Below are 56792 nucleotides of genomic sequence, written 5' to 3' on the forward strand. Positions count from 1 at the left end.
GCTTGGCGATGATAAGCGGCTGACAGAGGCGCGGCTGGCTCTGATAAAGGCGGCGCAGATAGTGTTGTCCAACGGGTTCCGGCTTTTAGGCATAAGCGCTCCGGAGAAGATGTAGTTATGCATAAGAATTGGATCTTTAGAAAAGGCGACAGCCGTATTCAGGAACATCTGGTTAAAGAGTTAAAGATATCCGCGCTGCTCGCGCGGTTATTGGTTAACCGCGGCATAAAACAGCCGCGGGACGCGCTTAAGTTCCTCAAGCCCGGCATCTCGGATCTATTAGACCCTTTGGATCTGCCGGATATGGAGAAGGCGGTAAAGCGCGTAAGAAAAGCGCTGAAAGATAAACAGCCGATCCTCATCTGCGGGGATTACGATGTTGACGGCATAACCGGCTGCGTGCTGCTTCACAAAGTGCTTGGCCGTATGGGCGGCCTGGCAGATATACATCTGCCCCACAGGATCAAGGACGGCTACGGCATAAGCAGGGACGCCGTTAAAATAGCCGTGAAGAAGAAGGCGCTGGCAATAAGCGTTGATTGCGGCATATCTGATTTTGAGGAAGTGGATGAGTTAAGAAAGAGCGGCATAGATACGATAATAATAGACCATCATACGCCTCATAACGGCAGATTGCCCACGGCCTTTGCCATTATCAACCCGAAACTGGAAACCTCCTCATACGGGTTTAAGGACCTTGCCGGAGTAGGCGTTGTCTTGAAAGTCGCGCAGGCGCTTACCGCGGATACCCTTGAGGCGGACCTGGACATAGTGGCCCTGGGAACGGTCGCGGATGTCGTGCCGTTACTTGGCGAAAACAGGATCATAGTGAAAGAGGGCCTGGCCAGATTGAATGCCACGCGGCATAACGGGCTGAAGGCGCTTATAGATGTTTCAGGCATAAAAGGCAAGGAGATATCGGTCGGCTATATAAGTTACATATTGGGCCCGAGGATAAACGCGGGCGGCAGGATGGGCGATGCCGGCGCCCCCCTGAAACTCTTGTTGAGCGATGATTATGATGAGGCAAAGTTGTTGGCAAACAGCCTGAATACGCATAACAGGAACCGGCAGAATATTGAAGAAAAGATCATGAACGAGGCGGTCTCCCGCATTGAATCAGGCGAGATGGATTTTAAAAATCATTATGTGATCGTTCTCGGCGGCGATAGTTGGCACAGGGGGGTGCTGGGGATCATCGCTTCCAAGATCGCGGACAGGTATTACAGGCCCGTTATCATAATCTCTTTTGAAGACGGCGTGGGAAAGGGCTCCTGCCGTTCCATAAGAAGCTTCCACATACTTGAGGCGCTGAGCCGCTGCCGGAAGCATCTGCAGGATTTCGGCGGGCACAAGTGCGCCGCGGGTATCACGGTCTTAGAGAGAGATCTGGATAATTTCCGGGAGAGTGTCAATGCCGCTGCCAGGGATATGCTTAAGCCGAGCGACCTTATACCTTCTATAGAGATCGATGCCGAGGTCAGGCTCGCGGATCTAAACCATGGCCTGCTTGATAGTATAAATGAGCTTTCGCCTTTTGGCTGTGATAACCCTGAGCCGTTATTTTCAACCCGTAACCTGAGTTTAAAGGGTCTGCCTCAGGTGATGGGCAGGGGTACGCTCAAGATGTGGGTAACCGACGGCAATACAACTTATCAGGCCGTGGGCTTCGCGATGGCGTCGCTTAAGGATTACATAAGTTCGCTTTCGTCATTTGACGCCGCGTTCAAGGTCTCGGCAGATACCTGGGAAGGGCGTAACGATTTACAGCTGGAAATAGAGGATATCAGGCCTTCTGAACCTTCTCTGCTTTAAGGCATTTTGTGCAGATGTTGATCTTCTGCCTTCTGCCGTTAAGCAGCACCGTGATCTTCTGGATATTGGGAAGGAATGTCTTTTTATTGACGCGGGTTACCTTGCTTCCGGTACCGCCCTTTGCTTTGACGAGGCCCTTGCGCGAGAATGTGCGCCCCTTGACCGGGCCTTTATCGCATATGAAACATCTTTTTATCATAATGTGTCAGTATACTGTAAAAACCGTTTTTGTCAACATTTTTATCTAAAGAAAGCGAGGAGCCATGGACAGAGTGGAACTGAAAAAATATCTATACGCCCGCGTTAAGGGCGTGATCAGCACCGGTAAGCCCAGCCAGGACGAGCTCATTAGGCATTTTGATGAGATAGTGCAGGAACTGCAGAAGAATAAGAAATACGCCCATATACACCTGGATGAAGAGGTGGCGCGGGTGGCTATAAAGGAATTATGCGACGATATTACGGGGTTCGGGCCTCTGCAGGCGCTGCTGGATGATCCCGAGGTAAGCGAGATCATGGTTAACGGGATCCATAATATTTATATTGAGAAGAAGGGCAAAAGGGCGCTCAGCGGCATAAGTTTTGACGACGAAGAGCACCTTAAGTATATTGTTGAGAAGATGCTTACCCCTTCAGGCAGGAGGCTGGATGAGTCCCTGCCTTTTGTGGATTTTGCCATGCCTGGAGGCATAAGGGTAAATGTCGCGATATCGCCGGTTACTATGGAGGCGGCGGTGATCACGATACGGAAGTTCGCCTACGCCTTGAAATCCCTGGAGGATCTGGTCTCGCTGGGGACGCTTGATAAGCGCATGGCCTCTTTTCTTGTCTCTTGCGTGAAGGGCCGCCTTAATATTGTTTTTTCCGGCGCCACGGGCACCGGCAAGACCACGCTGCTAGCCGTCCTGTCTTCTCACATAGACAACAATGAGCGTATCATTATTATTGAGGATACGCCTGAGCTTGATTTTCGGCAGAGGCACGTTGTCCGCCTCTTGAGCCGGCTTGCCAATATCGCCGGCAAAGGCAAGATCAGCATCAGCGACCTTTTTATAAATTCGCTGCGAATGCACCCTACCCGCATTATCCTGGGAGAATTAAGAGGCGCTGAGGCAATGGATTATCTTCAGGCATTAAACAGCGGACATAAAGGCAGCCTTGCCGTCCTTCACGCCAGTTCTCCGGAAAACGCGCTGGTGCGCCTTGAGCTGATGGCGCTTTACGCGGGGATCAACCTGCCTAATTGGGTTATCCGGGGGCTGATCGCTTCCGGAGTCGACCTTATTGTCCAGCTTGAGCAGTTCAAGGATGGAAGCCGCAAGGTAACGCGCATCAGCGAAGTAGGGGAACTGCAGAAAAACAATGATATCGCGCTTAAGGATATATTCGCCTATGAGATCGAATCCAGCAGCGACGAAAAGGTCAACGGCAGTTTTGTGGCGAAGGGCAAGCCGAGCTTCCTTGGCGACTTGAAGAAAAAGGGCGTAGAAATAGATGAAGCGATCTTTTCAAAGTGAGCCCCTCTTAGAAGGCCTCAATGAAGAACAGCAAGAAGCGGTCACGCATACGGAAGGCCCTTTACTTATAATAGCCGGCGCAGGCACAGGCAAGACGCGGGTGATCACCCGCCGCATCGCCTGGCTGATCAATTCCGGCCGCGCCACCACCCGTCAGATACTGGCGCTTACCTTCACCGATAAGGCGGCAACGGAAATGGAGGAGCGCGTTGACGTGCTGGTGCCGTACGGCTATACGGATATCTGGATCTCTACTTTTCACGCCTTCGGCGACAGGATCTTACGGGAAAATGCCATAGAGGCAGGGCTCAGGCCGGATTTTAAGGTGCTTACGCGCTCAGAAGCGGCCGTGTTCTTCCGCGAGAACCTGTATAAATTCAACCTTTCATATTACCGCCCGCTTTCAGACCCCGCGCATTTTATGACCGCGATGATAGGCCATTTTTCCCGCGCGAAGGATGAGGATATCTCTTCCGAAGAGTATATAGATTATTCGCTTAAACTTACGCAGCGCGCCAAGGAGGATCCGGATGATGGAGCGCTTCAGGAGGAGGCGCTTAAGCAGGCGGAGATCGCTTACGCGTACCGCGCTTACCAGGAACTTCTCGTCAAGGCAGGCAAGGTTGATTTTGCCAATCAGTTTTCTCTGGCATTGCAGCTTTTGCGGGAGCATCCCGCGGTTTTAAGGCGCTATCAGGAGCAGTTCAAATATATCCTCGTTGATGAGTTCCAGGACACCAATTTCGCCCAATTTCAATTGCTTAAACTCCTGGGTTCACACGGCAGGAACATCACGGTTGTGGCCGACGATGACCAGTGCGTATTCAGGTTCAGGGGCGCGGCATACTCAAATATAATAAATTTCAATAATGAGTACCGGGACGCCAAGAAAATAAGCCTCATACGCAATTACCGCTCAACCCAGCCCATACTTGACTGCGCCTACCGGCTGATACAGCACAATAACCCGGAGAGATTTGAGGTCAAGGCGGATATCAATAAACGCTTAGTCAGCGAAGAGAAGAACGGCGAGATGCCGCTGCATATGCATTTTGACACGTTTTCCAGCGAGGCAGACGCGGTGGCGCGGCAGATAAAGGAAAAGGCGGGCAAGGGCGGGTACCGCTATAATGATTTCTGCATACTCGTGCGTTCAAACAGCGACGCGGAGCCGTTCCTTCATTCGCTCAATATGCTTTCCATACCCTGGCGTTTCAGCGGCAACCGCGGCCTGTATTCCCGTGAAGAGGTCCGGTTGTGCGTTTCTTTCCTGCGGCTGATGGCCAATATCAACGATTCAATGAACCTCTATTTTCTCTCATCCGGAGCCGTATATGGCGTCCCCTTGAAAGACATTTCAGAGTGCATGCATTATTCCAAAAGGAGGAACCGCTCCCTGTTTTATGTCTTTGAGCATTTATCCGAGATACCGGAATTGCAGGATATCAGCGCGGAGGCAAAGGAGAGGATAGGCAGGGTTGTTTCCGATATGAGCAGGTTCCTGGCGGACTCACGCGCGTTGATCACCGGCCGCCTGCTTTATCTTTTCCTTACCGATACCGGTTACATAAAGATGCTGGTAAAGGAAAAGAGCGCGGAGAGCGAAGAAAAGATACAAAATATCGCCAAGTTCTTTGAGCTGGTGCGCGCTTACGAACTTGTGGCGAGGGAAGACAGGGTGATATATTTCGTGAATTATTTAGACCTGCTTATTGAAGCAGGCGATGACCCGGCAACGCAGGAGGCTGATTTAGACAGCGAGGCGGTAAATATCCTCACGATACACAAGGCAAAGGGGCTTGAGTTTCCGGTCGTGTTCATGGTATGCCTTGTCGCTGGCAGGTTCCCCTGGCCGCGCAGGCGCCAGCCGATCGAGCTGCCCGAGGAGCTATTCAAGGACATACTGCCCAGCGGCGATTACCACACGCAGGAAGAAAGGCGGCTTTTCTATGTGGGGATGACCCGCGCCCAAAAGGAGCTCATTTTTACTTCCGCCCTTGACTACGGCGGCAGCCGCGCCAGAAGGGTCAGCCCTTTTGTGCTTGAGGCGCTTGAGCTGCCCAAGGAAAGCACTCTTATCAAGCGCCCTTCCCTTGAGATAATAAACAGGTATAAGCCGCCGGCGGAAAAGGAGCCGAGGCAAGGCGCGGGCACAATAAAGAACGGCGGGGTTCTATCGTTAAGCTATTATCAGTTGGACGATTATCTTACCTGTCCGCTCAAATACAAGTATATCCATATTCTTCGCATACCTATTATGGAGCATCACACTGTTTTATACGGCAAGGCGATGCACGAGGCGGTGCAGATGTATTATACCTATAAGATGAAGGGCCTGCGCGTGGATGTCGATACTGTCATAGCGCGGTTCCGGGAGTCGTTTCGCGTAGAGGGGTTTCTCGCGCAGGAGCATCAGGATGACAGGTTGAAAAAGGGCAAGGAGTCGCTTAAGAAGTTTTTTGTGCTTGAGGAAGAGAGAAAACAGATGCCCTCCTATATAGAGAAAGAGTTTTCCTTTCAATATAAGGATAACCGCCTAAGAGGGCGCTGGGACAGGGTAGATGAGGCGGAAGAGGTCGTAATTATGGATTTCAAATCCTCAGAGGTTAAGTCGCAGCAGGAGGCGGATAAAAAGGCAAAGGACTCGCTGCAGCTCTCTCTATATGCCCTTGCCTATCAGCAGATCTATGACCGGCAGCCCGATTATACGGCGCTTTATTTCCTTGAGACAGGCCTTATAGGCCGCGCGAAGAAGGAAGAGAAGGATTTTGAGAAGATCAGGGAGAATATAGATACCGTGGCAGGGGGTATCCGTCAGGCGGACTTTGAGGCCAGGCCTACCTATATGGCCTGTTCTTACTGCCCCTATAACTCCATATGCCCCAGCGCGTTTAAATAGGGATAAATGGCTTGACTATATTCATTAAGTGCGTTATACTATGGCTTCTTTACTAATAGAGGGAGGTGGACAGATTGGTTTTGGCAAAGGAAGATAAGAGTAAGTTAGCAGGGCCATTCAAGGAACATCAGAAAGATACCGGCTCCGCGAGCGTGCAGATAGCCCTGATCACAGAGCGTATTAACCAGCTTAGCGAGCATTTTAAGGTCCATAAGAAGGATTTCGGCTCTCGCAGGGGCCTTCTTTCCTTAGTGAGCAAGCGCAAGAAGCTTCTCAAGTACCTTAAAATTAATGACGCGAAGAAGTATAAGGAAATATTAGATAAATTGGGTTTGAGAGGATAAGCGTTTAAGTATATTTTTAGGAGGGGTATGTCTTTAGAAAGCATGAAAATTGAGTTCGGCGGCAAGGAATTGATCTTAGAAACAGGCCATTTGGCCAGGCAGGCAGGCGGTTCGGTGACTGTCAGGTGCGGCGGGACGGTTGTGCTGGTTACTGCCTGTATGTCCAGGGAAATAAAGGAGGACCGGGACTTTTTTCCTCTTACCGTTGAATATCAGGAAAAGACATATGCCGCCGGCAGGATCCCCGGGGGTTTCTTCAAGCGTGAAGGCAGGCCGTCAGAGAGCGAGATACTTTGCGCGCGGCTGATCGACAGGCCAATACGCCCGCTTTTTCCCGACGGGATGCGTAATGAAGTGCAGATAATGGCTATAGTGCTTTCCAGCGACGGCGAAAACGACCCTGATGTGCTGGCGGTAGTAGGCGCCTCCTGCGCCCTTATGATCTCCGATATACCTTTTCCGGGCCCGGTCGGCGCTTCGCGCGTTGCCAGAGTGAATGGAGAGTTGGTGATCAATCCCACGTACGCGCAGATAGAAAAGAGCGATTTCGAAATGGTAGTGGCCGGCACGAAAGACGGCGTGATCATGCTTGAGTGCCGCGCGAAGGAGATACCCGAAGAGGATATTATTCAGGCGATCGAATTCGGCTATAAAAATACGCAGGTTTTAATGAAGCTTCAGGAGGAATTCAGCAGGAAATACGGAAGCAAGAAGCAGGAAGTGGTGTTAAAGGCGATAGACGAATCACTCGTAGAGAAGGTCCGCGGGCTCGCTGTCAGACCGTTGGAAGATATATTTAAGATAAGCGATAAGGAGGGGCGGGAAGACGCGGTTTCCGCCTTATCTAAACAGATCGAAGAGCAGCTTTTAAGCGATGAGATCTCTGCCAAGGACATAAGAGAGGCGCTTACTCGCGTGGAAAAGGCCCAGGTAAGGGATGCCATACTGGTTAAGTCCGTTCGCGCGGATTCAAGAGGGCTTAAAGAAGTAAGGCCTATAGATTGTAAGGTAGGTCTGCTTCCGCGCACGCATGGCTCGGGGCTTTTTACAAGGGGGCAGACCCAGAGCCTGTCTGTCACCACATTGGGGACAGGGGAAGACGAACAGCTGATAGAGGCGTTAGAGGGGGAGAGCTACAAGAGTTTTATGCTGCATTACAGTTTTCCGCCTTTCAGCGTAGGCGAGACAAAGCCGGTGCGCGGCCCGGGCAGGAGAGAGATAGGCCATGGCGCGCTGGCGGAAAAGGCCCTGTCGGTAATGATGCCTTCAAAAGAGGCGTTTCCCTATACTGTGCGCGTGGTCTCTGAAATATTGGAATCAAACGGTTCATCCAGCATGGCCACGGTATGCGCGGCAACCCTGTCGCTTATGGACGCGGGGGTCCCTCTGAAGGACGCCGTTGCCGGAGTTGCCATGGGCCTTATCAAAGAAAAACAAAAGGCCATCATCCTGACCGATATAACCGGGCTTGAAGATCATTTCGGCGATATGGATTTTAAGGTTGCCGGCACTACAAAGGGCGTCACCGCTTTGCAGCTTGACCTGAAGATCGAAGGCATATCGTCGGATATTTTGAGGCAGGCGGTAGCTCAGGCGGAAGAGGCGCGTTTATTTATCCTGGAAAAGATGAAGCAGGCAATTGCCGCGCCAAGGCAGGAGCTTTCCGCGTACGCCCCGCGCATAACCATGCTTAAGGTAAATCCCGAGAAGATAGGGGAACTTATCGGCCCCGGCGGAAAGAACGTAAAGAAGATCATCAGCCAGACAGGCGTTACCATAGATATACAGGACGACGGCACTGTGATGGTGGGTTCCACGGACCCCAAGAGGTCACAGGAGGCCATTGATATAATAAACAGCATCACCGAAGAAGCCAAGGTCGGCAAGATCTATAACGCCAAGGTCAAGCGCATAATGAATTTCGGCGCCTTCTGCGAGATCGCTCCCGGAAAAGAAGGCCTGGTCCATGTTTCCGAGCTGGCCGATACCTTCGTCAAGAATGTAGAGGACGTGGTAAAGGTGGGGGATGAGATAAAGGTCAAGGTTGTGAACATAGACGAATTGGGCAGGATAAACCTGAGCAAGAAACAGGCCGACGCTGAAGCCAAGAAATAAACAGATGCACCCCCTTTACGATGAAGGACAGGCATACGAGAGAGATCAAGACAATACTTCTGCTTGCCTCAGGTATAATACTGCTGGCCAGCGTAATTTCTTATAATCCTTCAGACCTCGCTTTTTTCACCTCATCGCCGAATATGCCCGCAAAGAATTTTGTGCGCGTATTCGGCGCTTATCTTTCAGCCGCGCTTTTTTTCCTTATAGGATGGGCCGCGTATGTCCTGCCCTTTCTCGTATTTTACTGGGCAGCCAGGGTGTTCAAGGGCAAAGCGCCGAATTTACGGGCGGTTAAGGTCCTGGGCGCGGCAGTGCTGTTTATGTCCTTGAGTTCTTTGCTGGCGATGTGCGGCATAAGGGAGGGCAATGCTATTTTTGCCAGGGGGGGCCTGTTAGGTTTTGCCTCTTCGGCGTTTATGGTGAGATACTTCGGGAATTTCGGCGCGGCCACCGTTTTTCTCGCCCTCGGCACGCTTTCCTTTATACTGGCTACCGACTATCTTGCTTCTCATATATTGTCCGGGTTCAGCACGCTTTACGCCTCTTTGCTTTCCATCTTGAATTATGGTAATAGAGTGATCAGGGTCTCTCCGCGGTTTAAGAAGATCAACGCCAGCAGGCCGCCCGAAGAGGCAAGGGCAGAGGAAGCGGCAAAGCCGCGTCCGGCCGCCGCCAGGGAGGAATTGCCGTTAAAGCCGAGGATAGAGATCAAGGTGAAAGAGCAGAAACAGCCGGCGAAAATAAAGATCCCCGAAATGAAGATCGGCGACTATAAGCTTCCTTCTCTGGCGCTGTTGGATTCTCCTCCGCCAATAGGCGAGCGTCAGTTAAGAGGCGATCTTACTTCTAACGCGAGGATACTGGAGGAGACCCTGTCTGACTTCGGCATATCCGTGAAGGTCACCGATATAGAAAGGGGCCCTGTCATTACCCGCTATGAATTGGAGCCCGCGCCCGGCGTCAAGGTGCAGAAGATCACAAGCTTGGGAGATGACATAGCGCTTGCCCTGAAAGCCCAGTCGGTGAGGATAGTGGCGCCCATACCCGGTAAGGCGAGAGTGGGCATTGAGGTGCCCAACGCGCAGAGCAGCTTAGTATACTTACAGGAAGTTCTTTCTTCTAAAGAATACCTTGCTTCTGATTCCAAGCTTACCCTTGTTTTAGGAAAAGATATAGCGGGGAAATCCGTGATAGCAGACCTCGGGGAGATGCCGCATCTTCTTATCGCCGGGACTACCGGCTCGGGAAAGACGGTTTGCGTCAATAGCTTGATCATGTCCATCCTGTTCAAGTCCACCCCGCGCGAGGTAAAACTGTTGATGGTTGACCCAAAAATGGTTGAGCTCGCCCCTTATAACGGGCTGCCGCATTTGCTCTGTCCGGTGGTTACAAACGCGAAAAAGGCGTCCAACGCCCTGAACTGGGTCGTGGCGGAGATGGAGGAGCGCTATAAACTGCTGGCAGGTTTAGGCGTAAGGAATATAGCTTCTTATAATGAAAAGTCCGAGTCGCTTATGCCTTATATAGTGGTAATAATAGATGAACTGGCCGACCTTATGGTGGTCGCCCAGGAACAGATCGAAGACGCGATAACGCGCCTGGCGCAGCTTTCCCGCGCCGTAGGCATTCATCTTTTGCTGGCGACGCAGAGGCCGTCCGTTGACGTCATAACCGGCGTCATAAAGGCGAATTTTCCCGCGAGGATCTCTTTTCAGGTCGCCTCCAAGGTCGATTCAAGGACGGTGCTTGACGCTAACGGAGCGGATAAGCTTTTGGGCAGGGGGGATATGCTTTTCCTGTCGCCCGGAGAGTCAAAATTGATCAGGGCGCAGGGCAGCCTTATAAAGGATAAAGAGATAGAGCGCGTAGTTGATTTCATAAAATCACAGAGCCAGCCCGTATATGAAGAGGCGATCCTGAAGGAACAGGAGAGGTCTTCCGTATCGGGAGGCATTAAAGACGAGCTTTACGATGAGGCGGTGCGGCTGATAATGCAAAGCGGCCACGCCTCGGTTTCCATACTGCAGAGAAGAATGCGGTTGGGTTATACCCGTGCCGCCCGCCTTATAGATATGATGGAGGAGAGCGGATTGCTCGGGCCTTATCAGGGCTCCAAGCCAAGGGAAATCCTGATCAACAGGGAGGAGTGGCTTAGAGAGAACCTCAATAAAGAAGGCGCCTCAAAGGATGAAGACCAGATAGGCGCCGCGGAGGAAAACTGATATATGGATACCATCGGCATTGTCTTAAGACAGAAGAGGGAGGAACTCGGTTTAAGCCTGAGCGACGCGGCGAAGAAGACCAAGATCCATATAAATATCCTGAAGGCGCTGGAAGAGGACAGGTTTGAAGGCATAAGCCCCGTATACGTCAAAGGATTCTTAAAGATCTATTCCCGCCTGCTTGGCCTGAATGAGAGAGAGGTAATAGACAAATATTCTTCTCTTCAGGTGGAACAGGAGACATTTGATTTTGAAAAACAAAAAGAACCCAAAAAAGAAGATACGGCCTTAAGCAAGATCGATTACCGCCTTGCCGCTAAGGCCGCTGCCGGTGTCGTTGTTTTGTTATTGCTGTTTTTTATGGTTTCTAAAGCCGCCAGGTTTATCGGCTCTCACCGCGCCAGGAAGCCTGTCAGGGTAAGAACTGCCTCTCCAAGAGCCGGTCTCATCCCCATAAATAAAACCAATATATTAAAATTAAGCGTGCTCGTAAAGGAGGACAGCTGGGTCAAGGTGAAGGCGGACGGCAGGACGGTCTTTCAGAATGTGCTTAAACGCGGGAAGACCGAGGTCTGGCAGGCAAAAGATAAAATAGAGCTCTCCCTGGGCAATGCCGGCGCGACAGAACTTGAGGTAAACGGCAAGATCATTTCCGGCCTGGGCAGGCGCGGACAGGTGATCAAGTCGATCCTGATCACAAAAGAGGGGCTGGAAATAAAAGGTTAATTTATAATGACCAATGTCCAAGCTCCAATGACGAATGAAATCACAATGACCCAAATCCCAAATAGAAAATACAAATTGGGTATTGGGATTTGGACATTCATTCGTCATTGGGATTTGGTAATTGTGACTTAAATGAAGAGCGAAATGAAAGTCGGTATATTAAGCTTAGGCTGCCCGCGCAACCTGGTGGATTCCGAAACCATGCTGGGGCGGCTTAAGTCCAAAAACCGCAGGATCGTAGATATAAAAGATGCCGACGTGGCGATCGTGAACACCTGCGCGTTCATTGAGGATGCTAAAAGAGAATCGATAGACGCCATCCTGAATTTGATAGGCCTGAAGAGGGAAGGCGCGATCAGGAAGATCATTGTCGCCGGCTGCCTGGCACAGCGTTACCCCGAAGAGCTTAGAAAAAACTTCAAAGAGGTAGACGCGTTTGTCGGTACATTAAATATCAATCATAACGAGATCAACCGTTATCTGCTCACCCCGCGCCACTCTGTTTATCTCAAGATATCCGAAGGATGCGCTAATAAATGCAGTTACTGCGTGATACCCGCCATAAAAGGGCCTTTTGTCAGCAGGGGTATGGCGTCTATAATCAATGAAGTGCGGCGCCTGGACAGGCTCGGCGTAAAGGAGCTCAATATAGTCGGCCAGGACATAACGCTCTACGGCAGGGATATCTTCGGCAGGCCGTCTTTGGCCGGATTGTTAAAGAAGATCGTTGCCGCGGCCGACAATATCAAGTGGATACGCCTGCTTTATATGAATCCGGAGCGGCTTGACGATGAGCTGATAGAGGTTATAGGCGGCGAGCCGAAGATCTGTAAATATATTGATATGCCCCTTCAGCATATCAATGACAGGATATTGAAATTGATGAACAGGAACACGAGCAGGAAGCGGATAACGTCTTTGATCAGGAAGATAAGAAAGGCCGTGCCGGGCGCCGCCTTGAGGACTTCGCTGATAGCCGGTTTTCCCTCCGAGACAAAAAAGGAATTTGAGGAACTGGTTGATTTTATCGGAGAGGTTAAATTTGAGCGCCTGGGAGCGTTTATCTATTCCCGGGAGGAAGGCACGGCAGCGTATCATCTTAAGGGCCAGGTCCCTCAGAAAACGAAAGAGGAGCGGTTTGACAGGATCATGGCCGCGCAGCAGGAGATAGCCAAAGGAGTAAACTCCGGGTTCATAAACAAGGAGATAGACGCGTTGATCGAAGAGAAAGACGCGAAGGATGCCGGCCTGTACCTGGCGCGGTCTCAGTATGACGCGCCTGAAGTGGACGGGATCGTGTATGTGCGTTCTCAAAAAAAGCTTAAGCCCGGAGATCTGGTAAGGGCCAGGATAGAAGATACGCTTGAATACGATTTAGTGGCGCGATATGAACCTTCCCAATAAACTTACTATTTCCAGAATTTTCCTCACCTTTATATTCCTCTATCTTTTATTCCGCCAAAGCATCGGCGGCAAAGCCGCCGCCCTTGTAATATTCGTATTCGCGGCAGCGTCCGATCTGTTTGACGGATGGATCGCCAAAAAGCGCAATATGGTCACCGATTTCGGCAAGATAATGGACCCCATAGCGGATAAGATACTGGTGCTTGGGGCGTTCATTGCCTTCGTGAAGCTCGATCTGATAGATGTGTGGATGGTCGTGGTGATCATAGTAAGGGAGTTGATAATCACTCATCTTCGGCTTTATGCCCTGACGCAGAAAAAAGTAATGGCCGCGGAAAGGGCGGGTAAGCATAAGACGGTATCGCAAATGGTAGCCATATTCACGATCCTTTGCTACCTTTTATTCAAGGAAATACTGGTAGGTTTTGGTATATGGGGCGCCGGCTGGGAGCGTTCCTTCAGCGTAGGCATATACCTGCTTATGCTGGTCACGGTGGTGCTTACTCTTATTTCCGGCCTGTCTTATTTCTGGCGCAATAGAAAACTTATAGTATCAAAATAAAAGTGTTATTGACCGCGGCCAAACTGATCTCTACGGGTTTTTTTCTGGGTTTTTGCCCTGTTATGCCGGGGACTGTCGGGAGCCTGGCTGGGTTAGGGCTGTCGTTTTTTCTCAATGGGCATTCTTTTATACAGTGGTTAATTTTATTGCTGCTGTTTATCGCTGGCGTATGGTCGGCATCAGCGGCCGAGAGGGCGCTGCGGAAAAATGACCCGCCTCAAGTAATAGTTGACGAAATCTTTGCGATGCTGCTTATCGCGGCATTTCTGCCGCGCAATACCGCGGTATTGCTTGCCGCATTTGTACTTTTCCGCGTTTTTGACATACTCAAACCTCCGCCGATCAAAAAGATCCAGGGCCTTCATGCCGGTATCGGCATTATGCTGGATGACGTTGTAGCTGGTATTTATACGGTGGCGGTTATTCAGATAGCGCTTAAATTTGCCCTGAAGAGGGTTTCGTAGATTGAGCCTTTGGGGGTAAGCGTGCTTTTGATAAGAGAAAGGGAAGATACCCTGAATGACCTGCCTGCTCCGGAGAAATGATCCTTCCTTGATTTTATTTCGTCAGCCAGTTTTAAGAGGTTCAGTGAAGAACGCACCCTGCCTAATGTCAGATGTGATTTGAACTCTCTTTTTTCTTTGGGAAATCCCAACCGTTGCATTTCTTCCTCAATTGCCTGAGCGATCCTGCCGCAGGCATTTTCTTTGTCTTTGAGCCCTGCCCAGACCACCCGCGGAGAGCCTCCCGGAGGGAATGTGCCAAGGCCGGAAAGAGTTGCCTCAAACGCGCTGAAACCGGCCGCGATCTTACTTAATGACTCATTTATTTTATCCAGCGCGGCCACGTCCGTATCGCCGAGGAATTTTAAGGTGAGATGGATATTGTCCGGCTCCACCCATTTTACGTCCGCTCCGGTTTTTTTAAGCATATGCTGCAGTTCTTCAAGGGCGTCTTTGATTTCTTGCGGGAGCTCAATCGCGATAAATGCTCTTATTGTTTCTTCAGGCATTTTAAGATCAGTTTTAAGGCCGAATCAGCTGACTTGTTCTTGATCTGAAGGCGGGTTCCGGAGAATTTAAATTTATTACAGGCAGATCTGCCCTTATAATTTACACAGACGAACACAGTGCCTACGGGCTTAGCCTTTGTCCCGCCGGAAGGCCCGGCAGTGCCGGTTATGCTTACGCCGACAACGCTGCCGCCTTTTTTCTTCACGTTTTTTGCCATACATACGGCGCATTGGCTGCTTACCGCCCCGTATTTCTTGATCAAGGAGCCGGGCACGCCCAGAAGTGTTGTCTTGGCCTGGTTAGAATAGGCGACGACCCCCAGTTTGAAGAATCTTGAGGCGCCGCTTACGTTGGTTATCCTATGGGCAAGCAGGCCCCCTGTGCAGGACTCGGCAATGCTTAGGGTGAGGCCGTTTCTTGTGAAGGCCTCTTTGATCTTGTTTTCTAACGCGGCCATAGGCCTATTATACCACAGGCGATATTTCTTGACATAGAGATTTTCCCTGATATAATAAAACTTGTCTTCGGGGTAGGGTGAGATTCCCGACTGGTGGTTGCGCAGAAAGCGCACACCGGCGCTTCCTTTAGCGCCGGGTGTTATAGCCCACGAGTTCGCTGATAGGCGAGCAGAACCGGTGAAATGCCGGTGCCAATGGTAAAGTCCAGATGGAAGAAGGCAGGCGGCATCAGGTTTGATGTCGGGAAGCCCCGAAGAATTTTCGGGGTTATTTTTTTGGGAGAATAAAATATGAAATTCAATGAGATTCCGGAGATAATTGAAGAACTGAAATCAGGCAGAATGGTCATCGTTGTTGATGATGAGGACAGGGAGAATGAAGGGGACCTTGTAATGGCCGCCTCATCTGTCAACGCCGAGGCGATAAATTTTATGGCCACGCACGGCAAAGGCCTGATCTGCGTGCCTATGGAGGCGGGGCGGCTGAACGAATTGAATATCCACCCGATGTCTTCATACAACGACAGGTTCAGGACCGGCTGGATGGTCTCTGTGGATGCCGCTTCAGGCATCACTACCGGAATATCCGCCGCGGACAGGGCAAGGACGGTACAGGTCTTGATCGGCCCCGGATCGCGGCCCGAAGACATAGTGCGCGGCGGGCATATCTTTCCGCTTAAGGCAAGCAACGGCGGCGTGCTTGTGCGCGCGGGCCATACAGAGGCATGCGTTGATCTGATGCGGCTGTCTTCTTTGTATCCTGCAGGCGTGATCTGCGAGATCATGAACTCGGACGGCACAATGGCCCGGTTCAATGATTTGGCAGAGTTTTCCAGGAAGCACGGTTTAAAGATATGCAGCATAGCCGGTCTTATCCAGTACCGCCGCCGCTCTGAGAAGCTGGTTAAAAGGGCGGCGCGGGCCAAGCTCCCCACGGAATTCGGCGAGTTTGATCTGATACTTTACAGCACCGAGATAGACAGTAGCTATCACACGGCTTTGGTAAGATCGCTTAAGGCCAACGATAGTGATCCGGTTTTAGTCAGGGTGCACTCGGAATGTTTGACAGGCGACGTGTTCTCTTCTTTAAGATGCGACTGCGGCAGGCAGCTTAAGATCGCCATGGAGATGATAGGCAAGGCAGGCAGCGGCGTAATATTGTATATGAACCAGGAGGGCAGGGGTATCGGACTTCTGGGTAAGATAAAGGCCTATGCCCTGCAGGACGGCGGTATGGATACGGTTGAAGCAAACCACGCATTGGGATTCGGCGCGGACCTGCGGGATTATGGTATAGGCGCGCAGATCCTGGTAGACCTGGGCATTAAGAATATACGGCTGATCACCAATAATCCAAAAAAAATTGTGGGGTTGGAGGGTTATGATTTGAAGGTGGTCGAAAGGGTGCCGCTTGAGATAAAGCCGAACCCCGCGAATTACAAGTATCTTAAGACAAAGAAAGAGAAATTGGGGCACGAACTGACATTGGAGTAAGAATAAGGAGGGAGCGATGGTAAAGATAGTAGAAGGTAATCTGATAGCAAAGGGAAAGAAATTCAGCATTGTCGCATCAAGGTTCAACGATTTTGTCACAAAGGAGCTCGTGAGGGGCTGCCTGGATACATTAGTGCGCCATGGAGCGGATGACGCGGACGTAAAAGTGGTATGGGTGCCGGGGGCGTTTGAGATACCCGCGGTTGCCGATAAGCTGGCCGCGGGAAAGTCAAGCGACGCGGTGATCTGCCTCGGCACGGTCATCAGGGGCGCTACTCCGCATTTTGAATTTGTGGCAAGCGAATGCGCCAAAGGCGTAGCCAACGTGTCTTTAAAGACGGGCAAACCCGTAATATTCGGGGTCATCACAGCTGATACCATTGAACAGGCAATTGAGCGCGCCGGAACAAAGGACGGCAACAAAGGCAGGGACGCGGCCTTAAATGCCATAGAAATGGCAAATCTTATAGATAAGATATAGGCATGAGAAAGCGCACGCTGGCGCGCGAATGCGCGCTGAAGATTCTTTATCAGGTAGACATTACCGGCTCCGGCTTTGAGAAAGCTAAAGAGGAGTTCTGTTCCGTTTTCAACGAAGAGTGGGATAATGAAGAGGTAAAGGACTATTCCACCATGCTTGTGGAAGGCGTGATAGAAAATACGGCGCGCATTGATAAGGAGATATCCGCGCACGCCACCAATTGGCAGCTTAAGCGCATGGCAGTGGTAGACAGGAATATACTGCGGCTGGGATGCTTTGAGCTGCTCTTCCGCGACGATATCCCTCCCAAGGTCGCCATAAACGAAGCCGTTGACCTCGCCAAGAGATATTCATCTAATGAAGCGGGCAAGTTCGTGAACGGCGTCCTCGACAAGATAAAATCCGATAAGGAAAAGGCCTGAGATACCCGTATGAGATACGCGGACCTGCATACGCACACCATCTATTCAGACGGCACCTGCACTCCCGAGGAGCTTGTTGATTCCGCCGTCAAGGCGGGGCTTTACTGTGTAGCCATATGCGACCATGACGTGGTTGACGCGGTCGGGCCGGCGCTGGATGAAGCAGCCAGGCGCAATATCGAGGTCGTGCCCGCCATTGAATTATCCGCCAATATAGAGAACGGAGAAGTCCACATACTCGGATATTTTATAGACCATACCGATAGGGCGCTCAAGGAGCGCGTTGCTAAATTAAAGGAAGCGCGCGTTGAGCGGGTGTTCAGTATCTGCGATAAGCTGAAAACGCTGGGGGTTGATATCAGGGCTGAGGATGTGCTGGATCTCGCCGGGCCGGGTTCCGTCGGCCGCCTTCACATCGCGCGTTTTATGCATCAAAAAGGATATATCTCTTCCGTCGGTGAAGCGTTCAGGAAATATATCGGGGACAGAGGGCCTGCCTATGTAAACCGTTTCCGCCTGTCTCCTCCTTCAGCGATCGATCTTATTGTTGAGGCGGGAGGCGTGCCCGTGCTTGCCCATCCGTATTCATTGCCTGACGATGGCATGATAGAGCAGTTTGTTTCTCAGGGCATAAAAGGCATAGAGGTTTTTTACCCGGAACACACCCCTTCAATGATAGAAAAGTACAGGGCCCTTGCCGCGCGGTTCAATCTGTTTATGACCGGCGGCTCTGATTTTCACGGTAAGGCAAAGGATACGCCCCTGGGCAGCGTGAGGGTGCCCTACGAGCTTGTGGAAAGGTTAAAAAATGCGAGGTAGGGAAGAATTCTATATGCGCATGGCCCTGGAATGCGCTTTAAAGGCAAAGGGGCATACCAGCCCCAATCCTCTTGTAGGCGCTGTTTTAGTCAAGGGCAACAGGGTCATCTCAACCGGTTTTCACAGAAGGGCGGGCCTTGACCACGCGGAGATAGACGCGATAAACAATGCCATAGGCAGCATCAGGGGTTCTACGCTTTACGTTACGCTTGAGCCCTGTTCCCATTTTGGCAGGACGCCGCCTTGCGCGGATGCCATAATCAAAAGCGGCATAAAGAAGGTGGTCGTAGGCATGAAGGACCCCAATCCCTTGAATAACGGCAGGGGCTTAAGCGCCTTGAAAAAGGCGGGCATAGAATTAAAGGCAGGGGTCCTTGAGCCGGAGTTGAGGGAAATAAACCGTCCGTTCATAAAATTCATTACCAGGAAAATGCCCTATGTGGTGGTCAAGGCGGGTATGAGTTTGGACGGCAGGATCGCCACCAGCACAGGTGAGTCCAAATGGATCACCTCGGATAAGGCGCGCAGATCCGCCCGGCGCCTGCGAAGCGAGTTTGACGCGATCATGGCAGGCAGTAATACGGTATTGCGCGATGACCCCTCTTTGGAGCCGGAACCGGCAAGGCCGGGTTATAAAAAGATAATAATAGACAGGAAGTTGAGGATATCCCCGCGGGCCAGACTATTCAGGGGCGGTTCGGGGGTCATAATAGCGGCCTCCGATAAGAATCCCCTATCCAGAATAAACAGATTTAAAGATAAGGCGGTTATACTGCCTGTGAGAGAACAGCGCGGCCGCCTGGATTTGAAGGACTTAATGAGGAAGTTGGCAGGGCTTGAGATCACCAGCGTATTTGTTGAGGGCGGCGGAGAGCTTATCGGTTCACTATTTGATGCGCGCCTTGTGGACAGGGTAATGTTTTTTATCGCGCCTAAGATAATCGGAGGCAGGGATGCTGTCAGTGTAGTGATGGGGAGGGGGGTGCCTAGCATAGCCAATTCCCATAAGATAACTAATCTCTCAGTAAGGAAAATCGGTAGAGATTTGTTGGTAGAAGGGGATGTGGATTCTACACACGTAAGTGTGTAGTGAGAAATTATGTTCACTGGTATTGTAGAAGAATTAGGCAAAGTAAAAAACCTCAAGCGGGGCGCCGCTATTTCTGTCCTGGAGATCGAAGCAGATAAGGCCTTGGAAGGCGTAAAGACAGGGGATAGCGTTTCTGTCAACGGCGCCTGCCTCACTGTTACAAAAAAAGATAAGAATACCCTGCAGTTTGACGTGATGAACGAGACGCTGAAAAAGAGCAATCTCGGGGAATTGAAGTTTAATCAGCCGGTAAACCTTGAACGCGCCTTAAAAACGGGAGACAGGGTTTCCGGCCATTTTGTCACAGGCCATATTGATTGCGTCGGAGTAATAAGGGATAAACGCCATATAGAAGGTAATCTTGTTTTTGAGATCGCCCCGCCGGCGAAATTCATGCCCTTAATTGCCCCCAAGGGGTCTGTCTGCGTAGAGGGCGTATCCCTTACAGTAGTAGATAAAAAAAGCGGCAGTTTCACCGTTTATATGATCCCGCACACCTTAAAATCCACCACCTTGGGCCTTAAAGGACATTCCGCGAAGGTTAACCTTGAGTTTGATATCCTCGCCAAATATGCCTCCACGGCATTATGTTAACTTGCCAAATTACCCGTAATTTGATATACTAATAGGACTATAAATATAGGTACCGCATAACGCAGCAGCGGGCGGTACCGTTTTTCAGGAATTCAATAGCGGGAAAAACGGGGAGTAGCTCAGTTTGGCTAGAGCGTTTGGTTCGGGACCAAAAGGCCGTGGGTTCAAGTCCCACCTCCCCGACCATCTTTATTATGCGAAAACAACTCCACATCTATTTTTCAGGCGCGGTCCAGGGCGTGGGCTTCAGGTTCACTGCCGTGCGCCTTGCCAACAGCTTTGACGTCACGGGCTGGGTAAAGAACCTGCCTGACGGAAGGGTTGAGATCATGGCAGAGCAGGAAGAAGAGGTGCTTAAGGATTTCCTGAACGCGATCAGGAACAAATTTGAAGAGTATATCAGAGATGTTGAAGCGATCTGGAGCGAGGCAGGCGGAGAATTCAAGGGTTTTGAGATAGGATTCTAATGATAAGCGTGAAAAAAGAAATAGAGCAGCTGCGCCGCAAGATAGACCACCATAATCACAGGTATTATGGCTTAAACCAGCCGGAGATCTCCGATAACGAATACGACCAGCTTACGCGCCGCCTTAGAGAGCTGGAGGCCGCGCATCCTGGCCTGGTTACTCCCGACTCCCCTACGCAGAGAGTAGGCGCTGAAGTTCAAAAGGGCTTCAGGGCAGTGAAGCACAGGCAGAAGATGCTTTCTTTGGACAATACCTATTCTTTTGAGGAGATCAGGGAGTGGGACGCGCGGGTAAAAAAGAACCTTCCGCCGCGAGAGAATGTTGAGTATGTCGTGGAGCTGAAGATAGACGGAGTCAGCGCTAACCTTACATATACAAAAGGGGTATTTACTCTGGGCGCTACAAGAGGAGACGGGGAAACAGGCGAAGATGTGACGATGAACTTAAAGACGGTAAGGGCGATACCTTTAAGGTTAGAGGCGCAAGCGCCTCCGGCCCTGATAGAGATCAGGGGCGAGGTCTATCTGGATTTCAGCGATTTTAAAGATATCAATAAGGAAAGGCGGCGCAATAACGAGGAATTATTCGTGAACCCCAGAAACGCGGCAGCGGGCTCCCTGAAGCTTCTTGACTCCGGCATCACCGCGAAGAGAAACCTGAATTTCTTCGCGCATTCGCTGGGAGAGCGGAAGGGGGTCGCCTTTGATACCCATTGGGACTTTCTTCAGGCGGCGAAAAAGTGGGGCATGCGCGTCAATCCCAACATAAAGTTATGCAAGAACATTGAGGAAGTTATAGATCATTGCGGCGATTGGGAGAAACGCAAGGAGGGCCTGGATTATCAGATCGACGGTATGGTCATAAAGGTGAATTCGCTTAACCAGCAGAGCCGCCTTGGCCATACCCTTAAAAGCCCTCGTTGGGCTGTCGCTTATAAATTCGCCGCGCAGCAGGCGACTACGGTGATAGAAGAGGTCTTTATGTCTGTCGGCCGCACAGGAACTATAACGCCTGTCGCCATTCTTAAGCCGGTCGAGTGCGGCGGGGTCACGATCAGCCGGGCAACCCTGCATAATTTTGATGAGATCAAGCGCCTGGGCGTCAAGGAGGGCGACCGCGTGCTCATTGAAAGGGCGGGCGATGTCATACCTAAGGTGGTCAAGGTAGTAGAGCATAAAGGCAGGGGCCAGGCAAGGATCCCCAGGGCCTGTCCCGTATGCGGCGCGGAGGTGCTGAAGGAAAAAGAAGAAGACGTGGCTTACCGCTGCATAAATCCGTCATGCCCGGCGCAATTAGAGGAGTCATTGACGCATTTTGCCTCGCGCCAGGCAATGGATATAGAAGGCATGGGAGAGGCGGTAGTCAGCCAGCTGGTTGAGAAAAAGATAGTGCGCGACGCGGCGGATATATACTTTTTGAAAAAAGAGGACCTGCTTAAACTGGAGTTATTCAAAGAAAAGAAGGCCGATAACCTCATAAAGGCCATTGAAAACAGCAAGGCAAGGGAGTTGAGCCGGCTTATATACGCGTTAGGCATAAGGCACGTGGGAGAAAAGGCGGCGTTTGTCCTGGCAAAACATTTCCGCGATATGGACAGCTTGATGAAGGCAGGGACAAAGGAATTTGACAATATATACGAGGTCGGCAGCGTTATGGCAGAGAGCATCAAGCGTTTTTTTGAGCAGAGAGGCACGGCAGAGTTGATAAGAAAATTTAAGGAGGCGGGGGTAAACCTCAAGGAGAAAGGCGCGGTCAAGTCCGGTTCAAAACTGACAGGGATGACCGTGGTTTTTACCGGAGAGCTTAAGCATTACGCGAGGCATGAAGCGGAGAGGATCGTAAGGGAGCTGGGAGGCAGCGCCTCATCAAGCGTAAGCGGCAACACGGACATCCTGGTAGCGGGGAGCAACCCGGCTTCAAAATATGATAAGGCCAGGAAGTTGGGTGTGAAGATAATCGATGAAAAAGAGTTTGAAAGGATGATCAAATGAGGATAGGCGCGTTTATTTATTTCATTCTATCGGTATTTGTGTTGACTAATTGCCTGGGCTGCGACGCGTTCGTGAGAAAATTTACCCGCAAGAAGACAAAAGAGAAGGAGATAGAGGTTGTCTTTGTCCCTGAAGAATATCCAGATAACCCCTTCACCCCCGAGCAGCGCTACAGGCAATACTTCCTTTTCTGGAAGACCTGGCAGCGGGAACTGGCAGATAACATCAGGGGCAATGTGAGCCGTAAGCGCCTGATACGCTGCGCTGAAGAGGCGCTTAAAAACCTCAACGGCATGAAAGAGATGCTGCTGGAAAAGAAAGCGGCGGAGCTGGGAAAGGCCATAGAGGAGATGAGCTCATTAAGGGATGAATTGGCCGCGGATAAATATAATAGCAACGCGTCGTTAAACAGCGCGAGGGCGGATTCGATCCTCAGGAGGGTCAACAGGGATTTTGATTTTGCCGAAGTCAGGGACCAGGTAAAATGATCTTTAAGCATTTAGCCGTAGGCAGCATGGGTGTCAATTGCTACATACTCGCGGATGAGAATACGGCAGAGGCGGTGATAATTGACCCGGGGGCAGAGGCGGATAAGATAAAGACGTTATTGGAGCGTTCAGGGCTTAAGGCGAAATTTATCGTGCTTACGCACGGCCACTTTGACCACATAGGCGCCGTCAACGCGTTCAATGTCCCTGTACACGCTCATAGCGGCGATAAAGAGATGCTTGTCTCCGCCAGAAAGAACCTGTCTTCGCTTTTCTCCCGTTCCTTTGAAGTCAAGGCGCCGGTCAAGCCCCTTGAGGAGAACGATACGCTGACATTGGGCGAGATAGCGCTCAAGGTTATCCATACGCCCGGCCATACAGCGGGCGGCATATCGCTTCTTGTCCTGAAGCCGGTAAATGATATTATTTTCACGGGGGATACGCTTTTTTGTGACGGTGTGGGAAGGGCAGATCTTGAGGGATCGGACCAGGAGGCGCTGTTAAGTTCCATAAAAGACAAGCTCTTCGCCCTTCCCGATAAAACGGTGGTTTACCCCGGCCATGGCCCCAAGACCACTATCGGCTGGGAGAAAAAGCATAACTCGTTTTTGTAAGAATGGAAGAATTCTTAGACACATTTCTTGATTATCTTTCGGTGGAACGGGGCCTGGCCCGGAATACCATCATCTCTTACCGCAAGGACCTGTCTTATTACCTGAGTTTCTTGAGGGGGCGCAAAGTGGCCGCCCTCTCCGATACCACGAAGGAGCACATAACCGATTTTATGTTCAAACAGAAAGGCCGCGGACTTTCCGCGAACTCTATTGCCAGAGGCCTGGCAGCGATGAGGATGTTTTACAGGTTTCTGCAGCGGGAAAAGGTCATACCTCGCGACCCGACCGCGTTGCTGGATTCCCCCAAGCTCTGGAAGAAGATCCCCGAGTCCTTAAGCCTGAATGAAGTTGAGGCGCTGCTGAACGCGCCGAATTTACGGAACGCGCAGGGCGTAAGGGACAGGGCGATACTTGAGGTAATGTACGCGACCGGTATGAGGGCATCGGAGGTAGTTGACCTCAAACTGGATAATATAAATAAAGATGTCGGTTTCCTGCGCTGCATAGGCAAGGGCAACAAGGAGAGGGTCATCCCTTTAGGCAGAAAGGCGATCTCCGGAGTGGACAGGTATATAAGCCAGGCCAGGCCCGCCCTGTTGAAGGGCAGGGAAAGCCCATATGTTTTCCTGAACAGGTTCGGCGGCAGGATCTCACGGCAGTCATTGTGGAAGATAATAAAGAAATACGCGCGCGTAGCGAATATAAAGAAGCCGATAAAGCCGCACATAATCAGGCATTCGTTCGCTACCCATCTTTTAGAGAGGGGCGCTGACTTGAGGTCTTTGCAGGAGATGCTCGGCCATTCAGATATCTCGACAACGCAGATCTACACGCATGTTGACAGGGACAGATTAAAGAAAGTGCACAAGTTGTTCCATCCGAGAGGATAGGGTTATGCGGGGATATATCGGAAAACTACCGAAGGATGTTGTTGGTTTGCTGAAAATCTGCGCGGATGCCGCGGAGGGGCTTGGTTTTCGCGCCTACGTAGTCGGCGGGTTTGTGCGGGACCTGATCCTCGGGGTGAGGAATCTCGATGTTGATATAGCGATAGAGGGCGGCGGTATCGCGTTCGCGGACGAACTTTCTAAAAAGCTGGGAGGCGAGGCAGTGCGGCACAAGCATTTTGGCACGGCAACAGTCGTATCCAAAGACGGTTTTAAGATAGACATAGCTACTGCCCGTAAAGAGTCATACCACGCGCCGGCGCAGCTGCCCACGGTAAAGCCCGGCCTCATAGAGGACGACCTCAAGAGGCGTGATTTTACCATAAACGCGATGGCAATAGACATAAGCAGGAGCGGCTTTGGCCGGCTGCTTGATCTTTTTGACTGCCGGGAGGACCTGAAGACGGGAAAGATAAGGGTCCTGCACGACAGGAGTTTTATTGATGACCCGACGCGCATAATGAGGGCGGTGAGATTTGAGCAGAGGTATGATTTCAGGATAGAGCCGCGCACGGAAACGCTCTTGCGCGAAGCGGCAGAGCTCAAGATGCTGGATATTGTCCAGAAACACAGGGTGCGCGATGAATTGATGCTTATGCTTAAAGAGGATGAGCCGATACGCTGTATAAAACGGCTGAATAATATATACGGTTTTTCCTTTTTGCATCCCGGATTGAAATTAGACAACAATATCTTCGGCCTGCTTAAGGATGTCGGCGGCGTCATAACATGGTTCAGGAAAAGGTTCCCTTCAAAGCGGCCTTTGGATACCTGGCTTATGTATCTTATGGCCTTGCTTGACAGGTTATCGGTCCCGGCCGTAAATGTGGTATGCGGCCACTTTGCCTTCAGGAGGGGCGAGACAAAGAGGATCATCTCTTGCAAGAAAGACGTTAACAGCGTCATTGGATTCCTCAAGAAGAAGGGCTTAAGGCCGTATTTGATATATAAGAAACTTGAACCCCTGACTTATGAGGTAATACTGCTTGCTTACGTCAAATCAGGGAGCAAGGCGGTAAAACAGAGGGTAGTTGATTTCTTATCAAGCTATAACGAGACGAGAATATCGGTTTCCGGAGAAGATATCCGCGCGATAGGGCTGTCCCCGGGCCCGCGTTTTAAAAAGATGCTGGAAGAAATACTTTTTGCCAAAATAGACGGGCGGATCAAGACCAGGAAGGACGAGCTGGATTACCTTCGCAGGAAGGGCAAGGCAAAGAACAGATAATTCAGGGAGAGGATCAAATGTACAGGGCTGGGAAGGTAGCAGAGGCGATAAGGAGGGAAGTAGGCATCATAATACAAAAGGAGTTGAAGGACCCGCGCATGGGATTTGTGACGGTTACCAGGGTAGAGGTCACCAATGACCTGCGCTATGCCAAGGTTTATTTCAGCACGTTAGGGAAAAAGGAAGACGAACAGAAAAGCATAGACGCGCTTAACAGCGCGTCCGGCTATATCAAGCGGCTGGTTTCAGAGCGCGTTAAACTGAGGTTGTTCCCGGAAATGACCTTTATGATCGACCGCTCGGCGGAATACAGCATACATATACAGGATGAACTGGATAAGATACGCGAACAGAAACAGAGGGAGATAGATGAGCTTAAAAAGGGTGAGAGAGGCGATAGAAAAGAATAAGAGTTTTCTGGTCAGCGCCCACGTAAATCTTGAAGGCGACGCCATAGGCTCGGAACTGGCGCTCGCGCACCTGCTTAAATTAAAGGGTAAATCCGTGGCCGTGGTGAATGATTCAAGGGTCCCTGCCGAGTATTCTTTTATGCCGGCCCAGGAGTATCTGGCGGGGCTTAACGAGGTGGAAAGGCAGGGGCGAAGATTTGATGCCGCTATCCTGGTCGATTGTTCCGATATGGGCAGGATAGGCGCGGTCAAGGCTCTCGCGGAAAGATCCCGGACGATAATAAATATAGACCATCACATCAGCAATGCCAGGTTCGCGGATATAAACTGGGTCGTTCCTCACGCCTCTTCCGCGTCCGAGTTGATCTTTAAATTGTATAAGGCGGAGAAGGCCCGTTTTGATAAGACGTCGGCATTACTGTTATATGTGGGGCTGCTTACCGATACGGGTTCGTTCCGTTATTCAAACACAAGCCCGTCAACTCACAGGATGGCCGCGGAACTGCTGAAGTTCGGGATAAACGCCCGGGATATTTATTCTTTGATCTACGAGGCAAACCCCTATTCAGATATGATGGCGCTTGCCCGCGCGTTTACACAGTTAAAACGGGATGCCGGAGGCAGGGTGATATGGGCCAAGCTAAAGAGGGATTTTTTCACTAAAAGAAAGATCAAGATCGACGTAAGCGATCAGATACTCGGTTTCGCCCGTTCAGTAAAAGGCGTTGAAGTGGCCGTTATTTTTAAGGAGAATCTGGGGGATAGGCGTGAGGTCAGGGTCAATTTCAGGTCCGCGGGCAAAGTGGATGTTGCCGGGATAGCCGCGTCTTTAGGGGGCGGAGGCCACAGGACCGCGGCCGGCTGCACCGTATCCGGAAACATAGACAATATACAGAAGAAGGTATTGGGCATGATAAGGGAGGCGATAAGAAAAATATGATCCGCAAGGACGGAATAATAATAATAGATAAGCCCGCGGGGCTTAGTTCCCACGATGTGGTGCTTCAGGTAAGGCGCAGGCTTAAGGTAAAAAAAGTGGGGCACGCCGGTACTCTTGACCCTATGGCGACAGGCGTGCTTGTGGTATTCGTCGGTTCAGCCACCAAGTTATTCGGCAGCTTCTCATCAATGGATAAGGAATACGCCGCCACGTTCAGGCTGGGAAAGGCGACCGATACAGGCGACCTTCAAGGCAAGGTAATAAAAGAGATGCCTTACGCTCATATAACCGAAGGCCGGGTAAGGGAGGTCTTTAAGCTTTTCACGGGCGATATTGAGCAGGTGCCTCCGATGACTTCGGCCTTAAAACATAAAGGCAGCCGGCTTTATGAGCTTGCCAGAAAAGGCATTTCCGTTGAGCGCGCGCCCAGGAAGCTGAAGATATATGATCTTGAACTGAAGAATTTCAATCCCCCTGACGTAGAGTTTTATCTGAAGTGTTCAAAGGGGACATATGTAAGAAAGCTCGCTGAGGATATAGCTGAGGCGTTATCCTGCTGCGCGTATATTTCTCAGATAAGGCGCCTTTCCGTGGGCGGTTTCACATTAGACAAGGCAGTGAAACTTGACGATGTAAATGAAGGCCATATATTATACTGGAAGAATTAGCCCGCGGATCAAGGGCGCAGTTATTGCCATAGGTATCTTTGACGGTATGCACATCGGCCACAGCGCGCTGCTGGACAAGGCGGTGGGCAGGGCCAGGCGCCTTAAAATAAAAAGCGCGGCGGTCACATTTTGGCCGCATCCGGCTAAGACGCCGGTGATCTGTTCGCTGCATAAACGGCTGGCGCTTATGCGCCGGAGAGGCCTGGATTATTGCCTCATCCTTCCATTTACAAAGATGTTCTCGCGTATCCCCCCGCGCAAATTTATAAATGATATGATCGTGAAGAAGCTCTCTCCCCGGTATTTATTTGTGGGCTCAAACTTTACCTTTGGTAAAGACGCGCAGGGCGATGTGCGGCTCCTCAAGGAGTTCTCCCGTAATTTCAACTTCTCCGTGGAAGAGGTAAAATTGAAAGAGCTCGGCGGAAAGGCCGTAAGCAGCACAGCGATAAGGCGCCTGATAATTAAAGGCCGCCTGCGCCGGGCGGCCAGGTTATTGGGCAGGGATTTTACCATAGAAGGAGATGTGATAAGTTCCAAGAAACTCGGCAGGCACCTGGGTTATCCGACGATAAACGTTGATTACGGCAACGAAGTGCTCCCCCCCGACGGCATATACGCGGCCCGGATCCTTATCGGCACGGGCCTTTATAAAGGCGTCTGCTATATCGGCAGGAGGCCTACTATTGAAAAGGGGATGAGGCGTTCAGTCGAGGTCCATATTTTTGATTTCGCTCAAGATGTATACGGCAGGTATGTTGAAATAAGCCTGCTCAAGTTCCTCAGAAAAGACGCCAAATTCAATACCCTCCATGATTTAACCCGCCAGATATCCCGCGATATAAAAGCGTCCAGGAAGTACCTCTCTTAATTTCCGCGCCTTAAAATAAACACACTTTTTTTCTTGACAAAGTGGCACGCCCGCACTATACTCCTACTATGTTGTGGAGCAAAGTGGTATAAAGTGGAGTAGGCTATGTTTTACGGTGAACACCAGCATTCAATAGACAATAAAGGAAGGCTTGTCCTGCCGTCCCGTTTTCGCGAGACAGCCAAGGCCCATTTCATAGAGAAATTTTTTATAACCAGGGGCCTTGATAAGTGCTTGTTCATGTTCTCCGAAGACGAGTGGCGCACGCAGGAGGCAAAATTCAAATCAATATCTTTTACCAAGCAGCAGGCGCGCGTATTTAACAGGATCTATTTCTCAGGGGCGGTAGAGGCCTCTTTTGACAAGCAGGGGAGGATGCTCATACCCCAATATCTTAAGAACTACGCGGGGATAAAGCGCGATGTGGTCCTGGTCGGTGTATCCAACAGGATCGAGATATGGTCTAAGGACGCCTGGCAGAAGTTTTACGCGGATTACCAGCCTTCTTTTGAACAGATAGCAGAGCAGATATTGGAAACGGAATAATAGTGTGGAAAAATATGAACATAAACCGGTCATGTATAAAGAAGCCATAGAATACCTTGATCCAAAGCCCGGAGATATCATAATAGACGCCACTGTCGGTTTGGGGGGTCATACTGAAGAACTGATAAAGAGGGTGCGCCCCGGAGGTCGGGTCATCGGCATAGACAGGGACGAGGAGTCCCTGTCTTATGCCGGGGACCGGCTCAAGGATTACGCCGATTCCCTGCTTCTGGTGCACGGAGACTTCAGGCAGATCGACGAGATAATGCGCAAGCTCGGCATAGATAAGGTTGACGGGATATTATACGATTTTGGATTGTCTTCCTTTCAGATCCAGGACGCCAAAAGGGGTTTTAGTTTTAACAGAGAGGGGCCGTTGGATATGAGAATGGACAGGAACAGCTACATTTCGGCCTATGACCTTGTGAATAATCTGACTGAAAGCGAGATATCAAACATACTGAAACTTTACGGGCAGGAAAGGTGGCATAACCGCATCGCCCGTTTTGTGGTCCAGGAGCGTTCGCGTTCGCCGATATCCACCACGACGCAGCTTTCAAACATAGTATTGAGGTCCATGCCTTATCATAGAGGGCACTGGCACATACATCCGGCAACGCGCACATTTATGGCGCTGCGTATCGCCGTGAACCGGGAACTGGAGGCGATAGATTCCTCTCTTATTAAATCAGCGGATCTTCTCAACAAGGGGGGCAGGATATGCGCCATCAGTTTTCATTCGCTTGAGGACAGGATAGTGAAGAATAATTTCAAGAAACTCGCCAAGGAAGGCCGGCTGAAGATAGTGACCGCCAAACCGCTGAGGCCGTCATTCCTGGAGATCAGGGAAAACCGCAGGGCGCGCAGCGCCAAATTCAGGGTAGCAGAAAGGGCCTAAATGGTAAAAAGATTCCTTATATGCGCAGTTATAACCACGACCACAGCGTTGCTTTATGTCTATCAGCACACAGAGATATTCAAGCTCGCCTATCTGGCGCAGAAAAGATCCGCGCGCTATCAAGAACTTCTTGATAAGAATACGCACCTGAGATATAATAACAGATGTGTATCTTCTTTGTCTAATATCGGCAGCAGGATGATGAACGAAAGGGAATTTGAGATCCCTGTTTCCGAGCAGATGGTAAGGGTAAACCTTCCCGGCAGCAAAGAGGGCTCTCTGCAAGAGGCGCGGGCGCGGACAAGCCTGTTGAGCCTTTTGAACATCAGATTGCGGCAGGCAGAGGCCAAGACAATAGGAAGGTAGCCTGAGCAGATTCGATTGACTCCAGCCACATTTTAGATAGATCCACAATCTGATTTCAAAGGTGCGCATTAAAAGCTCCATTCCCCGCTTTTATATATTATTCGTTGTAAGCTCCGTTTTTATTTTACTGGTTTCATTCCGCCTTATCTACATTCAATTCTTTAAATCCTCCTACCTTAATTCCCTTGCCGGGAAGCAGCACAATCTTTATGTTGAAATCGAGCCGCAGAGGGGCCGCATATTTGACAGGAATATGCGCCTTGAAGCGGTGAATATGCCGATTGAATCCCTGTATGCCTCTCCCGATGATATAGAAAACAAGGGCGAGGCAGCGGCGGTCATCGCGAAGTACGCGGGTTTGGACTACGGATTTGTCAAGGGCAGGCTGGACAGGCGCAAACAGTTTGTCTGGATCGCCAGGAAGCTCTCTCCGGAAATATCCGATAAGATCGAAGGCCTTAATATCAAGGGGCTGGGTTTTATCAGGGAAAGCAAGCGCAGCTATCCCAACGGCCGCCTGGGAGCTCACATAATAGGGTTTGCCGGCCTGGATAACACGGGGCTTGAAGGGATAGAGCTGGTATATGATAAATATTTAAAGGGCGAAAGCGGCTGGGCGTATGTGCTGAGGGATGCCCGCCAGAAACAGCTATCCATCCAGGACAGGATAACCCCTTCCAAAGACGGTTTTGATGTAGTGCTGACCATAGATGAAGTCATTCAGTTCATCGCTGAGACCGAATTGGAAAAGGCCTGCAAGGCGCATAACGCCAGGGGCGGCAGCATTGTAGTCATGGACCCCGCGACCGGCGAGATACTGGCGATGGCGAGCATTCCGGGATTTAACCCGGATTCTGTCTTGAAGAGAAACCCGGACGCGGTGCGCAACCGCGCGGTATGCGATCTATTGGAGCCGGGTTCGGTGTTCAAGATCGTAGCCGCCTCTGCCGCCCTGGAAGAGGGCTTCTGGAACGAAAGCGATAGAATATTCTGCGAGAACGGCAGTTACCGCGTTGCCAATCATACGCTCCATGACCACAGGCCGCACGGAGACCTTAGCTTTAGAGAGGTAGTTGAACAGTCCAGCAATATAGGCGTGACCAAGATCGCCCAGAAGATGGGGGCCGATGTCATATATAAGTACGCTAAACTCTTCGGTTTCGGCAGCGCGACGGCGGTCGATCTGTCGGGCGAGATAAACGGGATGTTGAAAAAGCCCTCGGAGTGGTCCAAGACCTCCATAGGCGCGGTGCCTATCGGGCAGGAAGTAGGCGTTACCACTATTCAGCTTGCCTGCGCGATCTCCGTGATCGCCAACGGCGGAAAACTTATGCGCCCCTACGTGGTTAAGAGGATACAGGATAAATTTGATGAAGCGATAAAGGAGTATTCTCCGCTGTTCAAGAGGCAGGTGATTTCCGAACCGACATCTCTGAGGATGAGAAGGATATTGCAGGGAGTCGTGGAGCAGGGCACGGCAAAAATGGCCGTCTCCGATAAATTTACCATGGCGGGCAAGACCGGCACAGGCCAAAAGGTAGAGAAAGACGGCCGGTATTCGCACAGCAAATTCATAGCTTCATTCGTGGGGTTTGCCCCGGCTGAAAACCCGCGGCTTGCCATAGCGGTAGTCGTTGATGAACCGCACCCTTATTATTTCGGAGGGGTCGTATCCGCCCCTGTGTTTAAAAAGGTCGCGGAGGAATCGTTAAAGTACCTTGGAGTTCCGGCAGATAAGCTGCATATGGCAGCGCAGAAGGCCAGATGAAATTAAGAGATGTGGTAGCCAACCTGGGTATTGACAGCCAACTGGGGGCATTCGCGGATATTGAGATCAAAGGCGTATCCCGCGATTCCAGGGAGGTATCTTCCGATTTTATATTCATAGCGGTTGACGGCTTCAGGCAGGACGGCAGGGCATTTATAGATGAGGCGATAAGAAGGGGGGCAAGGGCGATAGTTTCCAAATGCGGAGCGCTGCCTGGGCGCGGCAATATCTGTTTTCTTAATGTGGCGGATGACAGGAAGGCGGAGGCGGTCATAGCGTCCAATTTTTATTCCCATCCTTCCAGGAAGATAAAATTGACAGGGATCACCGGCACCGACGGAAAGACGACCACCTCATATTTAACGGAGGCAATATTCAACAAGGGGGGGTTCAAGACAGGCGTGATCGGCACGGTTGAATACAGGTATGGCGGCAAAAGGATGGAAGCGGCGAACACTACTCCGGGAGCGGTTAAATTACAGGCTTTATTGAGCTCAATGTTGAAGGCGGGCATTGACTACGCTGTCATGGAGGTATCTTCCCACGCCCTGGAACAGGCAAGAACGGACGGCCTGCTGTTTAAAAGCGCCGTATTCACCAACCTTAGCCCCGAACACCTGGATTACCATAAGACGATGGAGGCATATTTTCAGGCAAAGTCGCGTTTATTCCAGGGCCTGGGCGCTGGTTCCCGCGCGATAATCAACAAGGATTCTCCGTACGCCGATAAACTTTTGGGTATCTGTAAAGCCGATACCCTGACCTACGGCATTGGGCCGGCGGCTTGCGTGCGGGCGGATGATATAGCGCTTGGCGACACAGGAAGCAGTTTTATAATGCGTACAAGCGGCGCTTCTGTTAAAATAAGCACATCGCTTATAGGCAGGCACAATATCTACAATATCCTCGCGGCTGCCTGCGTAGGCATCAGCGAGGGAATAGATTTGGAAACGATAGCCGAGGGGGTCAAGCAGCTTGTTTTTGTGCCGGGGCGGCTGGAGGCTGTAGACCGCGGACAGGATTTCCGCGTTTTTGTTGATTATGCCCATACTGATCAGGCGCTCCAGAACGTATTAAGCGCCCTGAGGCAGTGCTCGCGCCGCAGGATCATCACGGTATTCGGCTGCGGCGGAGGCAGGGATAAGCTTAAGCGCCCGCGAATGGGCAGGGTCGCTGCCGAGATGTCGGACCTCTGTTTCATTACATCGGATAACCCCCGCGATGAAGAGCCGCTTGATATAATCAAGGATATCCTGTCCGGCATCAGCAAGAATAACTTTAAGGTCGTGGCTGACAGAGGACAGGCGATCTGTGAGGCAGTGGCGGAGGCGGATACCGCGGACGTGGTCTTGATCTGCGGCAAGGGCCATGAGGATTACCAGATATACGGCAAGAAAAAGATCAGGTTCAGCGACAGGGAGGCAGTAGAGGAATGCCTGCGGCATTTACCGTTGAAGAAATAATCCGGGCAACAGGGGCGCGGCTGGTTTCAGGCGGCTTCAACCGCCTGATCAAAGGCGTTTCCATTGATTCCAGAAAGCTCAAGGCGGGTGAGGCGTTTATCGCCATTAAGGGCGAGCGCTTTGACGGCCATTCATTTATAGGCGGCGTCTTAGAAAAACATCCCGCCGCCGTTATAGTGGAAAAAGAGGGCGCGGCCGTTTGCATACCGAAAGATATCTGCCTTTTGCGGGTGCCTGATACAAGGCGGGCGTTGGGCGATATAGCGGCATTCCACAGGAACAGATTTAATATCCCGGTCATAGCGGTCACCGGTTCAGCCGGTAAGACAACGGCAAAAGAGATGGCGGCGCACATCCTTTCTGCCAGGTTCAAGGTACTGAAGAATGAAGGCACGGAAAACAACCATATAGGCGTGCCTTTGACGCTGCTTCGGCTTAATAAGAGCCACCAGGCAGCGGTGATTGAGCTGGGGACAAACCATTTCGGGGAGATAGAAGAGTTATCAAGGATATCCTCGCCGAATGTAGGCATAATTATAAATATCGGGCCCGCGCATCTTGAGTATCTCGGAGACCTGTCCGGCGTGCTGAAAGAGAAGGCGTCTCTTATAAAGAATTTAAGGCATCCTGCTGTCGCGGTGCTGAATTCAGACGATCCGATGTTAAGGAAGATAGCCCCTGCCAGAGGGGCCCGCGTATTTAGTTTCGGGGCCAACGCGGCCGCGGATATGGCGGCGTCGGAGATCTCCTTGAAGGCGGATAAATTAAGGTTCAGGGTAAATTCGCGATGCGGCATAAAACTTGGCACCCTCGGCAGGCATAATGTATATAACGCGCTGGCAGCCATCACGGCCGCGCGGATCCTGGGGATGGGTTACGCGGCCATAAAACAGCGGCTGGCGAGTTTCAAGTTTCCTTCGGGCAGGCTTAATCTTCTAAAGCGCGGGGATTTTTTTCTTATAGATGATTCTTACAACTCTAATCCCTTGAGCCTGGAAAAGGCGCTTTCAGCCTTATCGGGTTTTACCGCCGCCGGAAGGAAGATCCTGGTTATGGGAGATATGCTTGAACTGGGCGAGGACAGGGAACATATACACAGGTCGCTTTGCGAAAAGATCAAAGGCGCCTGCGATGTGTTCATTTCCGTGGGAGACCTGTCAGGGCTGGTCGCCGAAGAGCTGAAAAAAGACGATTTTAATTGTGAGTCCATATTCATATGCGGTTCATCAAAGGATGCCAGGGACATCCTGTTTGAGTCGGTGAGGCCGAAGGCCGATGATGTGGTCCTGATCAAGGGGTCTCGCCGGATGAGATTGGAAGATATCTTAACCTGATCATATTATGTTTTACTACCTGGCGCATTCGCTTCGCGATCTATTCTTCGGATTTAACGTCTTCCGTTACATATCATTCCGTTCCATCGCCGCCGCGATATGCGCCTTCCTTGTATGCGTTATATTCGGGCCGGCCGTTATAAAGCGGCTGACTAAATTCAACTGCCTGGAAAACGTGGATAACGCCCATTGCCCTCAACTTAATGCCTTTCACGAAGGCAAGAAAAACACTCCCGGGATGGGCGGCATACTGATCGTGTCTTCAATACTGATAACCAATCTTTTATGGTCGGATATCTTTAACAAGTACATCATCCTTTGCCTGTTGAGCCTCGTGTATCTGGGTATTGTCGGTTTCATTGACGATTATATAAAGATAATAAAAAGGGACAAGAACGGCCTTTCGGGCAGAGTCAAGCTGGCGTTCCAGATCGTTCTCGGGCTGGGTGTGGGCCTGGCGTTGTTCATTGAACCGGGAAGGACTGTCATGGATGTGCCGTTACTAAAAGGCCCCATATTGGACCTGGGGGTCTTTTATGTCCTGTTCGCTATATTGGTCATAAGCGGCACTTCCAACGCAGTTAATATAGCCGACGGCCTGGACGGCCTGGCAGCCGGAAGTATGATCATGGTTGCCGCGGCATACGGCATACTGAGTTATGTCACAGGCCACGCCAGGATCAGCGAATATCTGCTTATCCCTTTTGTGCCGGGAGCCGGTGAACTGACGGTGTTCTGCTCCAGCGTTTTCGGGGCTGTGCTGGGTTTTCTCTGGTTTAACTGTTATCCTGCGGCAGTATTTATGGGCGACGTGGGCTCGCTTTCCCTGGGCGGCGCGTTGGGCGTGGTGGCGCTGTCCATAAAGAAGGAGCTGTTGCTTGTAATAGTGGGCGGGATATTCGTGGTAGAGATCGTCTCGGTTATTTTACAGGTGGCTTCTTTTAAACTGAGAGGCAAGCGGCTGTTTAAGGTAGCGCCGCTTCATCATCACTTGCAGATGATCGGCTGGAAGGAGCCGAAGATAATCACCAGGTTCTGGATAGTTTCCATTATGTTGGCCCTCCTTACGCTGCTGACGTTAAAATTAAGATGAAAGAATTCAAGGGTAAAAAGGCGGCTGTCCTGGGGGCGGGCCGTTCCGGGCTCGCGGCCGCGGCCCTGCTTAAAGACGCGGGGGCGGACGTGTTTGTCTCCGACCTGAGCGATTCCAGCAAGATCCTGGAGAGCGAGAGATTCCTTGCCGCCCGGGACATAGAATTTGAATTTGGAAAGCACTCCAAAGACAGGATAAAACAGAGCGGCCTTATTGTCATAAGCCCGGGCATAAGCGGGAACTCCGACATAGTGAAGTGGGCGGATGGCCTGAAAATACCCATCATAAGCGAGATCGAACTGGGTTATCTTTTTTGCAAGGGCAGGATCGTGGCGGTCACCGGCACCAACGGGAAGACCACGGTAACCACCCTCATCGGGAAGGTGATCTCGGCTGCCGGCTATAAGTGTTTTACCTGCGGCAACATCGGCAGGCCGTTTTGCGCGGACGCGGGGCAGGCGAGAGAGGGGGATTTTATCTCTTTGGAGGTAAGCTCTTTTCAGCTTGAAAGGACCCAAAGTTTTAAGCCGCGTGTGGCGGTAATGCTCAACATCAGCCCCGACCATATGGACAGATACCGCGATATTGATGAGTATTTTTCCGCGAAAAAGAAGATATACGCCAATCAGGGCAGCGACGATTTTCTTATACTCAATTACGATGACCCGCTTTTGGCCGGCCTGGCAGGCGAGGCGCCTTCCAGGGCGATGTTTTTCAGAGACAAGTTGGAAGATTCCAAACACGGCGTAAAATTGAATCCCAATCACTTCGCGGTTATGGCCGCGGCCGAGGCGCTGGGCATACCTGAGAAGACCTGTATGGCGGTATTCAGGGAATTCAAAGGCGTGGAGCATCGCCTTGAAGCAGTGCGCACGATCAGAGATATATTATTCATCAACGACTCAAAGGCGACCAACGTGGATTCCGCGATCTGGGCATTGAAAAATTTGAGCCGGCCGGCGGTGATCATTGCCGGCGGCAGGGATAAAAATTGCCCGCTGGACCCGGTCTTGCCGCTGGTAAGGCAAAAGGTAAAGCATATGGTGCTGATCGGCGAGGCCACGGATAAGTTCTATGATTTTTTTAAAGATACCGTCAGTATTGATAAAGCCGGCGATCTGGAAGGCGCGGTAAGGGCCGCCTATAAGAGGGCAGCGCCCGGCGACTGCGTCATCCTCAGCCCCATGTGCGCGAGTTTCGATATGTTTGATAACTATGAACATAGAGGGAGAGTATTTAAAGAGATAGTTAATAAATTGACATAGGGAAATAAAACCCTAAACCCGAAACCCTAAACTCTAAATAAACCCAAATGTTAAAACCACAAACCCAAAACTTGATTATGGTTGCTGTTTGTAGTTTTGTGTTTTGAGTTTGTAGTTTGTTTAGTGTTTAGAGTTTAGTGTTTAGAGTTTAAGAATATGAGGCGGACAAGGATAACATTATTCTGCGTGACGGTGGCCCTGATATGCCTGGGCCTGGTGATGATCTACAGCGCCAGTTCGATCTACGCCTGGGAAAACTACAAGGACAGCGCCTTTTTCCTGAAGAGGCAGCTGCTTTACGTCATCTTGGGGGCGATAGGCGGTTTTTTCACGCTTTCCTTTGATTACGCCCTCCTGCGCAAGGCGGCCAAGCCGCTGATGGTATTCTCAGTATTTCTGCTTTTACTTCTGCTCCTGCCGGGTATTTCCAGGGAGGTCTCAGGGGCAAGGCGCTGGTTCAGGTTAGGATTGATCGGTTTCCAGCCGTCGGAGCTGGCCATATTGACAATGATCATCTATGTTTCGGATTTCATCTCCCGCAAAAAGGGCATCGTCAGGGATTTCTATTCCGGGTTCCTTCCGCCGGTGATGGTTTTAGGTTTTGTCACGCTGCTTATATTCCTTCAGCCGGACTTCGGCACCGCGGTAGGGATGGGCACGGTCACGCTGATAATCATTTTCCTGGGCGGCGCGCGGCTGGCCCATCTCGGTTCAATACTCCTGGCGGCTTTCCCTTTCTTATACGTTCTGGTCTTCAGCGTTCCCTATCGCAGGGCGAGGATAATGTCGTTCCTTAATCCCTGGCTTGACCCCAAGGGCAGCGGTTTCCAGATCATTCAATCGCAGATAGCGCTTGGTTCGGGCGGGCTTTTCGGAGTGGGGCTGGGCGAAGGCAAGCAGAAGCTGTTTTACCTGCCTGCCGCGCATACCGATTTTATATTCTCCATAATCGGAGAAGAACTGGGTTTTCTCGGCACAATGGCCGTGGTCATACTTTTTGTCACGTTGATATGGCAGGGCGTAAATATTGCCAGGAACTCTCCGGATCTATTCGGATGTTTATTGAGCGTGGGAGTGACATCAATGCTCGCCTTTAAGGCATTCATAAACATAGGCGTGTCTTGCGGTATCCTGCCTACCAAAGGGCTCCCCTTGCCGTTTATAAGTTACGGGGGCTCTTCCTTATTGTTTGATATGATAGGCGTGGCTATTTTGCTTAATGTGGCAAAACACGCTGAGATATGAAAATACTGATCGCCTGCGGCGCCAGCGGCGGCCACATATTTCCGGCGATAAGTTTCGCGGAGCGCCTGAAGGCAGAGAGGCCTCAAGCGCGGATATTGTTCGTTGTCTCAAAGACGGCGTTCGGCAGCGCGATCCCGGGCGGCTATGATACCAGGGTCATTTCTGTTCTGCCGCCGGCGAGGTTCTTTTCCGCGCGTTTTTTCTGTTTTCTATTCTCGCTGGCCAGGGCATTCTTTGAAAGTATCTCCATCATCCGTAAATTTGATCCCGTCTTAGTAGTGGGATTCGGCTGTTATTCCTGCGTCCCCGCGGTATTGGCGGCGGTTATTTTAAGGAAGAAGACATTGCTGCACGAACAGAACGTTATTCCGGGAAGGGCGCTGCGCCTTCTGGCGCCGTTCGTGAACAAAATAGCGATAAGCTTTCAGGAGACGCGCGATAGATTCGGTTTCTTATATAGGAAAAAGATCGTATTGACCGGCAATCCTTTACGCGGGGAGCTGTTTGGGAAGAGCCGGGATGACGCCTTGAGTTTTTTCGGTTTTGATCCGGGGAAGAAGACGATCCTGGTAATGGGCGGCAGCCAGGGAAGCCGGAAGATCAACAAGGCCTTTATCAGCGCGGCGGCGCCGCTCAAGGATCATCTGTCCATGCAGGTCATACATATTTGCGGCAGGGACGACAGGGAATATCTGGCGGGCGAGTACAAAAGATTAGGCGTAGATGCCCGCGTGTTTGATTTCCTGAAAGATATGGGATACGCCTATTCTCTGGCAGACGCGGTGGTATCGCGCGCCGGGGCTATGGCGGTATCTGAGATCATCGGGCTGGGAAAACCATCCGTGCTTATACCTTATCCGTTTGCCAGGGCCCATCAATCGGCGAATGCCGAGGTGCTTTCTTCGGCGGGCGCCGCCATTGTGATAAAAGATGTCGAGCTGAGCGCGGAATACCTGCGCGGCAGATTATTGCTTTTATTGCGCGAACAGGAAGAAATTGATAGAATAAAGCGGGGGTTATCGGGGTTGGCAGTGCTGGAGGCGGATAAATTGCTGGTTAACAGCGCGTTGGAGCTATCGCATTGATGGGCCTTATCAAGAGATGTTTGCTGCCGCTGGCAGTAATGATGTTTTGTGTTTTATCCTGCCGTGCTGAATCCGTAGCGGGAAAAGAATGGAAAGAGAAAAGGAGCGAGCATTTCATTGTCTATTATGATGAGTTCAACAGGGATTTCCTGGATAAGCTGATAAGGCAGGCAGAGCGCCTGTATACGAAGATCACCGATAATCTGGGATATATGCGTTATGATTACTGGACCTGGGACAACAGGGCGAAGTTTTATATTTATAATGATAAAGACGGCTACGTGTCAGGCACGGGGCAGCCGCGCTGGTCTGAGGGCGCGGCAGATACCTACAACAAGATAATCACGACCTATTACGGCGCTTCAGACATTTTTTTTAACAGCATCCTGCCTCATGAGTTGGGGCATCTTATGTTCAGGGAATTCGTCGGTTTCAAGGCCTCGGTCCCGCTCTGGTTTGAAGAGGGCGTGGCTGTGATGCAGGAGGTATTGATGGATGAGGTGAGGCGGCATTCGGCAAGAAGCAGGGTAAAGAACGCCTGGCGCAACAAGACGTTCATACCCCTGACTATCCTTTCATCCATGTCCGTGAGGGATGAGGATGATGAGTCAAGGGTAGGTTTATTTTATGACGAAGCGCTGATGGCCGTGTATTTCCTGATGGATGAGTTCGGCAGGGAAAGGTTTGTGAGGTTGTGCAGGCGCATAAGGGACGGCGACGGCTTTGCCGAGGCGCTGGTCTCCGTGTATCGCATTAATTCACTTGAAGAGTTGAATGAACGATTTGTTGAATATATAAGCAATGAATAGGCGCGTGCATTTCATAGGCATAGGCGGCATAGGCATGAGCGGGATCGCCAGCATACTGCTTAAAAAGGGCGAGAGCGTAAGCGGTTCCGACCTTAAGCTCAGCGCGGTAACCGATAAATTGAAGAAAGAGGGCGCCAGGGTCTCTCAGGGCCATTCCGCGGCTAACGTGGGATACGCCGACATAGTGGTCTATTCCTCGGCCATCAAGGAGGAGAATCCTGAATTAAAAGAGGCGCGCAGGCGCGGCATTGAGATATACAGCCGCGCGAGGATGCTGGCTGAGATAATGCTAGGTCATAAAGTCGTCACAGTGACCGGCGCGCACGGAAAGACCACCACCACATCCCTTATCTCGCACCTTTTGCAATACGCGGGATTATCGCCGACGGTGGCGGTGGGAGGCATACTGGCCAACATAGAAGATAACGCTTCCTTCGGCAACGGCTCGTTTTTTGTGGCTGAGGCGGACGAATCAGACGGCTCTTTCCTCTGTTATTCGCCGGATTATTCCGTGATAACCAACCTGGATTTTGAGCATATGGATTTCTATGGGACAGAGGAAAAACTCTTTGCCGCGTTCAGCGAGTTCATAAACAAGACCCGCGACAACGGCATTATCTTTGCCTGCGGCGACGACCGCAATTTAAGGCAGATGCTGGCAAAGAGCGGCAAAAAGAGCGTCCTGTTCGGCCTGGATGGGAATACGGATGTATATGCCGGGGATATTGTCCTGAACGGTTTTTCCTCGGAATTTGACTGTTACGCTAAAGGCGCTTTCCTGGGAAGGTTCCATCTGCCTTTGGCGGGAAGGCACAATGTCTCAAACGCCCTGGCTGTAATAGCGGTAGGCAGCGAGGCCGGCGTAAAGGCCGATGTGATGAAAGAGGCCATGGCCTGTTTTCGCGGCATAGGCAGGAGGTTTCAGGTGAGGGCGGAATTAAAAGATGAGCGGATAATCGTAGTGGAAGATTACGGCCATCACCCCACTGAAATAAAGCGGACGCTGGAGGCGGTTAAGTCCTGCAAGTATGACAGGATAATCTGCGCCTTTCAGCCGCACAGGTACACGAGGACGCGGCTGTTGATGGACGAGTTTACGAAATGCTTTGACGCGGCAGACCACCTGATACTTACCGATATTTACGCGGCGTCGGAGCAGCCGATTGAAGGCATTGATTCGCGGGTCTTATATAGAAATATACAGAGCAGGTTGGGCGGCAGGGTGGAATTCGCGCGCAAGGCAGAGATATCCGCGCGGATCGAGCGGATCTTGCGGCCCGGAGATTTTGTTATTATACTCGGCGCCGGAGATATCACAGAGGTATGCGATGAATTGGTGGAAAGGATTGGAAGGAAGGCTGAGGTTAGATGAGCCGCTGCGGCGCCACAGCAGTTTTCGCATAGGCGGCAAAGCGCGCTTCTGGTATGAGCCGAAGGATATAGAGGGCTTGAGAGAGGCGCTTAGGCGGATCAAACAACATTCCATAAAAGCTGCCATAATCGGCGCCGGCAGCAATATCTTATTTGATGATAGTGGATTTAAAGGGGCCTGCCTGCGGCTTTGCTCGCCGGGATTCAGCGCGATCAGTAAGGCGGGAAGCAGTTCTATTGTCTGCGGCGCTGGCGCGATGCTCAAGGATATCGTGAGTTTTGCCGGGAGCCATAATATGGGCGGGGCAGAGTTCCTGGCAGGCATACCCGGGACCCTGGGCGGCGCTATTATCATGAACGCGGGAGTAGAGAGCAGGAACATTTCCGATCTGGTCTCTGAAGTCGATCTTATGGATTATTCAGGCCGCGTCAGGGCGGTCAAGAAAGAAAACATCGCTTTCGCTTACCGGCGCTCTCGCCTGGGCAGGTATATAGTGCTTGGGGCTAAATTAAGGCTTTTCGCGCGCGAAGGGGAGTTGATCGGCAGGGATGTCAGGCGCATCATTGACAGGAGGCTCAAGACGCAGGACTACAGCCATCCCAGCGCCGGGTGCGTATTCAAGAACCCTCCTTCTGATTCAGCCGGCCGGCTCATAGATATCTGCGGCCTTAAAGGAGAAAGGGTCGGCGGGGCAGAGGTTTCCAGCCGCCACGCCAATTTTATAATAAACAGGGGCAGGGCCAGATCGCGGGACGTTATACGGCTGATGAATATAATAAAAGGCAGGGTAAAGGACGAGTTCGGGATATGCTTAGAGCCGGAAATAAAGATATTGGGAAATTAAAGAAAGCTAATGTAGGCATTTTGATGGGAGGGGTCTCTTCTGAGAGAGAGATATCTCTTAAGTCCGGCGCAGCCGTGGCTGCCTGCCTGCGCGAGGCGGGATTCAACATAAAAGAGATAGATATTGCTACGGATAGGCCGGCTGATATAAAGCGGCTGCTGCGGGAGTCAGGGATCGGCCTCGCCTTTATCGCGCTGCACGGCCGGCTGGGAGAAGATGGGAAGATCCAGAAGATACTCGGCGATCTGGGCATTGTTTATACCGGCTCTTCTCCGCGCGCCAGCGATCTTGCCCTGGATAAGGTATCTTCAAGGGTGCTGTTTGAAAAAGGCGGTTTGCATACGCCGCGGTATAGCATTTTGAACAAAAAACGTTCGTTGGATGATCTGCCTGATATTTCCTTTCCGGTTGTGGTAAAGCCGCCGCGCGAGGGCTCCAGCATAGGCCTGTCAATAGTTGATTCGCCTGGCGGCCTGAAACAGGCGTTGTCCCGCGCGTTTGAATATGACAGCAGGGCGATCGTGGAGGAATATATACGGGGGCGCGAAGTGACCGTGGGTATCCTGGCGGATAATGCCCTGCCTGTCATAGAGATCTTCCCCAAAAGAAGGTTCTTTGATTATAGCGCGAAATATAAGAAGGGGTTCACCGAATATATAGTGCCGGCAAAATTAAAGAAGAGCGAATCCTCTGCCTGTAAGGACGCGGCCTTGAAGGCGCACCGGCTGCTGGGCTGCGACAGTTTTTCCCGGGTGGACATCATTCTTTCCCAGGGCGGCAGGCCGTATGTGCTGGAGGTTAACACCATACCGGGCTTTACCGCGTCCAGCCTGCTGCCGAAGGCGGCGGCTTCTATTGGGTTGACTTTTTCTGATTTATGTATAGAATTGTTAAGGTTGGCTTATGAAAAAGAAAAATAAAAAGACATTATCGCTTATAATAATCCTGCTCATTGCCCTGGGTTCAGCCGCTGCCCTCGCGTGGTACGCGGCGCGGGCCGTAAGGTCCTCGGCATTCTTCAGGATAAAGGGCGTAGCCATCGCTTCCAACGCGAAGATAGATGTCTCGCATCTTATAGGCAGGAATATATTTGACGTTGACCTGAGAAGGGAGATCCGGTTTCTCAGGAACAACTATCCCCGGCTCAGGATATTGAGCGTGGTCAAGCGTTTTCCCGACAGGATGATCATAAATTCCCGGACGCGCGCGGCAATAGCGCAGATAAAGTCCTACCGCTACCTGTTCATAGACGAAGAGGCGGTCATATTGCCGGAAGAATCCGATTATGGCAGCAGCACGCTTCCTGTCATCGTAGGCCTGGAGTCAAAGATAAGCAGGCCCAGGTACGGCTGGTCATACGCCGATCTAAAGGAGATCAAGATCGCGTTTGAGCTTATGAAAGAACTGAAAGGTAATCCCGATACCGCCGGTTTAGATATCGCGAAGATAGACGTGTCCAGCCCCGGCAGCCTTTCTTTTTCTGTCAGGCCTTCCGGCTTGCCGATCAAGGTGGGGGATGAGGATATAAAAAAGCGCGTAAGATCGCTGGGGGCTGTATTGCGCAAGCTGGACGCGAAATTGGATAACTTGAGCTATATAGACCTCAGGTTTTCTGAGCCGGTAGTCAAACCAAAATAAATCATGGCAGTTAAGAACAGTATGGTCTGCGGACTGGATATCGGCACGAGCAAAATAGCGGGCTGCCTTTGCCTGGGCGCCAGGGGGCAGCAGAAGCCCGCGTTGTTTTTTTCTTCCGCGGAGGCGCGCGGCATAAAGAAAGGCGTGGTAAACGACGCTGCCTTGTTTTGCGAATCGGTGGATAAGGTTTTAGGCGGCCTGCAGAAGGACTCAGGCGCGCGGTTCAGGGAAGTGCATGTAAGCCTCCAGGGGGATTTTTCCTGCAGGCATTCCAACGCCGCTGTTACGCTCTCTGAACGAGGGAACAGGCAGATAACCAGCCAGGACATCAGGAAAATAAACGAACAGGCAAGGATGCTTGGGGTGCGCCTGGATGAATCGCTTCTGTATTCTTTTCCGGTTTACTACGTTATAGATGACGATGTGAGGAGCGCCAAGCCCGCGGGGCTTTACGCGCGCAAATTTGAGGTGGACCTTTATCTGGTCACCGCCCCGGCGAGCTTAACGGATAACATCGCCCTGGCGATAAATAACGCCGGCTATAATGTGGCCGGCTTTTATTTGTCTTCGGCGGCATTGGGGCATTCCGCGTTAACCGCTGAGGAGCAGGATAAGGGGGTGCTGTTGATAGATATGGGCGCTGAGATCACCGAGGCGGCTGTATTCAAAGACGGCGGCGTCAGGCACCTTGAGATATTCGGCTTCGGCGCGGATGATTTTACGCGCGCGTTAAAGGATGAGCTTAAGATAGGCATTGAGCTGGCAGAGGAGATCAAGGAATCATACGGCACTCTGTTTGTGGAGCAGCTGGACGATAAACAGGAGATCATGATAAACCGGCATGGTTCGTATGTGCCGGTTAAGCGCAGCGAGATTTGCTGCGCGCTGGTAAAGAAGTCAGGGCCCATACTAAAGGCAATGGAGAACAGGTTAAGGTATATCATCAACAAGGAGGAGTTGCCTTGCGGTATTGTGGCGGCAGGGGGCGGCTCTTACCTTGAAGGGCTGCTTGAGGCGATGGAGAAGGTCTTCCATGTTTCCGTAAAGATCGCAGCCATACGCCAGGATCTGACGCAAAAGAAGGAGCTGAAATACGCCACCGCGCTTGGCATCATTAAAATGGTGCTTGAGTCGCGGGAGCAGAAAGAATCATCTCTACCCACCCCCGAAGGCCTCTTCCGCAGGCTATCCGAGAAGCTCAAGGAAGTGTATCAGGAATATTTCTAGTCTTTACCATCTTCCAAGGCGTTTCCCTCTACACACTTACGTGTGTAGAATCCTTTGGCTGCGGATGTATTCTTGCACGCTTTCTAATTCTACTATATCCACTTCTCTAAAACCATATCGCCTTGCCCAGAAATGCTTAGGATTGTAATTCCCCACACGTAAGTGTGGGGTGTTCTCCAATAGTTTCTTACCAGAAACAGATTTTAGTGTTCTTACCATATCAGCCAATTCTTTCCTGTCTTTTGCTTCCAGCAACATATGCACGTGGTTCTTATTGGATTCCATTTCCAAAATATTATAGTTCTTTCGTTGTGCTACCTCTAGAAAAGAGTTCTTTGCTATCTCTTCAGCTTTCGCTTCCAGTGTTTCTCTTCTGCGCTTTGTCACGAACCAGATATGGTAATACATGGTTTTTGCGGAAATTACCCCCCTCTACTATATATGACGCAAAAATCAGCGTTTTACTTGCAAGAAAGTTTAAATATTCTATGAACCCGCTGGCTTCCTCGCTCATATCGGTTTTGCCCCGAATGGTATTCAAAGAGGGCCGGCAAAGGTCTCTCGCAGCTCGGTGCTTGCGGAACTCGCCCTTTTTGCTCCAGCAAAAAGGGCTCAGACAGTCCTCGCACTTTGGGCCTTATAGGCCACAAAGTTCCCTCGCTGCTCGAGCTGCTTTGCCTAAAACCTCAAATTCGCTCGTAAGCCAGCGGGTTCATTTACGAGATGCTCGCTCGTAGGAATATCAAAAATAACTAAGCAATCAGAACTTATTACGGTATAATAGATAGCAGCAAGGAGAACCGTCCCCGATCCAATATTTATATTACAAGAAAGCATAATGTCGACTAATTATTTTCTTGACATATAATATTAAATGTGTTAATCTGTTAACATCTATGAAAGGAGGCAAGCATGCAAAAACAAAAAAATGACACTGAAAGAGATATGGTAAAACATCTGAAGAAATTAGTTATGCTTAGCGAAAATTCCTTGATTATAAGTCTATCTCAACAAGATGTCCCTCATCAGACGATACGAAAAGTTGCCGGAGTTGATATGTCTCGTGTCACCTCGTTGCTTCGCGGGGTAAAGTCTGCAAAAAAGACTGATTAGCGAAAGGAGTACTACTATGCAAAACACTGACAAAATCATTGAGGAATTAGTGGCTATAAAGAAGCTGCTTATGCTTCAATTAATGCGCGATGACGTGGACGCCTCCGTAATTGGGAAGGTACTAGAACTAACCCCTACGCGAATACGACAAATAATACCAGTAAAAGACGTACGCAAATAATAAGGAGCCTTCATAATGAAACGAACTAGGAAAATTGGCGCAGAAGACGAAGTTTCAGTAAAATTGGGCATCTTAATCCGGTTGTTTATTGAATTTCTGATAACATCGGAAAATAAGAACTTTAATACTGGCAACGTTGCAAGAATCTTAAAATCACTCGATATTACACCAACCGAAATTGCAAGAATGTTAGGTAAGAAATCTGTAACTGATGTTGCACCATTTCTTTATCGTAAGAAGTAAGGGGTAGATACCAATGTCTACTTATATTCAGCAAGTAACAGACGTTAGATCAAATTCAAGTGACCAAATACACTTCGCAGCAAAATTGATTAGGCGTTCCAGACAAAAAAAGGCCGTGTTTAAGGCAATCTACCGTGGTAAAAAACAGATTAAATCCATTTCTGAAATAGAGAAAGTCACCGATTTAAATAATATCCAAATATTAAAAGCTGGTGGGACCTTAGCTGGGAATGGTATTGTCAAAAAAGTAAAAAAGGGATACCAAAAAGATACATTTTATGCACAACATTATCGCAAAATATTGTCTCTCGCCTCAAATAGTAAAAAGTTGAAACAATTCCCAACAAAAACACAACCCTATCTCAATTCTAATATAGGCACAACTAGTAGAATATCGCTTAAAAAACCTGCGCAAAAAGTAAGATTTATTACAATTGATGATATCTATTCATTTAGAAAAATTAAAGATAATAAATCAAAAAATAATATAGATGGAACATTTCTTTCCAAACTTCCTGAGAATGAAATCAAAAGTGGAATCGCAAAGATCATTAGGGAAAGCGGAATATTTAAAGACTGGGCAGGAGAAAAAAATGATCTATTTACAACAAAAGTAAGCATTGGATCAAAAAGGGTGGCTGCTGTTTTTGCGTTTAAAGGAAAAGGCACAAAAGGCATTTTAACATTAGATAAAATGGGAAAAAGAGCAGACCAAATTCAGCGACTATTTGACAGCCAATCTTCTCAACTATTTATAGTGGTTTATAAAGGACAAATAGGCCAAGTTATTCTTGAGCAGATGTATGCTTACGCTATTGCGAAGGCTCTTTACGGTAAAGAGATCTATTACGGTATTATTGATGGAGATGACTTGATGCGGCTAATTTCATCTTATAAGAACTGTTTTGAATAGGAGGCGACATAATGAAGAAAAAGCGCAGTATAACTAAAAAAAGTCTGTCTGATTCCGATCGTTTAGATATAATCATATCTTTACTAAGTCACTTACTAACTGTTCAGTTATATAAATCAGGCGCGACAATGGATGATATATGTAGGCATTTACATATTGCAAAAACATCCGTGGTCGATATGTTAAAAGGTTTCAAGCGAAAGCTCGGTAATAATTCGTAAACAAGACGGTTACAATTAATCTTGGACCAATAACATAATGGGGACGGTTCTCATTAGTTTTAGTTGCTGAATCATAACAGACCTAGTAGCCGCTTTTCGTAATTAGCTAATTTCCCGTAACTTACAGAACAAATATTTACCCCACACTTACGTGTGGGGAATGGCAATCCCTGATTGTCTCAGCGGGTGGCTTTGGACGGGGCGCCCCGCCCCGCGCGGAGTTCTCCCGTCCGTTATGGTAATGAATTCTATGAAGAATGGCAGACGCTTTTCGTAATTAGCTAATTCCCCCATAACTCTATATAAGGATATCACAAGATGTGATATCCTTTATTGTTTCTAATGCTATTGGAGGGTACCCCACACTTACGTGTGGGGAATGACAATTCTGCACTGATTGTCTCAGCGGGTGACTGCCGAGCGGGCACAGAATTTCGGGAGGGGTGACGTCGTTTTGAGGGCTCCCGCCGCGCGGACCCGCCAAGACATCTGGCGGGGAGCACGGCGGGAAACAAAACGACGGCAGGACCCCTCCCTCAGAGTTACAATCTAGATACTTCGGCGGTGATTTATTGACAAGGCCGCCTCAGTATCAACACCAGGACGCATACGAAGGTGTTGACATTTATATAAGTTATATTGTATAATTAAGTTGCGAATACTTAGCGGGATAAAAAAATTAGGCAAATATGACGACAAAGATTAGTAGAATAAAACAAATAATACTGCCGATCTTGCAACAATACGGCGCTAAAAAAGCAGCGCTATTTGGCTCATATGTCAGAGACCAGATGAAAAAGGATAGTGATATTGATATATTGGTAGAAATTGAAAAGGATATCAGCCTGCTTGATTTTATAGGTCTTAAACAAGAGATTGAAGAGGCGTTAGGAAGGAAGATAGATTTGGTGGAATATGACAGCATTAAACCTCTTCTCAGAAAGCGTATTTTAAAAGAGCAAGTGGTAATTCTATGAAAAGAGACGCTAGAGTATATATCGAAGATATCATAGAGAGCATTACAAAGATAGAAGAGTATACGAAGGATCTTAAGTCCGAAGACGATTTCTATAAGGATACTCAGATTCAAGATGCTGTCTTAAGGCGGCTGGAAATCATCGGTGAGGCAGTTAAGAATATCCCCGAAGAGATCAAGAGGAAATATCCGCAGATACCATGGAAGAAGATTGCCGGCATGAGAGATATTCTTACTCATCAATATTTTGTAGTAAACCTGAAACAAACATTTAAGGCAGTCAAAGAAGACATCCTCGATCTAAAAAAGAACATTGCGCAGATAAACAAAGAATTGCCATAGTTGTTTTGAGGTCGCAAAGTGCGACCTCAAAGATTGTTTCGTTTACGCCTCCAAATTAACTTGGAGGCGTTTTTATTGGACGCGGATGGATTGGTTCTGATTGTCTCAGCGGGTGACGCCGAGCGGGCACAGAATTTCGGGAGGGGTGACGTCGTTTTGAGGGCTCCCGCCGCGCGGACCCGCCAAGACATCTGGCGGGGAGCACGGCGGGAAACAAAACGACGGCAGGACCCCTCCCCTCAGAGTTACAATCTAGATACTTCGGCGGTGATTTATTGACAAGGCCGCCTCAGTATCAACACCGAGCAGCATACGAAGGTGTTGACTTCCTCGATAGATTATGATAATTTAAGGCGATGATTAGGGAGAATATTGCCCGCATAAGAGAGGAAATATCGGCTGTTTGCGGGAAAATCGGCCGTGACCCTAAGGAAATCAGGATTATTGCCGTATCAAAAGGCAGGTCAATAGAGGAAATTGAGGAAGTTCTGGCCTGCGGCATCACTGATATCGGCGAAAATAAGGTCCAGGAAGCCAAGCGCAAGATTAAAGGTTTAAGCGCCAAGTTGCACATGGTTGGACACCTGCAGTCAAACAAGTCCAAGGGCGCTGTTGAGCTCTTTGATCTGATACATTCTGTGGACAGCTTTGAACTCGCTGAAGCCATTGATAAACAGGCGGCAAAACTCGGCAAAGTCCAGGATATCCTGATCGAGGTCAACACTTCCGGCGAAAAGAGCAAATTCGGCATAAGGCCGGACGACCTTATCCTGCTTATCGGCCGGATAAGAGAGCTTAAACACATTCGCGTCAAGGGGCTGATGACAATGGCGCCTGTGGCGGATAACCCCGAGGAAATAAGGCCGTATTTCAGGAAGTTAAGGGAGTTAAGAGACCGGGAACATCTGGCAGAACTATCAATGGGAATGAGCGATGACTATAAGGTCGCCATAGAAGAAGGCGCCACAATAGTGCGCCTGGGCAGGGCGATATTTGAAAAGTAGCGAGTAGAGAGTGGCAAGTAGCGAGATGAAGAAGATCATAGGTATAATCGGTTTTGGCAATATGGGTTCGGCGATCGCCGGCAGGGCAAAGGCCGCGTATCAAGTTTGCGTATTTGATAAAGACAATGCCAAACTCAAGGGCCTGGCAGGCATAGATGCCGCGGGCAGCGTTTCCGAACTTATTAATAAGTCAGAAATAATAATACTGGCTGTAAAACCGCAGGACTTTGAGCCGCTGCTTAATGAAATTGGCAGCGGCATAAAAGATAAATTGGCGGTCTCTATCGCCGCTGGAGTTGCCACGACTTACGTTGAGAAACGCCTGCGCGGAGCGCGGGTTGCGCGGGTTATGCCGAATATGCCGGCAAAGATCGGCAAAGGCGTTTCCTGCGTTACGGCAGGCAGGTCGGCAACGCCGGATGATATCAAGGCAACAAAAGATATATTCGCTAATTTAGGGCAGGTTATGGCATTGAAGGAAGAGATGATGGACGCGGCAACCGCGGTTTCCGGCAGCGGCCCGGGTTTTTATTTCAACGAAGTTGAAAGCCGCCCTGATGAGCATAAACAAAATTGCTATGAGTTCCAGGAGGATTTTATCTCGCGGCTGAGCAAGGCGGCTGAGGCAGCGGGTTTTGACGAAAAAGACGCCCATTTTTTAGCGCATCATACTGTCACGGGCAGTGAGTTATTGCTTAAGGCCGGCAGCCTGAATGCCGCGCAGTTGAGGGATCAAGTCGCTTCAAAGGGCGGCACTACCGAAGCAGGGTTAAAGGTTTTGCAGGCAGGAGGGGATCTGGTTGAGGCGGTTAAGGCCGCGGCAGAACGCGCGGCAGAACTTTCCAGGAAGGAGTGAAGGATATGGGTAAGATCGGCATTATCGGAGGAAGCGGGCTTTACAAAATAGAAGGTATTAAGAATATAAGGGAAAAAGAGGTTGATACGCCTTTCGGCGCGCCTTCAGATAATTTTATTCTGGGAGAACTTGAGGGTAAGGAAGTGGTGTTTCTGCCGCGGCACGGAGTAGGCCACAGGATCTCGCCCAGCGAGATAAATTACCGCGCGAACATATTCGCCATGAAAGTTCTGGGCGTGGACAGGATCATTTCCGTCTCCGCCTGCGGCAGCTTAAGGGAAGAGCTCAGGCCTCTGGACTTTGTGCTTCCCGGACAATTTGTGGACAGGACAAACCAGGCGCGCAAGATGACCTTTTTCAGCGGCGGCATCGTCGCCCATATATCCTTCGCGGAGCCGGTCTGCCGCAACCTGTTGGAAAGCGTTTACAAGACGGCCAGATCAGAGGGCATATCCATACACAAGGACAAGACATATCTGAATATGGAAGGCCCGGCGTTTTCCACTATCGCGGAATCCAATCTATATAGAAGCTGGGGAATGGATATAATAGGTATGACCAATATGGCTGAGGCGCGGCTGGCAAGAGAGGCGGAGATCTGCTATGTTACGCTGGCGGCTATAACCGACTATGACTGCTGGTATCCCGAACATGATAAGGTCACCATTGAGATGATCATCAACAATCTTAATAAGAACGTGGACAATGCCAAGAATATAATAAAGCAAGCGGTGAAGAATATGCCGCAAAGCTCCGATTGCGGCTGCGGGAGCGCGCTTCAATACGCCATTCTGACCGACAGAAAGGCCATACCGGTAAAGGTCAAAAGGCAGTTGGCCCCGATCATCGGGAAATATATCAAGTGATGGACTATAAATCTACTCTGAATCTTCCCAAGACAGATTTCCCCATGAAGGCCGACCTGCCTAATCGCGAGCCGCTCCTGCTGCGGAAATGGCAGGGAGAAGATATCTATAAGCTTATCCTGCGAAAAACCGCCGCCGGGAGCAAATATATCCTTCATGACGGCCCTCCTTATGCCAACGGGAACATCCATATCGGCCACGCCCTGAATAAAACCCTCAAAGATATTATCGTAAAATACAAGGCCATGCGCGGGTTTAATTCGGCGTACGTGCCGGGATGGGACTGCCACGGCCTGCCGGTAGAGCACCAGTTATTCAAAGAGCTCAAGATCAATAAATACCAGATCGCGCAGGTTGATTTCAGAAAAAAGGCCTATGATTATGCCCTGAAATATGTGGCTATCCAGAAAGAGGAATTCAGGCGCTTGGGGATCTTTGGCGAATGGTCTCATCCTTACCTGACGCTGGATAAGGATTATGAAGAGAGCATAGTCGGCTCCTTTAACGCCCTGGTCAAGAAGGGATATGTTTACCGCGGCTTAAAGCCGGTGAACTGGTGTTATAGATGTGAAACCGCTCTTGCCGAAGCGGAGGTAGAATATGAAAACCATACCTCGCCGTCCATATTTGTCAAATTCAAGCTGGATGAGACCGGGGATTTCGGCAAAGAAAGTTATCTGGTCATCTGGACGACGACCCCCTGGACGCTGATCGCCAATGTGGCAGTGGCGGTCCATCCTCGGTTCGTTTATCATTACGTCAAGACCGACAAGGGAAATCTGATCATAGCCAAAGACCTCCTGCCCAACGTTTTATCGCTTTCAGGCATAGAAAAGTACGAAGTGCTTAAGGAAGTAAAAGGCAAAGACCTCGAGGGCCTGAATTACGTCCATCCTTTCGGGCTGAGAAACGGCCGTGTGGTGCTGGCGGATTATGTTTCGTCTGAAGAAGGAAGCGGTCTGGTGCATACAGCGCCCGGCCACGGCAACGAAGATTATTTTACCGGCATCAAATATAAATTGGATATAGTCATGCCGGTTGACAGCAAAGGGAATTTTGATGCCGGCGCCGGAGAGTTCAAGGGGTTGAGCGTCCATGACGCGAACAAGCCCATATTAGAGAAGCTGCAAGGTTTGGGCGCCCTGCTTTGGTCAGGGCAGATCCAGCATTCCTATCCGCATTGCTGGCGCTGTAAGAATCCCGTGATCTTCAGGGCGACCCGGCAGTGGTTTTTAAATATTGATTTCCGGGAAGAAGGCGCTAAGGATACCTTGCGGCAGCGGCTCCTGGAAACGATAAAGAGAGATATCGTATGGATCCCGGGGTCAGGCAAGGAGAGGATCTCCGGCATGGTAGAATTGCGCCCGGACTGGTGCCTGTCCCGACAGAGATATTGGGGCGTACCCATTCCAGCGCTGGCGTGTAATAGCTGCAAAGAAGAATTTTTAGAGCCGGCGGTAATTGAAAAATTCGCCAAATTTACAAAAGAAGAAGGAAGCGATTGCTGGTTTCAGAGAGACGTAAAGGACTTTTTACCGGCAGGCCTGAAATGCCCGCGCTGCGGCAAGGCGGATTTTTCTAAAGGCAGCGATATATTGGACGTCTGGTTTGATTCGGGGGTCAGCCATCAGGCAGTGCTGAACAAGCGCGAAGAATTAGGCGGCAGCCCCGCTGAATTATACCTGGAAGGGTCTGACCAGCATCGCGGATGGTTCCAGTCATCCTTGATCCCGTCCATGTGCATTGATGGCCATCCGCCGTTTAAGGCGGTGCTGACGCACGGCTTTGTGGTTGACGGCGAAGGAAAGAAGATGTCAAAGTCGCAGGGCAACGTTATAGCGCCTCAGGATATCATCAAGAATTACGGGGCGGACATCCTGCGGCTGTGGGTGGCGTCCAGCGATTATAACGAAGATATCCGTATTTCAAAAGAGATATTGACCCGCCTTTCAGAAGGGTATCGTAAGATCAGGAATACGGTGAGGTTTATATTGAGCAACATCTATGATTTTAACCCCGATACGGATAAGGCCGGCGAAGATGATTTAAAAAATATCGACCGGTGGATATTACGGGAAGCGAATGTTTTATTACAGAACGCGGAGAAAGCGTATGATTCTTTTGTTTTTCATCAGGCTTATAAATTGATCTATGATTTTTGTAATCAAGACCTTTCTATGGGCTATCTGGATATGGTAAAGGGGAGGCTTTACACGACATATCCCCCTGATTCAAAAGAGAGGAGAGCGGCGCAGACGGCGATCTATGAACTATTAAGCATTTTAGTAAGGTTAATGGCGCCGATACTGGCATTTACCGCGGAAGAGATCTGGGAGAATATGCCCAAGGAGAAAAAAGATGTTTCAGCGGTCAGCGTGCATGCTTTAGATCTCCCCCAACCTGAAAATATTGAGATAACAAAAGAAATGGCTGATTTTGATTCAGGCGTTATGCTGTGCAGGCCTTATGTAGCGAAGGCATTAGAGGAAAAACGCGCCGCGGGCCTCATCGGCAGTTCCTTTGACGCGAAAATTAAACTGTTGACAAATAACGAAGAAAGATATACATTTCTATCAAGTTTAGAAGGCGACCTTTGCGAGATTTTCAAGGTTTCGCAGGTAGAGGTCAAGCGGCAGGACGATCTAGATAAGGATTTTGCCGTTGAGGTTGATAAGGCGGACGGCATAAAGTGCGAACGCTGCTGGAATTATTCGCGTCCGGCGGAAACTGAAAAGGCGGGCCCGTACATCTGCGCGAGGTGCGCGAAAGCAATGGGAGGATAAAATTGAAGAAGAGACAGACAAAGAAACTGACAAAGAAACAATTGAATGATTTCAAGAAACTGATCATAAAGAGAAAAGAAGAGATGCTTGACGACATAAGGCATATGTCGGAAAACACGCTGAGGAAGTCCCAAAAAGATAATTCCGGGGATATCTCGGGATACACTTACCATATGGCGGATGTTGCCACGGACACCTATGACCGCGAGTTCTCAATGGGCATCGCCTCCAATGAGAGGCAGCTGCTGTATGAAGTAGATGAGGCCCTGAAAAAGATCAAAGACGGCACCTACGGTATCTGCGAGGATTGCGAGAAGATCATTCCCAAGACCCGCCTTAAGGCCATACCTTACGTAAAACTTTGCCTAAAGTGCCAGAAAGAAAGAGAAAAAAGATAATCCTTTTATTATCTTTCATTTTATTACTTGACCAGGCAACGAAGTTATACTTCAGCAGCCGTTTCTCGCCAGGCGAGTCCTTACCGATAATCAAAAACATCCTGCATTTTACGCTTGTGTTTAACACAGGCGCGGCATTCGGCATATTCAAGGACCAGGCGTCTGTATTTGTGCTGATAGGGATACTGGCGGTCTGTTTTATAATCTTTAATCTTCGGCGTGACGGCGCATCCGGGCGTTGGGCGCTGCTGCTGATCCTTGCCGGCGCCATAGGAAATCTTATAGACAGGGCGCGCCTGGGTTACGTGATCGACTTCATTGATTTCCGCGTCTGGCCCGTATTCAATATCGCCGATTCCGCCATTACCATCGGCGCTGTCTGGCTTTTCATCAGCGCATTTTTACGAAAGCAAAAAGCGTAGAACTTTATGCACCCAGTCATTTGTACAATCGGGCCGTTCACAGTATACTCCTACGGCCTTATGGTGGTCGCCGGATTCCTGCTTGCCTTGTTCCTGGCGAAAAGGCAGGCGCCGAAATACGGCATAGACCCGCAGCTTCTATCTAATCTCTGTTTTCTGCTTCTTGTTTCGGGAGTGCTCGGCGCGCGGATATTTTATGTGGCGCTGCACTTTTCTTTGTTCAGGGACAACCCGTTTGAAATATTTTTGCTTAACAGGGGCGGCTTGAGCTGGTTCGGCGGCTTGTTTTTCGCTGCGGCAGGCAGCGTATTTTATTTGCGCAAAAAGAAGGCCGGTGTATTTTTGCACCTTGATTTCCTGGCGCCCTACATCGCTCTGGCTCAGGCAGTGGGAAGGATAGGGTGTTTCCTGAACGGCTGCTGTTTCGGTTATCCTTCCGATAATGGGGTGTATTTTCCGGTTCATGGAGCGCGGCTGGTCCCTGTCCAGCTTTATTCCGCGTTGTCGCTCTTCGTCATCTTTCTGCTGCTCAGGTCTTTTCAGGGGCGTATGCTCAAGCGCGGCTCTCTATTTTCCCTGTATCTGTTGTTCGCTTCCGCCGAAAGATTTCTTAGCGAATTTCTAAGAGCGGAGGAGCGCCTGTTTTTCGCTGGCCTCAGCATATTCCAGTGGATATGCGCAGGCATATTTCTGGCATCCCTTATCGCATTAGTCGCAATAAAACTCAATCGACAAAAATAGTCCGTCATTGCGAGCCCCGCATTTGTCTGGGCGAAGCGACCGAAGGGAGTCCCGAGCGAAGTCGAGGGGCAATCTCTTTTTGCGGCTGGATTGTCTGTGTTTCGCGGCAGCGGGGCCTGCCGCCGAGCCACCCTATCCGTGCTCATTTTCCATAACAGACGGGAGGACTGCGCGCGGAT

At 50.2% G+C, this 56792-nt stretch carries 59 protein-coding genes, 1 tRNA gene and 1 riboswitch (1 of these 61 only partly in view); of the genes, 56 read left to right on the forward strand and 4 right to left on the reverse strand.

The annotated features are described in order from the left end of the window. A protein-coding gene (argS, locus tag PHR44_04140) for an arginine--tRNA ligase (GenBank protein ID MDD4909852.1) crosses the window boundary here: on the forward strand, positions 1-115 show its final stretch. The gene continues 1541 nt to the left of window position 1, outside the view; only the last 115 of its 1656 coding nucleotides appear in the window; the start codon falls outside the window, past its left edge; its stop codon occupies positions 113-115. 2 nt (positions 116-117) lie between these two features. Then, positions 118-1815, forward strand: coding sequence for a single-stranded-DNA-specific exonuclease RecJ (gene recJ, locus PHR44_04145; protein ID MDD4909853.1), 1698 nt, complete (start codon positions 118-120; stop codon positions 1813-1815). On the opposite strand, the gene rpmB is transcribed toward recJ, so the two are convergent. Next, a complete protein-coding gene (gene rpmB / locus PHR44_04150) occupies positions 1787-2014 on the reverse strand; it encodes a 50S ribosomal protein L28 (protein MDD4909854.1) in 228 nt (75 codons plus the stop codon). The genes recJ and rpmB overlap by 29 nt on opposite strands. A gap of 64 nt (positions 2015-2078) precedes the next feature. Here rpmB and PHR44_04155 point away from each other — a divergent pair, with 64 nt between their 5' ends. The 9 genes from PHR44_04155 to PHR44_04195 all read left to right on the forward strand — a co-directional run bounded on the left by PHR44_04155 (position 2079) and on the right by PHR44_04195 (position 14071). Beyond that, a complete protein-coding gene (locus tag PHR44_04155; GenBank protein ID MDD4909855.1) occupies positions 2079-3332 on the forward strand; it encodes a CpaF family protein in 1254 nt (417 codons plus the stop codon). Continuing rightward, positions 3310-6231, forward strand: a complete 2922-nt coding sequence (locus tag PHR44_04160; GenBank protein ID MDD4909856.1) for an ATP-dependent DNA helicase — start codon at positions 3310-3312, stop codon at positions 6229-6231. The genes PHR44_04155 and PHR44_04160 overlap by 23 nt, the downstream gene beginning before the upstream one ends. Before the next feature lie 74 nt (positions 6232-6305). Then, positions 6306-6575 carry a 30S ribosomal protein S15 gene (gene rpsO, locus PHR44_04165; protein ID MDD4909857.1) on the forward strand — a complete coding sequence of 90 codons (270 nt, stop codon included), beginning with the start codon at positions 6306-6308 and terminating at the stop codon, positions 6573-6575. A 27-nt stretch (positions 6576-6602) separates the two neighbouring features. Beyond that, positions 6603-8690 (forward strand): polyribonucleotide nucleotidyltransferase, encoded by a 2088-nt coding sequence (gene pnp, locus PHR44_04170; protein ID MDD4909858.1) that lies wholly within the window; start codon positions 6603-6605, stop codon positions 8688-8690. A gap of 20 nt (positions 8691-8710) precedes the next feature. Next, complete coding sequence (locus PHR44_04175; protein ID MDD4909859.1) at positions 8711-10915, forward strand: DNA translocase FtsK; 2205 nt, start codon at positions 8711-8713, stop codon at positions 10913-10915. A gap of 3 nt (positions 10916-10918) precedes the next feature. Next, entirely contained in the window at positions 10919-11641 is a 723-nt protein-coding gene (locus PHR44_04180; GenBank protein ID MDD4909860.1) for a DUF4115 domain-containing protein, read from the forward strand. Positions 11642-11785: 144 nt separating this feature from the next. Next, positions 11786-13045, forward strand: a complete 1260-nt coding sequence (gene rimO, locus PHR44_04185) for a 30S ribosomal protein S12 methylthiotransferase RimO (GenBank protein MDD4909861.1) — start codon at positions 11786-11788, stop codon at positions 13043-13045. Beyond that, entirely contained in the window at positions 13029-13607 is a 579-nt protein-coding gene (gene pgsA, locus PHR44_04190) for a CDP-diacylglycerol--glycerol-3-phosphate 3-phosphatidyltransferase (protein MDD4909862.1), read from the forward strand. Before rimO ends, pgsA begins: the two co-directional genes overlap by 17 nt. A 2-nt stretch (positions 13608-13609) precedes the next feature. Then, a complete protein-coding gene (locus PHR44_04195) occupies positions 13610-14071 on the forward strand; it encodes a phosphatidylglycerophosphatase A (GenBank protein MDD4909863.1) in 462 nt (153 codons plus the stop codon). On the opposite strand, the gene thpR is transcribed toward PHR44_04195, so the two are convergent. Further along, positions 14032-14619 carry an RNA 2',3'-cyclic phosphodiesterase gene (thpR, locus tag PHR44_04200; GenBank protein ID MDD4909864.1) on the reverse strand — a complete coding sequence of 196 codons (588 nt, stop codon included), beginning with the start codon at positions 14617-14619 and terminating at the stop codon, positions 14032-14034. The two genes, PHR44_04195 and thpR, sit on opposite strands and share 40 nt — an antisense overlap. Then, positions 14601-15077, reverse strand: coding sequence for a nicotinamide-nucleotide amidohydrolase family protein (locus PHR44_04205; protein ID MDD4909865.1), 477 nt, complete (start codon positions 15075-15077; stop codon positions 14601-14603). Before PHR44_04205 ends, thpR begins: the two co-directional genes overlap by 19 nt. 59 nt (positions 15078-15136) lie before the next feature. After that, a riboswitch (FMN riboswitch) is annotated at positions 15137-15302 on the forward strand. A 66-nt stretch (positions 15303-15368) separates the two neighbouring features. Here PHR44_04205 and PHR44_04210 point away from each other — a divergent pair. From PHR44_04210 to ftsA, 33 genes are all read left to right on the forward strand, one after another. Continuing rightward, on the forward strand, positions 15369-16571 hold the full coding sequence (locus tag PHR44_04210) for a bifunctional 3,4-dihydroxy-2-butanone-4-phosphate synthase/GTP cyclohydrolase II (GenBank protein MDD4909866.1): 1203 nt from the start codon (positions 15369-15371) through the stop codon (positions 16569-16571). A gap of 16 nt (positions 16572-16587) precedes the next feature. Continuing rightward, the gene (ribE, locus tag PHR44_04215; GenBank protein ID MDD4909867.1) at positions 16588-17052 is read left to right on the forward strand and encodes a 6,7-dimethyl-8-ribityllumazine synthase; all 465 of its coding nucleotides are present in this window, start codon (positions 16588-16590) and stop codon (positions 17050-17052) included. 2 nt (positions 17053-17054) lie between these two features. Continuing rightward, on the forward strand, positions 17055-17474 hold the full coding sequence (nusB, locus tag PHR44_04220) for a transcription antitermination factor NusB (GenBank protein MDD4909868.1): 420 nt from the start codon (positions 17055-17057) through the stop codon (positions 17472-17474). 9 nt (positions 17475-17483) lie between these two features. After that, complete coding sequence (locus PHR44_04225; GenBank protein ID MDD4909869.1) at positions 17484-18293, forward strand: PHP domain-containing protein; 810 nt, start codon at positions 17484-17486, stop codon at positions 18291-18293. Beyond that, positions 18283-19383 carry a bifunctional diaminohydroxyphosphoribosylaminopyrimidine deaminase/5-amino-6-(5-phosphoribosylamino)uracil reductase RibD gene (gene ribD / locus PHR44_04230; GenBank protein ID MDD4909870.1) on the forward strand — a complete coding sequence of 367 codons (1101 nt, stop codon included), beginning with the start codon at positions 18283-18285 and terminating at the stop codon, positions 19381-19383. The genes PHR44_04225 and ribD overlap by 11 nt, the downstream gene beginning before the upstream one ends. A 9-nt stretch (positions 19384-19392) precedes the next feature. Then, positions 19393-19977 carry a riboflavin synthase gene (locus PHR44_04235; GenBank protein ID MDD4909871.1) on the forward strand — a complete coding sequence of 195 codons (585 nt, stop codon included), beginning with the start codon at positions 19393-19395 and terminating at the stop codon, positions 19975-19977. A gap of 108 nt (positions 19978-20085) precedes the next feature. After that, positions 20086-20163 (forward strand) — tRNA-Pro (locus PHR44_04240). 8 nt (positions 20164-20171) lie between these two features. Next, complete coding sequence (locus PHR44_04245; GenBank protein ID MDD4909872.1) at positions 20172-20444, forward strand: acylphosphatase; 273 nt, start codon at positions 20172-20174, stop codon at positions 20442-20444. Beyond that, a complete protein-coding gene (gene ligA, locus PHR44_04250; GenBank protein MDD4909873.1) occupies positions 20444-22435 on the forward strand; it encodes an NAD-dependent DNA ligase LigA in 1992 nt (663 codons plus the stop codon). Before PHR44_04245 ends, ligA begins: the two co-directional genes overlap by 1 nt. Next, on the forward strand, positions 22432-22923 hold the full coding sequence (locus tag PHR44_04255; GenBank protein ID MDD4909874.1) for a hypothetical protein: 492 nt from the start codon (positions 22432-22434) through the stop codon (positions 22921-22923). Before ligA ends, PHR44_04255 begins: the two co-directional genes overlap by 4 nt. Next, entirely contained in the window at positions 22920-23537 is a 618-nt protein-coding gene (locus tag PHR44_04260) for an MBL fold metallo-hydrolase (protein MDD4909875.1), read from the forward strand. Before PHR44_04255 ends, PHR44_04260 begins: the two co-directional genes overlap by 4 nt. 2 nt (positions 23538-23539) lie before the next feature. Then, a complete protein-coding gene (gene xerD, locus PHR44_04265) occupies positions 23540-24427 on the forward strand; it encodes a site-specific tyrosine recombinase XerD (protein ID MDD4909876.1) in 888 nt (295 codons plus the stop codon). A 4-nt stretch (positions 24428-24431) separates the two neighbouring features. Next, positions 24432-25712 carry a CCA tRNA nucleotidyltransferase gene (locus PHR44_04270; GenBank protein MDD4909877.1) on the forward strand — a complete coding sequence of 427 codons (1281 nt, stop codon included), beginning with the start codon at positions 24432-24434 and terminating at the stop codon, positions 25710-25712. 17 nt (positions 25713-25729) lie between these two features. After that, entirely contained in the window at positions 25730-26122 is a 393-nt protein-coding gene (gene rbfA, locus PHR44_04275) for a 30S ribosome-binding factor RbfA (GenBank protein MDD4909878.1), read from the forward strand. Continuing rightward, positions 26082-27062 (forward strand): bifunctional oligoribonuclease/PAP phosphatase NrnA, encoded by a 981-nt coding sequence (locus tag PHR44_04280; protein MDD4909879.1) that lies wholly within the window; start codon positions 26082-26084, stop codon positions 27060-27062. Before rbfA ends, PHR44_04280 begins: the two co-directional genes overlap by 41 nt. Then, positions 27059-27730 (forward strand): tRNA pseudouridine(55) synthase TruB, encoded by a 672-nt coding sequence (gene truB, locus PHR44_04285; GenBank protein MDD4909880.1) that lies wholly within the window; start codon positions 27059-27061, stop codon positions 27728-27730. The genes PHR44_04280 and truB overlap by 4 nt, the downstream gene beginning before the upstream one ends. Then, the gene (locus PHR44_04290) at positions 27699-28601 is read left to right on the forward strand and encodes a bifunctional riboflavin kinase/FAD synthetase (protein ID MDD4909881.1); all 903 of its coding nucleotides are present in this window, start codon (positions 27699-27701) and stop codon (positions 28599-28601) included. Before truB ends, PHR44_04290 begins: the two co-directional genes overlap by 32 nt. 105 nt (positions 28602-28706) lie before the next feature. Further along, positions 28707-29147: a division/cell wall cluster transcriptional repressor MraZ gene (gene mraZ / locus PHR44_04295; GenBank protein ID MDD4909882.1), complete on the forward strand. Its 441-nt coding sequence runs from the start codon at positions 28707-28709 to the stop codon at positions 29145-29147. 4 nt (positions 29148-29151) lie between these two features. Continuing rightward, positions 29152-30045: a 16S rRNA (cytosine(1402)-N(4))-methyltransferase RsmH gene (gene rsmH, locus PHR44_04300; GenBank protein ID MDD4909883.1), complete on the forward strand. Its 894-nt coding sequence runs from the start codon at positions 29152-29154 to the stop codon at positions 30043-30045. Next, complete coding sequence (locus tag PHR44_04305; GenBank protein MDD4909884.1) at positions 30046-30411, forward strand: hypothetical protein; 366 nt, start codon at positions 30046-30048, stop codon at positions 30409-30411. A 61-nt stretch (positions 30412-30472) separates the two neighbouring features. Beyond that, positions 30473-32179, forward strand: coding sequence for a penicillin-binding transpeptidase domain-containing protein (locus tag PHR44_04310; protein ID MDD4909885.1), 1707 nt, complete (start codon positions 30473-30475; stop codon positions 32177-32179). Beyond that, positions 32176-33642 carry a UDP-N-acetylmuramoyl-L-alanyl-D-glutamate--2,6-diaminopimelate ligase gene (locus PHR44_04315; GenBank protein ID MDD4909886.1) on the forward strand — a complete coding sequence of 489 codons (1467 nt, stop codon included), beginning with the start codon at positions 32176-32178 and terminating at the stop codon, positions 33640-33642. The genes PHR44_04310 and PHR44_04315 overlap by 4 nt, the downstream gene beginning before the upstream one ends. Continuing rightward, the gene (locus PHR44_04320) at positions 33612-34976 is read left to right on the forward strand and encodes a UDP-N-acetylmuramoyl-tripeptide--D-alanyl-D-alanine ligase (protein MDD4909887.1); all 1365 of its coding nucleotides are present in this window, start codon (positions 33612-33614) and stop codon (positions 34974-34976) included. The genes PHR44_04315 and PHR44_04320 overlap by 31 nt, the downstream gene beginning before the upstream one ends. A gap of 7 nt (positions 34977-34983) precedes the next feature. Then, complete coding sequence (gene mraY / locus PHR44_04325; protein MDD4909888.1) at positions 34984-36069, forward strand: phospho-N-acetylmuramoyl-pentapeptide-transferase; 1086 nt, start codon at positions 34984-34986, stop codon at positions 36067-36069. Next, complete coding sequence (gene murD / locus PHR44_04330; GenBank protein MDD4909889.1) at positions 36066-37334, forward strand: UDP-N-acetylmuramoyl-L-alanine--D-glutamate ligase; 1269 nt, start codon at positions 36066-36068, stop codon at positions 37332-37334. Before mraY ends, murD begins: the two co-directional genes overlap by 4 nt. A gap of 156 nt (positions 37335-37490) precedes the next feature. After that, on the forward strand, positions 37491-38579 hold the full coding sequence (gene ftsW, locus PHR44_04335) for a putative lipid II flippase FtsW (GenBank protein ID MDD4909890.1): 1089 nt from the start codon (positions 37491-37493) through the stop codon (positions 38577-38579). Beyond that, positions 38576-39664 carry a UDP-N-acetylglucosamine--N-acetylmuramyl-(pentapeptide) pyrophosphoryl-undecaprenol N-acetylglucosamine transferase gene (locus tag PHR44_04340; GenBank protein ID MDD4909891.1) on the forward strand — a complete coding sequence of 363 codons (1089 nt, stop codon included), beginning with the start codon at positions 38576-38578 and terminating at the stop codon, positions 39662-39664. The genes ftsW and PHR44_04340 overlap by 4 nt, the downstream gene beginning before the upstream one ends. Next, positions 39664-40473 carry a peptidase MA family metallohydrolase gene (locus PHR44_04345; GenBank protein ID MDD4909892.1) on the forward strand — a complete coding sequence of 270 codons (810 nt, stop codon included), beginning with the start codon at positions 39664-39666 and terminating at the stop codon, positions 40471-40473. Before PHR44_04340 ends, PHR44_04345 begins: the two co-directional genes overlap by 1 nt. Further along, positions 40466-41845 carry a UDP-N-acetylmuramate--L-alanine ligase gene (gene murC, locus PHR44_04350; GenBank protein ID MDD4909893.1) on the forward strand — a complete coding sequence of 460 codons (1380 nt, stop codon included), beginning with the start codon at positions 40466-40468 and terminating at the stop codon, positions 41843-41845. The genes PHR44_04345 and murC overlap by 8 nt, the downstream gene beginning before the upstream one ends. Continuing rightward, positions 41802-42689, forward strand: coding sequence for a UDP-N-acetylmuramate dehydrogenase (gene murB, locus PHR44_04355; GenBank protein MDD4909894.1), 888 nt, complete (start codon positions 41802-41804; stop codon positions 42687-42689). The genes murC and murB overlap by 44 nt, the downstream gene beginning before the upstream one ends. Continuing rightward, positions 42653-43609, forward strand: coding sequence for a D-alanine--D-alanine ligase (locus tag PHR44_04360; GenBank protein MDD4909895.1), 957 nt, complete (start codon positions 42653-42655; stop codon positions 43607-43609). Before murB ends, PHR44_04360 begins: the two co-directional genes overlap by 37 nt. Then, positions 43593-44327: a cell division protein FtsQ/DivIB gene (locus tag PHR44_04365; protein MDD4909896.1), complete on the forward strand. Its 735-nt coding sequence runs from the start codon at positions 43593-43595 to the stop codon at positions 44325-44327. Before PHR44_04360 ends, PHR44_04365 begins: the two co-directional genes overlap by 17 nt. A gap of 3 nt (positions 44328-44330) precedes the next feature. Further along, entirely contained in the window at positions 44331-45554 is a 1224-nt protein-coding gene (gene ftsA / locus PHR44_04370) for a cell division protein FtsA (protein MDD4909897.1), read from the forward strand. A gap of 36 nt (positions 45555-45590) precedes the next feature. Here the strand turns inward: ftsA and tnpA are convergent, their stop codons facing one another. Further along, positions 45591-45962, reverse strand: a complete 372-nt coding sequence (gene tnpA, locus PHR44_04375) for an IS200/IS605 family transposase (protein ID MDD4909898.1) — start codon at positions 45960-45962, stop codon at positions 45591-45593. A gap of 504 nt (positions 45963-46466) precedes the next feature. On the opposite strand from tnpA, the gene PHR44_04380 reads away from it, so the two are divergent. The 12 genes from PHR44_04380 to PHR44_04435 all read left to right on the forward strand — a co-directional run bounded on the left by PHR44_04380 (position 46467) and on the right by PHR44_04435 (position 56613). Beyond that, complete coding sequence (locus PHR44_04380; GenBank protein ID MDD4909899.1) at positions 46467-46667, forward strand: hypothetical protein; 201 nt, start codon at positions 46467-46469, stop codon at positions 46665-46667. Positions 46668-46863: 196 nt separating this feature from the next. Further along, positions 46864-47091: a hypothetical protein gene (locus tag PHR44_04385; GenBank protein ID MDD4909900.1), complete on the forward strand. Its 228-nt coding sequence runs from the start codon at positions 46864-46866 to the stop codon at positions 47089-47091. A gap of 13 nt (positions 47092-47104) precedes the next feature. After that, the gene (locus PHR44_04390) at positions 47105-48004 is read left to right on the forward strand and encodes a hypothetical protein (protein MDD4909901.1); all 900 of its coding nucleotides are present in this window, start codon (positions 47105-47107) and stop codon (positions 48002-48004) included. Positions 48005-48914: 910 nt separating this feature from the next. Then, on the forward strand, positions 48915-49202 hold the full coding sequence (locus PHR44_04395; GenBank protein MDD4909902.1) for a nucleotidyltransferase family protein: 288 nt from the start codon (positions 48915-48917) through the stop codon (positions 49200-49202). Next, positions 49199-49543, forward strand: a complete 345-nt coding sequence (locus tag PHR44_04400; protein MDD4909903.1) for a DUF86 domain-containing protein — start codon at positions 49199-49201, stop codon at positions 49541-49543. The genes PHR44_04395 and PHR44_04400 overlap by 4 nt, the downstream gene beginning before the upstream one ends. Positions 49544-49899: 356 nt before the next feature. Next, on the forward strand, positions 49900-50547 hold the full coding sequence (locus PHR44_04405) for a YggS family pyridoxal phosphate-dependent enzyme (GenBank protein MDD4909904.1): 648 nt from the start codon (positions 49900-49902) through the stop codon (positions 50545-50547). Positions 50548-50572: 25 nt separating this feature from the next. Beyond that, positions 50573-51403 (forward strand): pyrroline-5-carboxylate reductase, encoded by an 831-nt coding sequence (locus tag PHR44_04410; protein ID MDD4909905.1) that lies wholly within the window; start codon positions 50573-50575, stop codon positions 51401-51403. 5 nt (positions 51404-51408) lie between these two features. After that, entirely contained in the window at positions 51409-52269 is an 861-nt protein-coding gene (gene mtnP, locus PHR44_04415) for an S-methyl-5'-thioadenosine phosphorylase (GenBank protein ID MDD4909906.1), read from the forward strand. Further along, positions 52269-55052, forward strand: a complete 2784-nt coding sequence (ileS, locus tag PHR44_04420) for an isoleucine--tRNA ligase (GenBank protein MDD4909907.1) — start codon at positions 52269-52271, stop codon at positions 55050-55052. Before mtnP ends, ileS begins: the two co-directional genes overlap by 1 nt. Before the next feature lie 2 nt (positions 55053-55054). Then, positions 55055-55450 carry a TraR/DksA C4-type zinc finger protein gene (locus PHR44_04425; protein ID MDD4909908.1) on the forward strand — a complete coding sequence of 132 codons (396 nt, stop codon included), beginning with the start codon at positions 55055-55057 and terminating at the stop codon, positions 55448-55450. Further along, complete coding sequence (gene lspA, locus PHR44_04430; protein ID MDD4909909.1) at positions 55423-55872, forward strand: signal peptidase II; 450 nt, start codon at positions 55423-55425, stop codon at positions 55870-55872. The genes PHR44_04425 and lspA overlap by 28 nt, the downstream gene beginning before the upstream one ends. A gap of 6 nt (positions 55873-55878) precedes the next feature. Continuing rightward, positions 55879-56613: a prolipoprotein diacylglyceryl transferase gene (locus PHR44_04435; GenBank protein ID MDD4909910.1), complete on the forward strand. Its 735-nt coding sequence runs from the start codon at positions 55879-55881 to the stop codon at positions 56611-56613. The last annotated feature ends 179 nt before the right edge of the window (positions 56614-56792 follow it).

The organism is Candidatus Omnitrophota bacterium, assembly GCA_028707125.1.
In the GTDB taxonomy this organism is placed as follows: domain Bacteria; phylum Omnitrophota; class Gorgyraeia; order Gygaellales; family JAQTUX01; genus JAQTUX01.

Excerpts from the sequence above, each read along its gene's own strand:
- recJ (MDD4909853.1), top strand. The coding sequence starts at position 118 with ATGCATAAGAATTGGATCTTTAGAAAAGGCGACAGCCGTATTCAGGAA.
- rpmB (MDD4909854.1), bottom strand. The coding sequence starts at position 2,014 with ATGATAAAAAGATGTTTCATATGCGATAAAGGCCCGGTCAAGGGGCGC.
- PHR44_04155 (MDD4909855.1), top strand. The coding sequence starts at position 2,079 with ATGGACAGAGTGGAACTGAAAAAATATCTATACGCCCGCGTTAAGGGC.
- PHR44_04160 (MDD4909856.1), top strand. The coding sequence starts at position 3,310 with ATGAAGCGATCTTTTCAAAGTGAGCCCCTCTTAGAAGGCCTCAATGAA.
- pnp (MDD4909858.1), top strand. The coding sequence starts at position 6,603 with ATGTCTTTAGAAAGCATGAAAATTGAGTTCGGCGGCAAGGAATTGATC.
- PHR44_04175 (MDD4909859.1), top strand. The coding sequence starts at position 8,711 with ATGAAGGACAGGCATACGAGAGAGATCAAGACAATACTTCTGCTTGCC.
- PHR44_04180 (MDD4909860.1), top strand. The coding sequence starts at position 10,919 with ATGGATACCATCGGCATTGTCTTAAGACAGAAGAGGGAGGAACTCGGT.
- rimO (MDD4909861.1), top strand. The coding sequence starts at position 11,786 with ATGAAAGTCGGTATATTAAGCTTAGGCTGCCCGCGCAACCTGGTGGAT.
- pgsA (MDD4909862.1), top strand. The coding sequence starts at position 13,029 with ATGAACCTTCCCAATAAACTTACTATTTCCAGAATTTTCCTCACCTTT.
- thpR (MDD4909864.1), bottom strand. The coding sequence starts at position 14,619 with ATGCCTGAAGAAACAATAAGAGCATTTATCGCGATTGAGCTCCCGCAA.
- PHR44_04205 (MDD4909865.1), bottom strand. The coding sequence starts at position 15,077 with ATGGCCGCGTTAGAAAACAAGATCAAAGAGGCCTTCACAAGAAACGGC.
- PHR44_04210 (MDD4909866.1), top strand. The coding sequence starts at position 15,369 with ATGAAATTCAATGAGATTCCGGAGATAATTGAAGAACTGAAATCAGGC.
- ribE (MDD4909867.1), top strand. The coding sequence starts at position 16,588 with ATGGTAAAGATAGTAGAAGGTAATCTGATAGCAAAGGGAAAGAAATTC.
- nusB (MDD4909868.1), top strand. The coding sequence starts at position 17,055 with ATGAGAAAGCGCACGCTGGCGCGCGAATGCGCGCTGAAGATTCTTTAT.
- PHR44_04225 (MDD4909869.1), top strand. The coding sequence starts at position 17,484 with ATGAGATACGCGGACCTGCATACGCACACCATCTATTCAGACGGCACC.
- ribD (MDD4909870.1), top strand. The coding sequence starts at position 18,283 with ATGCGAGGTAGGGAAGAATTCTATATGCGCATGGCCCTGGAATGCGCT.
- PHR44_04235 (MDD4909871.1), top strand. The coding sequence starts at position 19,393 with ATGTTCACTGGTATTGTAGAAGAATTAGGCAAAGTAAAAAACCTCAAG.
- PHR44_04245 (MDD4909872.1), top strand. The coding sequence starts at position 20,172 with ATGCGAAAACAACTCCACATCTATTTTTCAGGCGCGGTCCAGGGCGTG.
- ligA (MDD4909873.1), top strand. The coding sequence starts at position 20,444 with ATGATAAGCGTGAAAAAAGAAATAGAGCAGCTGCGCCGCAAGATAGAC.
- PHR44_04255 (MDD4909874.1), top strand. The coding sequence starts at position 22,432 with ATGAGGATAGGCGCGTTTATTTATTTCATTCTATCGGTATTTGTGTTG.
- PHR44_04260 (MDD4909875.1), top strand. The coding sequence starts at position 22,920 with ATGATCTTTAAGCATTTAGCCGTAGGCAGCATGGGTGTCAATTGCTAC.
- xerD (MDD4909876.1), top strand. The coding sequence starts at position 23,540 with ATGGAAGAATTCTTAGACACATTTCTTGATTATCTTTCGGTGGAACGG.
- PHR44_04270 (MDD4909877.1), top strand. The coding sequence starts at position 24,432 with ATGCGGGGATATATCGGAAAACTACCGAAGGATGTTGTTGGTTTGCTG.
- rbfA (MDD4909878.1), top strand. The coding sequence starts at position 25,730 with ATGTACAGGGCTGGGAAGGTAGCAGAGGCGATAAGGAGGGAAGTAGGC.
- PHR44_04280 (MDD4909879.1), top strand. The coding sequence starts at position 26,082 with ATGAGCTTAAAAAGGGTGAGAGAGGCGATAGAAAAGAATAAGAGTTTT.
- truB (MDD4909880.1), top strand. The coding sequence starts at position 27,059 with ATGATCCGCAAGGACGGAATAATAATAATAGATAAGCCCGCGGGGCTT.
- PHR44_04290 (MDD4909881.1), top strand. The coding sequence starts at position 27,699 with ATGAAGGCCATATATTATACTGGAAGAATTAGCCCGCGGATCAAGGGC.
- mraZ (MDD4909882.1), top strand. The coding sequence starts at position 28,707 with ATGTTTTACGGTGAACACCAGCATTCAATAGACAATAAAGGAAGGCTT.
- PHR44_04305 (MDD4909884.1), top strand. The coding sequence starts at position 30,046 with ATGGTAAAAAGATTCCTTATATGCGCAGTTATAACCACGACCACAGCG.
- PHR44_04315 (MDD4909886.1), top strand. The coding sequence starts at position 32,176 with ATGAAATTAAGAGATGTGGTAGCCAACCTGGGTATTGACAGCCAACTG.
- PHR44_04320 (MDD4909887.1), top strand. The coding sequence starts at position 33,612 with ATGCCTGCGGCATTTACCGTTGAAGAAATAATCCGGGCAACAGGGGCG.
- mraY (MDD4909888.1), top strand. The coding sequence starts at position 34,984 with ATGTTTTACTACCTGGCGCATTCGCTTCGCGATCTATTCTTCGGATTT.
- murD (MDD4909889.1), top strand. The coding sequence starts at position 36,066 with ATGAAAGAATTCAAGGGTAAAAAGGCGGCTGTCCTGGGGGCGGGCCGT.
- ftsW (MDD4909890.1), top strand. The coding sequence starts at position 37,491 with ATGAGGCGGACAAGGATAACATTATTCTGCGTGACGGTGGCCCTGATA.
- PHR44_04340 (MDD4909891.1), top strand. The coding sequence starts at position 38,576 with ATGAAAATACTGATCGCCTGCGGCGCCAGCGGCGGCCACATATTTCCG.
- PHR44_04345 (MDD4909892.1), top strand. The coding sequence starts at position 39,664 with ATGGGCCTTATCAAGAGATGTTTGCTGCCGCTGGCAGTAATGATGTTT.
- murC (MDD4909893.1), top strand. The coding sequence starts at position 40,466 with ATGAATAGGCGCGTGCATTTCATAGGCATAGGCGGCATAGGCATGAGC.
- murB (MDD4909894.1), top strand. The coding sequence starts at position 41,802 with ATGAATTGGTGGAAAGGATTGGAAGGAAGGCTGAGGTTAGATGAGCCG.
- PHR44_04360 (MDD4909895.1), top strand. The coding sequence starts at position 42,653 with ATGCTTAGAGCCGGAAATAAAGATATTGGGAAATTAAAGAAAGCTAAT.
- PHR44_04365 (MDD4909896.1), top strand. The coding sequence starts at position 43,593 with ATGAAAAAGAAAAATAAAAAGACATTATCGCTTATAATAATCCTGCTC.
- ftsA (MDD4909897.1), top strand. The coding sequence starts at position 44,331 with ATGGCAGTTAAGAACAGTATGGTCTGCGGACTGGATATCGGCACGAGC.
- tnpA (MDD4909898.1), bottom strand. The coding sequence starts at position 45,962 with ATGTATTACCATATCTGGTTCGTGACAAAGCGCAGAAGAGAAACACTG.
- PHR44_04380 (MDD4909899.1), top strand. The coding sequence starts at position 46,467 with ATGCAAAAACAAAAAAATGACACTGAAAGAGATATGGTAAAACATCTG.
- PHR44_04385 (MDD4909900.1), top strand. The coding sequence starts at position 46,864 with ATGAAACGAACTAGGAAAATTGGCGCAGAAGACGAAGTTTCAGTAAAA.
- PHR44_04390 (MDD4909901.1), top strand. The coding sequence starts at position 47,105 with ATGTCTACTTATATTCAGCAAGTAACAGACGTTAGATCAAATTCAAGT.
- PHR44_04395 (MDD4909902.1), top strand. The coding sequence starts at position 48,915 with ATGACGACAAAGATTAGTAGAATAAAACAAATAATACTGCCGATCTTG.
- PHR44_04400 (MDD4909903.1), top strand. The coding sequence starts at position 49,199 with ATGAAAAGAGACGCTAGAGTATATATCGAAGATATCATAGAGAGCATT.
- PHR44_04405 (MDD4909904.1), top strand. The coding sequence starts at position 49,900 with ATGATTAGGGAGAATATTGCCCGCATAAGAGAGGAAATATCGGCTGTT.
- PHR44_04410 (MDD4909905.1), top strand. The coding sequence starts at position 50,573 with ATGAAGAAGATCATAGGTATAATCGGTTTTGGCAATATGGGTTCGGCG.
- mtnP (MDD4909906.1), top strand. The coding sequence starts at position 51,409 with ATGGGTAAGATCGGCATTATCGGAGGAAGCGGGCTTTACAAAATAGAA.
- ileS (MDD4909907.1), top strand. The coding sequence starts at position 52,269 with ATGGACTATAAATCTACTCTGAATCTTCCCAAGACAGATTTCCCCATG.
- PHR44_04435 (MDD4909910.1), top strand. The coding sequence starts at position 55,879 with ATGCACCCAGTCATTTGTACAATCGGGCCGTTCACAGTATACTCCTAC.